Origin of the sequence: Bradyrhizobium iriomotense (assembly GCF_018129405.1) — a bacterium.
In the GTDB taxonomy this organism is placed as follows: Bacteria; Pseudomonadota; Alphaproteobacteria; order Rhizobiales; family Xanthobacteraceae; genus Bradyrhizobium; species Bradyrhizobium iriomotense_B.
In genome coordinates this window covers 113665-171335 of sequence record NZ_JAFCLP010000010.1, presented here as the reverse complement: position 1 = coordinate 171335, position 57671 = coordinate 113665, and the positions used below count along the sequence as shown (strand labels likewise).

51 protein-coding genes and 1 pseudogene (2 of these 52 only partly in view) are annotated in these 57671 nt (G+C 59.6%); 21 read left to right on the top strand and 31 right to left on the bottom strand.

Translation table 11 applies throughout. The annotated features are described in order from the left end of the window. The 5 genes from JQ592_RS21630 to JQ592_RS21610 all read right to left on the bottom strand — a co-directional run. Positions 1–598 carry the 5' portion of a ketopantoate reductase family protein gene (locus tag JQ592_RS21630; protein ID WP_211404800.1) on the bottom strand. The gene continues 347 nt to the left of window position 1, outside the view, so the window shows 598 of its 945 coding nt (coding positions 1–598); its start codon is at positions 596–598; its stop codon lies off the left edge, out of view. A gap of 119 nt (positions 599–717) precedes the next feature. Further along, positions 718–1926, bottom strand: a complete 1209-nt coding sequence (locus JQ592_RS21625; RefSeq protein WP_211404799.1) for an ABC transporter substrate-binding protein — start codon at positions 1924–1926, stop codon at positions 718–720. Between the two features lie 218 nt (positions 1927–2144). Further along, on the bottom strand, positions 2145–2936 hold the full coding sequence (locus tag JQ592_RS21620; protein WP_246820581.1) for a class II aldolase/adducin family protein: 792 nt from the start codon (positions 2934–2936) through the stop codon (positions 2145–2147). A 21-nt stretch (positions 2937–2957) separates the two neighbouring features. Next, a complete protein-coding gene (locus tag JQ592_RS21615; RefSeq protein ID WP_246820580.1) occupies positions 2958–3782 on the bottom strand; it encodes a class II aldolase/adducin family protein in 825 nt (274 codons plus the stop codon). Between the two features lie 307 nt (positions 3783–4089). Beyond that, complete coding sequence (locus tag JQ592_RS21610; protein ID WP_246820579.1) at positions 4090–5046, bottom strand: hypothetical protein; 957 nt, start codon at positions 5044–5046, stop codon at positions 4090–4092. Between the two features lie 428 nt (positions 5047–5474). Between JQ592_RS21610 and JQ592_RS21605 the strand changes: the two genes are divergently transcribed. Continuing rightward, on the top strand, positions 5475–6407 hold the full coding sequence (locus tag JQ592_RS21605) for a LysR substrate-binding domain-containing protein (protein ID WP_211404798.1): 933 nt from the start codon (positions 5475–5477) through the stop codon (positions 6405–6407). A gap of 7 nt (positions 6408–6414) precedes the next feature. On the opposite strand, the gene JQ592_RS21600 is transcribed toward JQ592_RS21605, so the two are convergent. Then, positions 6415–7083 carry a TetR/AcrR family transcriptional regulator gene (locus tag JQ592_RS21600; protein WP_211404797.1) on the bottom strand — a complete coding sequence of 223 codons (669 nt, stop codon included), beginning with the start codon at positions 7081–7083 and terminating at the stop codon, positions 6415–6417. Positions 7084–7302: 219 nt separating this feature from the next. Here JQ592_RS21600 and JQ592_RS21595 point away from each other — a divergent pair, with 219 nt between their 5' ends. Further along, the gene (locus tag JQ592_RS21595) at positions 7303–8244 is read left to right on the top strand and encodes an alpha/beta fold hydrolase (protein ID WP_211404796.1); all 942 of its coding nucleotides are present in this window, start codon (positions 7303–7305) and stop codon (positions 8242–8244) included. Positions 8245–8319: 75 nt separating this feature from the next. Then, positions 8320–9303 (top strand): NAD(P)H-binding protein, encoded by a 984-nt coding sequence (locus tag JQ592_RS21590; protein WP_246820578.1) that lies wholly within the window; start codon positions 8320–8322, stop codon positions 9301–9303. A gap of 57 nt (positions 9304–9360) precedes the next feature. Here JQ592_RS21590 and JQ592_RS21585 read toward each other — a convergent pair whose 3' ends face one another. Both JQ592_RS21585 and JQ592_RS21580 read right to left on the bottom strand, forming a co-directional pair. Beyond that, entirely contained in the window at positions 9361–9819 is a 459-nt protein-coding gene (locus tag JQ592_RS21585) for a winged helix-turn-helix transcriptional regulator (protein WP_211404795.1), read from the bottom strand. A gap of 228 nt (positions 9820–10047) precedes the next feature. Next, positions 10048–11745 carry a long-chain-fatty-acid--CoA ligase gene (locus tag JQ592_RS21580; protein WP_211404794.1) on the bottom strand — a complete coding sequence of 566 codons (1698 nt, stop codon included), beginning with the start codon at positions 11743–11745 and terminating at the stop codon, positions 10048–10050. Between the two features lie 312 nt (positions 11746–12057). On the opposite strand from JQ592_RS21580, the gene grxD reads away from it, so the two are divergent. Beyond that, positions 12058–12387, top strand: a complete 330-nt coding sequence (gene grxD, locus JQ592_RS21575) for a Grx4 family monothiol glutaredoxin (protein WP_211404793.1) — start codon at positions 12058–12060, stop codon at positions 12385–12387. Positions 12388–12583: 196 nt separating this feature from the next. Here grxD and JQ592_RS21570 read toward each other — a convergent pair whose 3' ends face one another. Beyond that, positions 12584–13075, bottom strand: a complete 492-nt coding sequence (locus JQ592_RS21570; protein WP_211404792.1) for a winged helix-turn-helix transcriptional regulator — start codon at positions 13073–13075, stop codon at positions 12584–12586. Positions 13076–13229: 154 nt separating this feature from the next. On the opposite strand from JQ592_RS21570, the gene JQ592_RS21565 reads away from it, so the two are divergent. The 5 genes from JQ592_RS21565 (at position 13230) to JQ592_RS38755 (ending at position 18217) form a co-directional block, all read left to right on the top strand. Beyond that, positions 13230–13721: a (2Fe-2S)-binding protein gene (locus JQ592_RS21565; RefSeq protein WP_211404791.1), complete on the top strand. Its 492-nt coding sequence runs from the start codon at positions 13230–13232 to the stop codon at positions 13719–13721. Then, the gene (locus JQ592_RS21560) at positions 13718–16087 is read left to right on the top strand and encodes a xanthine dehydrogenase family protein molybdopterin-binding subunit (protein ID WP_211404790.1); all 2370 of its coding nucleotides are present in this window, start codon (positions 13718–13720) and stop codon (positions 16085–16087) included. The genes JQ592_RS21565 and JQ592_RS21560 overlap by 4 nt, the downstream gene beginning before the upstream one ends. Continuing rightward, entirely contained in the window at positions 16087–16956 is an 870-nt protein-coding gene (locus JQ592_RS21555; RefSeq protein WP_211404789.1) for an FAD binding domain-containing protein, read from the top strand. Before JQ592_RS21560 ends, JQ592_RS21555 begins: the two co-directional genes overlap by 1 nt. 468 nt (positions 16957–17424) lie before the next feature. Then, positions 17425–17973 carry an SMP-30/gluconolactonase/LRE family protein gene (locus JQ592_RS21550; RefSeq protein WP_246820577.1) on the top strand — a complete coding sequence of 183 codons (549 nt, stop codon included), beginning with the start codon at positions 17425–17427 and terminating at the stop codon, positions 17971–17973. Beyond that, positions 17912–18217 carry a hypothetical protein gene (locus JQ592_RS38755; RefSeq protein ID WP_349630484.1) on the top strand — a complete coding sequence of 102 codons (306 nt, stop codon included), beginning with the start codon at positions 17912–17914 and terminating at the stop codon, positions 18215–18217. Before JQ592_RS21550 ends, JQ592_RS38755 begins: the two co-directional genes overlap by 62 nt. Here JQ592_RS38755 and JQ592_RS21545 read toward each other — a convergent pair. The 4 genes from JQ592_RS21545 to JQ592_RS21530 form a co-directional block, all read right to left on the bottom strand. Further along, entirely contained in the window at positions 18120–18680 is a 561-nt protein-coding gene (locus tag JQ592_RS21545) for a winged helix-turn-helix transcriptional regulator (RefSeq protein WP_211404788.1), read from the bottom strand. The two genes, JQ592_RS38755 and JQ592_RS21545, sit on opposite strands and share 98 nt — an antisense overlap. 79 nt (positions 18681–18759) lie before the next feature. After that, complete coding sequence (locus tag JQ592_RS21540; protein WP_211404787.1) at positions 18760–20016, bottom strand: CaiB/BaiF CoA transferase family protein; 1257 nt, start codon at positions 20014–20016, stop codon at positions 18760–18762. Between the two features lies 1 nt (position 20017). Then, complete coding sequence (locus JQ592_RS21535; protein ID WP_246820576.1) at positions 20018–20815, bottom strand: enoyl-CoA hydratase/isomerase family protein; 798 nt, start codon at positions 20813–20815, stop codon at positions 20018–20020. A 91-nt stretch (positions 20816–20906) separates the two neighbouring features. Then, positions 20907–21905: a fumarylacetoacetate hydrolase family protein gene (locus JQ592_RS21530; RefSeq protein WP_211404866.1), complete on the bottom strand. Its 999-nt coding sequence runs from the start codon at positions 21903–21905 to the stop codon at positions 20907–20909. Positions 21906–22284: 379 nt separating this feature from the next. Between JQ592_RS21530 and JQ592_RS21525 the strand changes: the two genes are divergently transcribed. Together JQ592_RS21525 and JQ592_RS21520 are read left to right on the top strand one after the other, a co-directional pair. Continuing rightward, entirely contained in the window at positions 22285–23187 is a 903-nt protein-coding gene (locus JQ592_RS21525; protein WP_211404786.1) for an SDR family NAD(P)-dependent oxidoreductase, read from the top strand. Between the two features lie 255 nt (positions 23188–23442). Beyond that, entirely contained in the window at positions 23443–23739 is a 297-nt protein-coding gene (locus tag JQ592_RS21520) for a YciI family protein (RefSeq protein WP_211404785.1), read from the top strand. A 180-nt stretch (positions 23740–23919) separates the two neighbouring features. On the opposite strand, the gene JQ592_RS21515 is transcribed toward JQ592_RS21520, so the two are convergent. From JQ592_RS21515 to JQ592_RS21490, 6 genes are all read right to left on the bottom strand, one after another. Next, positions 23920–24933: an NAD(P)H-dependent flavin oxidoreductase gene (locus JQ592_RS21515; protein WP_211404784.1), complete on the bottom strand. Its 1014-nt coding sequence runs from the start codon at positions 24931–24933 to the stop codon at positions 23920–23922. Between the two features lie 21 nt (positions 24934–24954). Then, positions 24955–26142, bottom strand: a complete 1188-nt coding sequence (locus tag JQ592_RS21510; protein ID WP_211404783.1) for an acetyl-CoA C-acyltransferase — start codon at positions 26140–26142, stop codon at positions 24955–24957. Between the two features lie 14 nt (positions 26143–26156). Beyond that, positions 26157–27287 (bottom strand): acyl-CoA dehydrogenase family protein, encoded by a 1131-nt coding sequence (locus JQ592_RS21505; protein WP_211404782.1) that lies wholly within the window; start codon positions 27285–27287, stop codon positions 26157–26159. A 21-nt stretch (positions 27288–27308) separates the two neighbouring features. Beyond that, entirely contained in the window at positions 27309–28490 is a 1182-nt protein-coding gene (locus JQ592_RS21500) for an acyl-CoA dehydrogenase family protein (RefSeq protein ID WP_211404781.1), read from the bottom strand. 12 nt (positions 28491–28502) lie between these two features. Further along, positions 28503–29240 (bottom strand): SDR family oxidoreductase, encoded by a 738-nt coding sequence (locus tag JQ592_RS21495; RefSeq protein ID WP_211404780.1) that lies wholly within the window; start codon positions 29238–29240, stop codon positions 28503–28505. 446 nt (positions 29241–29686) lie between these two features. Beyond that, complete coding sequence (locus JQ592_RS21490) at positions 29687–30319, bottom strand: 2-hydroxychromene-2-carboxylate isomerase (protein WP_211404779.1); 633 nt, start codon at positions 30317–30319, stop codon at positions 29687–29689. A gap of 197 nt (positions 30320–30516) precedes the next feature. Here JQ592_RS21490 and JQ592_RS21485 point away from each other — a divergent pair, with 197 nt between their 5' ends. Beyond that, positions 30517–31035, top strand: coding sequence for a winged helix-turn-helix transcriptional regulator (locus JQ592_RS21485; RefSeq protein ID WP_211404778.1), 519 nt, complete (start codon positions 30517–30519; stop codon positions 31033–31035). A gap of 118 nt (positions 31036–31153) precedes the next feature. Here the strand turns inward: JQ592_RS21485 and JQ592_RS21480 are convergent, their stop codons facing one another. From JQ592_RS21480 to JQ592_RS21465, 4 genes are all read right to left on the bottom strand, one after another. Then, on the bottom strand, positions 31154–32959 hold the full coding sequence (locus JQ592_RS21480) for an AMP-binding protein (RefSeq protein WP_211404777.1): 1806 nt from the start codon (positions 32957–32959) through the stop codon (positions 31154–31156). A gap of 159 nt (positions 32960–33118) precedes the next feature. Then, the gene (locus JQ592_RS21475; protein WP_211404776.1) at positions 33119–34318 is read right to left on the bottom strand and encodes an ABC transporter substrate-binding protein; all 1200 of its coding nucleotides are present in this window, start codon (positions 34316–34318) and stop codon (positions 33119–33121) included. Between the two features lie 335 nt (positions 34319–34653). Next, on the bottom strand, positions 34654–35547 hold the full coding sequence (locus JQ592_RS21470; RefSeq protein ID WP_211404775.1) for an alpha/beta fold hydrolase: 894 nt from the start codon (positions 35545–35547) through the stop codon (positions 34654–34656). A 57-nt stretch (positions 35548–35604) separates the two neighbouring features. Beyond that, positions 35605–36396: a crotonase/enoyl-CoA hydratase family protein gene (locus JQ592_RS21465; protein WP_211404774.1), complete on the bottom strand. Its 792-nt coding sequence runs from the start codon at positions 36394–36396 to the stop codon at positions 35605–35607. A 245-nt stretch (positions 36397–36641) separates the two neighbouring features. Between JQ592_RS21465 and JQ592_RS21460 the strand changes: the two genes are divergently transcribed. Then, positions 36642–37838 (top strand): acetyl-CoA C-acyltransferase, encoded by a 1197-nt coding sequence (locus tag JQ592_RS21460; protein ID WP_211404773.1) that lies wholly within the window; start codon positions 36642–36644, stop codon positions 37836–37838. Positions 37839–37972: 134 nt separating this feature from the next. Here the strand turns inward: JQ592_RS21460 and JQ592_RS21455 are convergent, their stop codons facing one another. The 3 genes from JQ592_RS21455 to JQ592_RS21445 all read right to left on the bottom strand — a co-directional run bounded on the left by JQ592_RS21455 (position 37973) and on the right by JQ592_RS21445 (position 41518). Then, a complete protein-coding gene (locus JQ592_RS21455) occupies positions 37973–40222 on the bottom strand; it encodes a xanthine dehydrogenase family protein molybdopterin-binding subunit (RefSeq protein WP_211404772.1) in 2250 nt (749 codons plus the stop codon). A 1-nt stretch (position 40223) separates the two neighbouring features. Then, positions 40224–40682: a (2Fe-2S)-binding protein gene (locus JQ592_RS21450; RefSeq protein ID WP_211404771.1), complete on the bottom strand. Its 459-nt coding sequence runs from the start codon at positions 40680–40682 to the stop codon at positions 40224–40226. A 347-nt stretch (positions 40683–41029) separates the two neighbouring features. Beyond that, on the bottom strand, positions 41030–41518 hold the full coding sequence (locus JQ592_RS21445; RefSeq protein WP_211404770.1) for a MarR family winged helix-turn-helix transcriptional regulator: 489 nt from the start codon (positions 41516–41518) through the stop codon (positions 41030–41032). Positions 41519–41732: 214 nt separating this feature from the next. Between JQ592_RS21445 and JQ592_RS21440 the strand changes: the two genes are divergently transcribed. After that, positions 41733–43061, top strand: coding sequence for an SCP2 sterol-binding domain-containing protein (locus tag JQ592_RS21440; protein WP_211404769.1), 1329 nt, complete (start codon positions 41733–41735; stop codon positions 43059–43061). Positions 43062–43272: 211 nt separating this feature from the next. Here the strand turns inward: JQ592_RS21440 and JQ592_RS21435 are convergent, their stop codons facing one another. Further along, positions 43273–44523: a hypothetical protein gene (locus tag JQ592_RS21435; RefSeq protein WP_211404768.1), complete on the bottom strand. Its 1251-nt coding sequence runs from the start codon at positions 44521–44523 to the stop codon at positions 43273–43275. Positions 44524–44937: 414 nt separating this feature from the next. Here JQ592_RS21435 and JQ592_RS21430 point away from each other — a divergent pair, with 414 nt between their 5' ends. Both JQ592_RS21430 and fabF read left to right on the top strand, forming a co-directional pair. Then, positions 44938–47007, top strand: coding sequence for a 3-hydroxyacyl-CoA dehydrogenase NAD-binding domain-containing protein (locus JQ592_RS21430; RefSeq protein ID WP_211404767.1), 2070 nt, complete (start codon positions 44938–44940; stop codon positions 47005–47007). A gap of 415 nt (positions 47008–47422) precedes the next feature. Beyond that, complete coding sequence (gene fabF / locus JQ592_RS21425) at positions 47423–48682, top strand: beta-ketoacyl-ACP synthase II (protein ID WP_211404766.1); 1260 nt, start codon at positions 47423–47425, stop codon at positions 48680–48682. A gap of 45 nt (positions 48683–48727) precedes the next feature. On the opposite strand, the gene JQ592_RS21420 is transcribed toward fabF, so the two are convergent. Beyond that, a complete protein-coding gene (locus JQ592_RS21420; protein WP_211404765.1) occupies positions 48728–49903 on the bottom strand; it encodes a vWA domain-containing protein in 1176 nt (391 codons plus the stop codon). Between the two features lie 348 nt (positions 49904–50251). On the opposite strand from JQ592_RS21420, the gene JQ592_RS21415 reads away from it, so the two are divergent. The 4 genes from JQ592_RS21415 (at position 50252) to JQ592_RS21400 (ending at position 53143) form a co-directional block, all read left to right on the top strand. Then, positions 50252–51094, top strand: coding sequence for an AAA family ATPase (locus JQ592_RS21415; RefSeq protein ID WP_211404865.1), 843 nt, complete (start codon positions 50252–50254; stop codon positions 51092–51094). An 80-nt stretch (positions 51095–51174) separates the two neighbouring features. Next, the gene (locus tag JQ592_RS21410; RefSeq protein ID WP_211404764.1) at positions 51175–51762 is read left to right on the top strand and encodes a TetR/AcrR family transcriptional regulator; all 588 of its coding nucleotides are present in this window, start codon (positions 51175–51177) and stop codon (positions 51760–51762) included. Between the two features lie 27 nt (positions 51763–51789). After that, positions 51790–52422 (top strand): glutathione S-transferase family protein, encoded by a 633-nt coding sequence (locus JQ592_RS21405; RefSeq protein WP_211404763.1) that lies wholly within the window; start codon positions 51790–51792, stop codon positions 52420–52422. 10 nt (positions 52423–52432) lie between these two features. Continuing rightward, on the top strand, positions 52433–53143 hold the full coding sequence (locus JQ592_RS21400) for an SDR family NAD(P)-dependent oxidoreductase (RefSeq protein WP_211404762.1): 711 nt from the start codon (positions 52433–52435) through the stop codon (positions 53141–53143). A gap of 99 nt (positions 53144–53242) precedes the next feature. Here the strand turns inward: JQ592_RS21400 and JQ592_RS21395 are convergent, their stop codons facing one another. The 3 genes and pseudogenes from JQ592_RS21395 to JQ592_RS21385 form a co-directional block, all read right to left on the bottom strand. Next, entirely contained in the window at positions 53243–54226 is a 984-nt protein-coding gene (locus JQ592_RS21395; protein WP_246820590.1) for a LysR family transcriptional regulator, read from the bottom strand. Between the two features lie 450 nt (positions 54227–54676). After that, a complete protein-coding gene (locus JQ592_RS21390; RefSeq protein ID WP_211404761.1) occupies positions 54677–55480 on the bottom strand; it encodes a glutathione S-transferase in 804 nt (267 codons plus the stop codon). A 281-nt stretch (positions 55481–55761) separates the two neighbouring features. Next, positions 55762–57384, bottom strand: a pseudogene (locus tag JQ592_RS21385) (long-chain-fatty-acid--CoA ligase); the annotation flags it as partial. Positions 57385–57591: 207 nt separating this feature from the next. Between JQ592_RS21385 and JQ592_RS21380 the strand changes: the two are divergent. Further along, positions 57592–57671 carry the beginning of a tautomerase family protein gene (locus JQ592_RS21380; protein WP_211404759.1) on the top strand. 328 nt of this gene lie beyond the right edge of the window, so only the first 80 of its 408 coding nucleotides appear in the window; it begins with the start codon at positions 57592–57594; the stop codon falls past the right edge of the window.

The following is a 57671-nucleotide window of genomic DNA, read 5'->3' as shown; positions in this document are numbered from 1 at the left end:
TCAAGCAGGTCGCGCCGGCGATGGTGGCGATCATCACCCACTTCTCCCACATGCCCTGCAGAATGTCGTCGCTGAGCTCGGCGTCGAAACCGGCACCCGACAAAGCACCGGCGATATCGGCGCGACGTTCAGATCGCGTCCTGCTCTGCTCGCCAAAACTCAGCGTGTGCAGATCCGTCATGTGCAGAATCTCGCCGTCGGCAGAAAGCGCCGCTGAGATGGCACACTGGCCGCCGAACACGTTCTTTTCACCGAACGGGGCATTCAGTACGTCGAGATGACGCAAGCCATTCAACAGAGGTATGATGACCGAGTTCTTGCCAACCGCCGAAGCAAACGACTCGATCGCGCCGTCAAGGTCGTAGGCTTTGCAGCTCACAATGATGAGGTCATATGAACCATTCAGCTGGTCAGACGTGACGGTCGGCGGGCATGCCAGGTGCAGATCGCCAAGCTTGCTCTTGACCACCAGCCCGCCTTTCGCGAGCGCCTCCGCGCGTTTAGGCCGCACCAGGAACGTGACGTCGCGCCCTGCCGCCAGAAGCCTCGCGCCGAAATATCCGCCCAGGGCGCCGGCTCCGATTACCAGTATCCGCAAGATCCATCTCCTCTTTGACGTGAAAGATCGTCGTCCCCTGCCGAAGGAGCGACCCGAGCGTCTGGCTCCGCAGCGCGATAGCAGCGCCTCAGTGACCATCCCCTTGCCGACAGGCGCGCCTAGTCCGCGGCGCTGACGAGCTTCCCAAAGGGAACCCAGCTTTTCCCGTCGAAGCTCTCGAGCTGAAGCGAGGTCCACGCCTGGTTATTGTTCACGCCGGTATTGACGGCGCTGCCGGGGAGCGCCATGGAAGGCGAGAAGTTCCTCAAATTCAGTGCCTGCTTCATGATGTTGTCGCGCGTCAGATCATCGCCGCACTGCTGGAGGATCTTCTCGAGGATTTCGCCCTGGACGATACCGGCAATGTAAAGCGTCTCTGCGACATCGCCGCCTGGAACGTATTTGGCGAGAAGCGCACGATAGCCCTTTACCTTGGGATCGTGCTCCCAGGTCGGATCCATCGGATCTTTCAGGAACGTGCTTGATACCACTCCCTTGGCGTTATCGAGGCCTGCCGCCGAAAGCGTACCCGCTACGGACGTGGTTGAATTGACAATAACGGTCAGAGGATTCCAGCCGATTTCACGGCTTCTACGCAGAGCCTGCGCCGTGAATTTCGGCGACCCTGCGATGAAGAACGCTTCTGCTCCCGAGCTCTTGAGCGACACGACCTGAGAATCTACGGTCGGATCGGCCGCTTCATAGGACTTTGCCACGACCAGTTTGCCGAAATCGTCCTTCATGTAGGAGCGGAAAGCGCCGACAAAATCCTTCCCTAGATCATCGTTCTGATAGAGGATGGCGATGCGCGAACCCGGCATCTTTTCAGTTATGAACTTCGCATACACCCTACCCTCGGTATCGTAGCTCGGCAGCCCGGTCGTGGTGTAGGGATACTCGGCATGATTGGTGAATTTGTTCGCGCCTGAGAGAACGAAGAGGTGCGGCACCTTCTTGGTGTTGGCGTATTTCACGTTCGCAGAAATGCTCGCGGTCCCTAGCGGGCTGAACAGAAATGCGACCTCCTCGCTTTCCACCAGCTTGCGGGTCTGTTCGACGGATTTGCTCGGCGAGTATGCATCATCAAGCGCTATCAGCTTGATCTTGCGGCCGTTAACGCCTCCCTTGTCATTGATGAACTCGACATAGGCAATTAATGCCTTGCCTACATTACCGAGGGCCGAGGCAGGACCACTGAAAGGGAACGTCGCGCCGACCCTGATCTCCGTTGCGGTAACCCCGACTGGATCTTCGGCCTTTGCCTTCTGCGCAAACGACACCGGCGCGACTGCAATCATCAGCATCACGAGAACGATTCTCTTCCACATCGATACTTCCCCACACTGAGACGCTTTCGGCGTCAAATGGCGTTTCCGTTCTACGTCCCCGCATCTGACGGCGGGGTTATGCATATATTGAGATCGGCTTTGACTTGTCCTCGCTGTCTTCCGCCAGCCAAGATTCGACGATCCTCTCGCGATGAGCGCCGTCTGATCCTGCGGCGCGAGACGCTGGCCGCCGCCGGCGAACCGCGCCGGTGCCGCTTTTAATCCCTGTAACGCGAACCCCTTGCATCCAGTGCGCGACGATAAGCCTCGAACGAATCTTGCCCAAAGGAGGTCTTTTCGTCGAAGCCCTTAGCAACCTCGCTCTGCATCTGGCGCGTCGTACGACGCAAGATCTCCTCCGACAGAGGACGCCAGCCCTTCCCGAATGCCGCAGCCGCGAGTTGCACCTCGCATGCGCGCTGCAGGATCGTCATGCGGAACAGCGCCTCCGCGGCCGTCCTTCCAGACGTCAGAAGACCGTGATGTCTCAGGATCATGTAGTTTCTGCTGCCGAGCGACTTGACGAGGCGCTCGCGCTCGCCGAGATCTGTCGAGATGCCCTCGAAATCGTGATACGCAATCTGCTCATAGAGCATCGCACCGTAGAAGCTGTGATGCGAGAGCCCCTCTTCCGTGCACGCAACGGCCACGCCGGCCGTCGTGTGCGTGTGGGTGATGAAATGGGCGTCACCGCGCGCGCCGTGGATCGAAGAATGGATCGTGAAACCCGGCGCGTTGACGCGACCCGGCACGTCCACGACTTTCTTGCCATCAAGATCGATTTTGATGAGATTGGAAGCTGTGACTTCGTTGTACGCGAGGCCGAACGAGTTGATCAGAAAGTGCCTATCGGGACCCGGCACCCGAGCCGTGATGTGATTGTAGATGTGCTCGCACCAGCCTAGATCAGAGAACACATGATACAGCGCAGCGAGGTCCTCACGGACCCGCCGCTCTTCCGCAGCCAGAGCATTGTGAATGGTCTTTCCAGGCGACGTCTGGATGTTCATGCGATTCCTCCGAGCAGCGCCTCAATTGAGAAAATCCGGCTGCTCTTTTACGATCTTCGAATACAGCGTCTGGAACTGAAACCACCCTGCCCTGGGCGAACCAAGGATAGCGAAAGCCTGTTTTGCGGATGTTTCAGGAATGACCTTAAGAGCTTGGCCGGTTCGCGCCGCCGCCGCCTCGGCTAGAAGCTGAACCTGGCACGACCGCTCCATCGTGATGAACCACCAGATCGCCTCATCCACGCTCTGCCCGACGGTCAACAAGCCATGGTTCTGCAGGATAGCCGCCTTGTGCGGCCCTAACGCCTTCGCGATTTGCTGGCCTTCGTCCATTTCGACTGCGACGCCACCGTAGTCTTCGTATAGCGCGTGATCGTTGTAGAATGCGCAGGCGTCCTGCGTGATCGGCTCCAGTTTCCGCGCCAGCGTTGAGAACGCCCGGCCATGCGTGGAGTGCGAATGCGCCGCACCGATCGTGTCCGGGCGTGCCGCATGAACGCTTGCGTGAATAGCGAAAGCAGCGGCGTTGACGGGATGGTTGCCCTCGACGACTTCGCCCTTGTGATTGACCCGAATGAGATCCGACGCCTTGATCAAACCGAAGCTCATCCCGAACCCGTTCACCCAGAACGTGTCCGTGAACTCCGGGTCACGCACCGTGATGTGGCCTGCGACACCCTCGTCGAATCCAAACTTCGCAAAAAGCCTGAGCCCGGCAGCCAACCGTTCCTTTCGGTGCTGTCTCTCTTCGGCCAGACTGTTGAAGACCGGGGGCTGGGGCAGCCCCACATTGATCTTCGCTACGGCTCCCGTATGTTGATCTTGCCGCTGGGGTGCGTTCATCATGGTGCCCTCGCCTCCGGTTTCCGCGGGGCGGCCTATCTGGACGCGCCCGGCTTTTGTTCGATGCGATCTGATAACGATCTAGATTGCGCTATCCAGCGTCCGCCGCCTGTCGACTAAACTGGACAGCAAGCCGCAAGAATGACAATTGAAATCGATTGCGGATCGTTGAACTGCGCTCAGCGCAAGACGTCGAATGCACATCAACGCTGCCTCGTTTGTCGCCAGAAGCGAGTTCAATCGATGGACGACCGCCGTAGGTCAGGCTTCTACTGCCACCCCGCCAGAGAACTCCGGGGGCACGTGTTGGTCAGGGAGCGTCGATCGAACGCAACTGGAAGGTCGGCATCTGACCCTTCTTTGAAGGATCCATGAGATAGCCGATCTGACCTTCCGCTACCCAAAGCTTATCGCCGACGCGCGCGACGCCTGTCGGTCCGGCGAATTCCTTGATCGTGTCGATTTGGGCCCGATCCCCGACGATCGTGACTTTCGAAAGCGGACCGGCTCCTTCAACCATCACGAATCCGGTCTTCTCTGCCCTAAGACCGTCCGGAAACTTGATTGGGCGTGATGTTTCAAGCTTCGTGACGGCGCCGGCGACTCCCGATTTAGCTTCGATGCGGAAGAGTTCACCGCTTTGGAAAGTGTTGACGTACAAAGCTCCGTCCGTTCCGAACGCAACCCCATCAAGGCCACCCTTCAGCTTGTCGTCCTGGACCCAGACGTCAAGCTCGGAAGATCCCTTCTTCAAGCGGAGGATCTGTGGCTGCAGAGTATTCGTGACGTAGAGCGCGCCGTCCGGCCCAATCGCGAGATCGTTACAGATCGAGGGCTTCGCGGGCAGTTGGGCGCTGATTTTTCCCTCTCCGGTCTTGAGGTCAAACCCCTTAACGAACGAGCCTTCGATCGTGTTTGGGCCTTTGACGCCAAGCGGGGTGGCGTCGTTCGAACAGACCCAAAGAAGCCCTGATTTCTCGTCGGCGAGAACGCCGAACGTCGATCGCGTATCGAATGTCCCGGGCTTGATCCAGACTTCGGCCTCGGAGGCGCCGGGCTTTGCGCGCGTGATCCCGCCGTTAGTCAAGCTGCTGGCGAAGAGCGTTCCATCCGTTGTCGCTGCCAGACTTTCCGGAAACGGCGATCCAGATGGAATCGCGATCTGCAATCGAGCTTCACTCGCAACCGAGGCTCCGACTATGCCGATAACCGCCGCGACCACCATTCGGGACAGATTTTGAAGGAGATCTGATTTGTTTGCGGACATGCGTTCCTCCAAGCTAGATCGTATGGTCGACGTTCACTTCCGAGGGACTTTGAGCCGCTCCACCCAGGATTCCCGCCTCGCGTGAAGGAGGACAGCTCATTTGCGTCGAGCGCCAGACTCGGATCCTCAGGCGGCCGGCGATGGTGGATCGAAAGCGGCGGCAGATCTCCGTTGAGACAGATCATCCGCCGGGCGCCCGATCTTCGTCACGGCTTCTGTAGTCGAGCGCGCCTCTAGGGGACGTTCGTCCTTCCCCCTCCCTATTCGCTGCGCGGGTTAGCGGCGTGCACAGGCATTCTTCCGACGTCGCTCTGATAGAAGCCTAAATTGCGCTATGGAGCGTCGCTCGCTTCCGCTAAGCTGGCCAGCAAAACAGGCGGAACACAATTGAATTCGATTGCGGATCGTTGAACCAGGCTCACGACAAAATGTCGAATGCACCATCAGCCCTTCCCCCATTGGCGAGCCTGCGCGCATTCGAAGCTCTCGCACGGTCAGGCAGCGTGAAACTTGCCTCCGAAAGCCTGAATCTCACGCCGTCCGCGATCACGCATCAAATTCGTACGCTCGAAGCACATTTCGGGATCCAACTGGTTCAGCGCAACGGCCGGAGTATCGAGCTCACTGAAAACGGAGCAATCTATGCCAGCGCCGTCCTGAGCGCTTTCAACGAGCTATTTCGGGCAAGCGACCTCCTGGAGGATAGAAAGCGCGGCCCTATCGTCCGGGTTAGTGTAACCCCTACGTTCGCGATGCTTGCTGCGCTTCCTCACCTCGAGAGATTCCGCCTCGACAATCCGGGGCTTGATTTGAGACTAGAGGCCAAGAATACACTGGCCGATTTCGAGAGAGACAACATCGATGCCGCGGTCCAATTCGGCGAGCCTCCTTTCGGCAGCCTGACCTATCACAGGCTGCTCAGGTCGCGCGCTGCCCCATGCGCGGACCCGAAGCTATTGGATCGCTTCGCCCCAATTCAGCAACCGAAAGACCTGACGAAACTGCCGTTGATAAAGTTCGCCACGGCGCCGGACCTCTGGCAAAGATGGTTCGAGGAGTACGAGCCGCGGGTCGCCACCAAGGAACCGGACCTCGTCGGCGATAGCCTTTTGACGGCGATACAGATGGCCAGGTCGTCAATGGGCGTCGTGCTGGCGCCTTTTCCTCTGATCGCGCCGCTGGTGAGCAGCGGCGCCTTGACGGTCATGGCGCAATGGGGCTCGAAGAGCATGGCGCTAAGGGACTTCTACTTCACCCATCGGAAGGTCGACGGCTCGTCCGAGAAGATCAAGGCCGTCCACAAATGGCTGAAGGTCGTGGCTAAGGCCTTGGAGACTGAGGCTAGAAAGTTGGGTATCTAATATCTTTTCACGCCCGAGGCTTGAATTTTTCGCGCCTCTGGGGCCGCTTCGAACTCGGGCGCTTGGTCCGTATCGAGGATTTTCGCGGCGCTTTCGCGATTCCAGGGACCTGCGGATCATGGCCCAGGACATACTCGCGAGCCACGCTCATTATTTCCGATGCAAACTCCGGATGATCGGCCGCTCGCGCCAGCAGCAACGCACCGACGATCTCGGATACGATGGCGATCGCGTCTCGCTTCGACGGGCCGTTCACGTCCTCCGACAGCACGTCGATCATCTCCCTCAGGCCATTTGAGAACGTCCTTTTGATGCCGACGCCGGCCCGGGGGACCTCGGCCCCGAGCGAGGGAAGAGCGCAACCGTTCGCGATATCGTCACGGTGTCGGTCCGCGAGGTAGTAGTCGACGATGCTCAAAAGGCGTTCGCCCGGACCCGAGCGATCGGCCGCCTTCCGCCATCGCTCCACCGATCCGTCCATGGCTCTGGCGAAAGCTCTTTCGATCAGATCACGACGAGATTTGAAATGGAGATAGAAGCCGCCGTGCGTCAGACCGGCAGACTTCATGAGCCTGGCAACCTTGACGCTTTCGAGTCCCCGCTCGCGGATCCGAGCCGAAGCGCATTCGACGATACGAGCCGACGTTCCGGCCCTATGACCCTTCTCGTAGCGCATAATGTCTCGCCGTCAACGAGCGATTGGCCGATCGAAATTCGCGACCAAATCCTCGCGCCCGTGTGGGCCCGTTCGCCGGTCAATCGCGACTCCAGTTCATCGTACTGCACCCTAATACAGCCCAACATGGCAAAGCTGCTGCCACGCCTATTCAACAATGAATTACATACCTCCGCCCCTGGATGATACGCATCATCCAGAATTTGCGAGGATCTGGCCATGACAAGGACTGCTGCGCCTTCACCCGACCGTCCCGGTGCTCCGGTGCAGACGGGCCAAAAGTTTGAGCCGAGGGAAATCCGCAAGCGGGTTGTTCGGGCCAACGGGCTGGAGTTTCCGGTCCTTGAAGTCGGCGACGGCCCCCTGGTGCTATGCTTGCACGGTTTTCCCGATCACGCGCAAAGCTGGGTTCATGTCTTGGGCCGTCTCGCGCAGGAGGGATATCGGGGCATTGCTCCGGCGCTGCGCGGATTTTGGGCCGGTGGCGCTGCACCCGACGGATCCTACCGTGCCGCGGCAATTGGGCAGGACGTCCTCGCCCTCATCGAAGCTTTGGGCGCCGAACAGGCCTATGTCATCGGTCACGATTTCGGAGCCAGAGCGGCCTATTCCGCGGCAAGTCTCGATGCATCGCGGATCCGCAAGCTTGTAGGACTGGCGGTCCCCTATGGGAAAGGCTTGTCGCAGGCGTTCCTGGCCGACGGCGATCAACAGCGACGAAGCTGGTACATGTTCTTCTTCCATACGCGTTTTGCCGAGCCGGCCGTTCAGCTCAACGACTTCGCCTTCCTCGATCGGCTTTGGCGGGAGTGGTCGCCCGGCTACAAGATGCCGGCTTCGGATCGCAGCGCGTTGATCGAAACGTTCAGACAGCCCGGAGTCGTGCCCCAGACGCTCTCCTACTACCGGCAATTGTTCACCCCGCCACCCGAAGCGGAAGCGCAGGCCCTCGAAGCTCGCGCCAACGGCCCGATTGCCGTCCCAGCCCTCTATCTGCACGGGGAGGAGGACGGCTGCATGTCAGCGCGGCTTAGCGACGATATGGCTGCAGCGTTCACGAAGGGCTTCGAACGCGTGGTCATGCCCGGCGTCGGCCATTTCCTGCATCTCGAGAAGCCCGATGCGGTCTTGGACCACATTTTGCCTTTCCTCAAGAGCTGATGGGCTCGAAGCGCGCCGCGCGGCCCACCCTTCCGTTCGAAAAACGTCCCAGTCACATCCTCCAAGGAAGCGCCGATGTCCAAACAGCACCCCATCTTGATTACTGGCGCCGGCGGAGATGTAGGCTCCATCAGCAAGACGATGATCAATATGCTCATCGAGAAGAAGCATTCGGTGCGTGCCTTCGTACGTAAAGACGACGAGAGGGCGCAAGCTCTTCGACGGCTGGGCGCCGACGTATTTGTGGGAGATCTCCTCAACGTCGCTGACGTCGCCGCCGCGCTGAAAGGCTGCCGCCGGGTCTACTTCAGCATGAGCTTGAATCCCAATTACACCGATGCCACGATCTTGATGGCAGCCGCCGCGCGCGCACAAGGAGACCTCGAGGTCTTTCTCAATATTTCAGAGTTCGAGCAGTCCTATATGGACTTCACGCGGATGACGGCCCCTTATGAGGCGCGGCGGGAGTGGTTAGGAGGCCTCGTCACCGACTGGTCGCCGCAGCAGAGAGCCCATTGGACCTCCGAACAGGCTCTGAATTGGTCCGGCCTGCCGGTCGTCAATATCCGGGCTACGATGTTCGTTGAAAACCCTATCCTTGCCTGGTTTCCGCTCAAGCAGTTGTTGAGCGCAGGCGAGCTCCATCTCCCCTTCGGCAAGCACAAGATCGCCCCGATTGCCGCGTACGACGTCGCGGAGATCTGCACCAAGATCTTGATCAATCCGTCGGCGCACGTATCGAAGACCTACGAGCTCACCGGCCCGGAGGCGAAGGACATGCAGGGCTTCGCCGAGGATTACGCTACGGCGTTGGGAAGACCCGTCTCCTACGTTCCTCAGGATCTGAACGCCTGGATCGAGGCTTACATCAATGGCGCACTGGCAACTCGCGTCCCGCACACCGCGGAGCACCTGAGGACTATCACCCGCCTGGCGGCGAGTGGACGGTACGAGGCCGTCACCGGCGAACTCGAACATCTGCTGGGACGCGCTCCGAAGTGCTTTAGATGGGCCTTGGAGCGATCACCCCGGCTCCTCGACGCCCGTGGAAAAGCCTGATCGCGACGAATTCCTTCCAAAGCTACATCCCGGGCCACTTGCAGGGTGGCTCGTGGCTCAGTTCCTGGCAACTCTCGCTCCCTTCGCCGCCGACTTGCCTGCGGATTTCACCCGTTGCACCGGGCGGCGAATCAAGGACTCGGAGGCTTGCTGCAGGTGGCGGAGGCACTCATCGTGCTGCAGGCCGGGACTCAATTTCCCGCCGAGGTGCCGCAGACCCCATCGACCGAGCGCCAATACGATGACGCCGAGCTCGCGGCCTGGATCCGTCAGGGTGTAGGCAGCTCTGGGAGGGTGATCGCTGTAGAACTCGCGGCGCACGAGGCCGTGTTCCTCAAGTATCTTCAAGCGATCGGAGAGCACATTGGGAGCCATGCGGGGCAGGCGCTCCTGAAGATCCTGAAAGCGCATGGTGCCGGGAAGCAAGTCCCTGATGATGAGCAGCGTCCACCGCGCGCCGACGATGTCGAGCGTTCGGGCTACCGGACACGTTACGTCGAGGCTGTTTCTTGCCATCCAAATGGGGTCCGAGAATCCTTACCTTGTCTAAATATAGTCAATATTCCCAGAATTGAAACTGCGCCGATGTGCCGAGAGCCACGATCTGCGGGCCCGCGTCCCGCGCGACTAGGTTCGCTGGCACGGTCCCATGTGCATCGTTGCAAACCAGGCGCCTGCGACACCGACCGCGCCCATCGATCGGTCTTCCTCTTTGTGGCGCCGTGAGATTCTTCGCGCGTGCTCTTATGGAGGCTGCGACCCGCCGCTTGCTTGCGCCTCACTCCTCAGCTCGCGGCGCAAGACCTTCCCGACATTGCTCTTGGGAAGTTCTGTCCTGAACTCGATCAGCTTTGGAACCTTGTACGGCGTCAACTGCGTCCCGGCAAAACTGACGAGCTCCTCCGCCGTCAGCTGGGGGTCGGCACGAACAACAAAGACTTTCACCGCCTCGGTGGATTTCGCGTCGGGCACGCCGATTGCGGCACACTCCAGCACCCCCGGGTGGCTCGAGATGACCGCTTCCACTTCGTTGGGATACACATTGAAGCCCGAAACGATGATCATGTCCTTCTTGCGGTCCACGATCTTAGTGAACCCGTCCGCCGACATGACACCGATGTCACCCGTTCGGAAGAACCCGTCAGGGGTCATGACCCGGGCGGTCTCATCGGGCCTATTCCAGTAGCCGGCCATCACCTGTGGGCCTTTTCCACAGATCTCGCCGGGTTCTCCGATCGGGACTTCGTTTCCTTCATCGTCGCGGATCGAGATATAGGTCGATGGAACCGGCAAACCGATCGTGCCGGAAAACTCCGTCATGGTCGGCAACGTGGCCGACAGCGTCGGTGACGTCTCGGAAAGTCCGTAGCCTTCGGAAAGGACACAGCCCGTCACCGCAAGCCACTTGTCCGCGACAGCCTTTTGGGTCGCCATTCCTCCGCCGATCGCCATCCGCAGCTGCGAAAAATCTACGTTCTTGAAATCGGGATGGCGTAAGAGGCCGTTGAACAGCGTGTTGACGGCCGGAAAACTGTGAATCTTGTATTTGCGGAGCTCCTTGACGAATCCATTGATATCCCGCGGGTTGACGATCAGAAGATTGGCGCCACCGATCCGCACGGAGAACAAGAAGCAAACGGTAAGCGCGAAGATATGATACAGCGGCAGCGCGCAGACCGTCAGCAAAGGTTCGCCTGCGGGAACACTGCGGAAGGCCGGCTCGCTCCAGGCATGAATTTGAAGAACGTTGGCCACCATATTGCGATGGAGCAAGGTCGCTCCTTTCGAGACGCCGGTGGTGCCCCCCGTGTATTGCAGGAAGGCAACGTCGTCCGGACCGATATCAGGTCTTCTCAATTTCATCTTCCGGCCCGCCGATAGGGCATCCTTGAACGAGACGGCACCCGGCAGCGCATAGGCAGGGACCATCTTCTTCACATTGCGCACGACAAAGTTTACGAGAATCCCCTTTGGACCGAGTAACTCGCCAATCGAGCAGATGACGATGTGTTTGACGTTCGTTCTCGGCAGCACCTTTTCCAAGGTCGCAGCGAAATTTTCGAGGATGAAGATCGCCTCCGCGCCCGAATCGTTCAACTGATGCTCGAGTTCTCGAGGGGTGTAGAGAGGATTCACGTTCACAACCGTGCAGCCAGCGCGCAAGGCTGCCGCGCCAGCGATCGGGTTCTGCAGAACGTTCGGCATCATCACCGCAACCCGACTGCCCTTTGCCAGGCCCTTGCTCTGCAGGTAAGCGCCGATTGCAGCCGACCTCTCGTCGAGCGCGCGGTAAGTGATTGCCTTGTCCATGCAGATGGCCGCTTCACGATCTCCAAATTTCGCAAAGCTCTCCTCGAACATTTCGATCAATGACGGAAATTGATCGGCGTCGATATCCGCCGGCACGCCCTCGGGATAATTCTCCAGCCAAAAACGTTCCACGTTTTACTCCCCCCTTAGTAATGGGCCGCCGTTATGGCCTCGATCTGTCCGCCGAATGCGCCACAGCCTCGGTTGTCCGAACGACGATATTAGCCGTGGGAAACCCAACGCCCGAGTTCCTTTTCAGTATTGACTTTCTATTAAAATTCAAGTGACATCCCTGCTCGTTTCGGAAAGCCGAGCCGGGTTCGCGAGAGATCGCGCGCGGCTGACCGCGCCACGATGATCGCAAGGGGCGCGTCCGCCAGGGCGGCCTTTCGTTCTCACGCGAATTATATCAGACTTGGGACTGACAGACGGCAGGAGAGACGGATGACGATCGCGGAGTTTATAAGCAGCGAGGTCAATGCAAACGAAGTCGTGCTATTCATGAAGGGCTCGCCGAGTTCTCCGGCCTGCGGATTCTCGGCGCAAGTTGTTCGGATCCTCGATCATCTGGGCGTGACGTACAAATCGCACGACATCTACCAGTCCAATGAATTGCGGCAGGGAATCAAGGCGTATTCGGACTGGCCGACGATTCCTCAACTCTACGTGCGCGGCGAATTCGTTGGCGGCTGTGACATCGTCACGGAAATGTTCCAGTCGGGCGAATTGCAACAGTTGCTGTCGGAAGAGCACCAAGTCGCGCACTCGTCCTGAGCTTGTCGCAACAACACTGAGGCCCGCCTGCTTGGCGGGCCCTCGCATTTGTCATGATGACGGCACGGCCGTCAGCTCTGGGATAGCTGACAGCCCATGCGTCGGGTGGCAGTATGCCTCACAAGAACGTAGCTCGCCCTCTCGCTGGCGATCGACCGCCCAGCGTCCGCCCCAGGACCACAAGCCTGCCGGGTCGCTATCGTGCGACTTTGGATATGCGCCATCTCACCAGGTCGTCGGCGCCTGGGCCGGCTTTGGGCCGAACATCCCTCAAGCGGATCGTCGCACCGGTGTCTTCATCAACAATCGCCAGCTTCACCCGGCTTCCCCCGTTCCTGTTGATGAATTCGAGTGGAGGTCCGGCGCTGCCCGTCACTTCCCATTTGTCGCCGACCTGAGCGAGTGCCTGAATTACGAGAACCACGTCCCAGCCTCGCACGGACAGGACATACTCATAACGATCGGGTCCGGTCTGATAGAGACGACGCTCGATCAATCCGTTTCGTTCGAGATGTTTTAGCCGATCAGACAGCGTGGCATGGGTAATACCGCTCGACTTCTTCAGATCCTCGTACCTGCTTATCCCCAACGAGAGGTCACGTAGGATCAAAAAGGCCCAACGGTCCCCGACGGCGTCCAGTACGCCGGCGATCGAACACGCCATTCCTTCAAAGCTTTTCAATCGCATCCGTCATTGGCCCGTTCAAGCACTACACGAAGGTACCCGGCAGAGGAGCCGCATCCGAAATCGCGAGGCGGCGGCAAAAATCGCTTGCCGGCAGTCACTATTATTATTAGAGTGACTACAAGTAAAGCAATCAAACAGGACCTCGGGAGGAATTATGCCGGTTCAAGCCGTTCCGCATGAAGTGACGATCGAGGTCAATGGTTCGCGCAGGACGGTGACCGTCGAGGCGCGCAGATTGCTTGTCCATCTCATCCGGGAGGATCTCGGCCTCACCGGCACTCATGTCGGATGCGACACTTCTCAATGCGGCGCCTGTACCGTCGAGATCGATGGACAGGCAGTGAAATCTTGCACCGTTCTCGCCGTCATGGCTGACGGCTCCTCCATCACGACGATCGAGGGCGTGACTGCCGGCGGCGGCGATCTCGACCGGGTTCAGGCGGCGTTTCAAGATCACCACGCGCTTCAATGCGGCTTCTGCACGCCAGGCATGGTCATGAGCGTGCGGAATCTGTTGAAAGAAAACGCCCACCCTAGCGAGCGCGAGATACGGCACGGTCTTGCCGGAAATATCTGTCGGTGCACTGGCTATCATAACATCGTGCGCGCCGTCGAAAGCCTCGCATCGAAGGGGAACGTGGCATGACCATTTCGACCGGAAAACGACTCATCGGCCAGCCGCTGAGGCGACGCGAGGACCGCAAGCTGCTCGCCGGCAGGGGCCGCTACGTCGACGACATCAAATTGCCGGGCATGCTGCACATGGCGATACTCCGATCGCCACACGCGCACGCCACGATCAGCAGCATCGATCTATCGCATGCGAAAGCGGCGCCCGGAGTCCGACTGGTTCTTTCTGGCGAGGCGCTTGGCGACAGGATCGGTCCTATCGTGCCCAACTGGATTATTCCGGGAAGCAAGGTGCCGGTCCGCCCGGTGATCGCGATCGGCCGCGTTCGCTTTGTCGGAGAATGCGTGGCGCTGGTGGTGGCGGAGACGCTGGCACAGGCCTACGATGCAGTCGGGCTGATCGAGGTCGATTACGAGGTGCTGCCCGCGGTGACCGACGAGGCGGCCGCCGTCCAGGCGGGCGCGCCGCAGCTTCACGAAAACGTACCTGGCAACGTCACGACCCTCTATAAGGTCAAGGGAGGGGATTACGCCAAGGCAAATGATGAAGCGGATCAGGTCATCAGTCTCCGCGTCATCAATAACCGCTTGATTCCGACTTGCATGGAGACGCGCGCGGTCATCGCCGCACCAGAGCCCGACGGCACGCTCACGGTTTATATCGGCAGCCAGGTTCCTCATATGCACCGGCGCTGGATCGCGGAGACGGTCGGCATTCCCGAACATCAATTGCGCGTGGTCGCGCCCGATATCGGGGGTGGCTTCGGTGCCAAGATGCATCTGTACCCCGAAGATCTGCTCTGCCCTTATCTCGCTCGCGAAATGAACGTACCGGTGAAGTGGTGGGAGACTCGCTCGGAGAGCCATCAATCGACCAGCCACGGCCGCGCCCATACCGAGGATATCGAGGTCGCTTTCAAGAACGATGGCAGGATCCTGGGCCTCAAGGTCAGCACGCTTGGGAATGTCGGAGCGTATCTATCCAATATGGCGACCGGCGGCCCGACCGTGAACACGGTCAATTTCGGAACCGGGACCTACAAGATCGACAATTACGAAGCATTTTCCCGGGTCGTCGTCACCAATACGGTGCCAGTAGACGCCTACCGCGGCTATGGCCGGCCCGAAGGAGCTTACATCGCGGAGCGCGCCATCGATGCCGTGGCGCGTCATCTCAATCTCGATCAGGTGGACGTCCGGCGAAAGAACTTGCTTCATCCATCGGATTTCCCTTACCGGCCGTATGGCAGCACCGGCGTGATGTACGACAGCGGCGATTATCAGGCATTGCTGGACAAGGCGCTGGCGGCATTCGATTACAAAGGACGCCGCGAAGAATGCGAGCGCTTGCGCGGCAGCGGTGTCTACCGCGGCATTGGAGTCGCTGCCTACACCCATATGTGCGGCATGGCTCCATCACGCCGCTTGGCTCCCGGCGGGTTCAACCGCGGAGGCTGGGAGAGCGCTCGCGTCAGCATTGATTCCAGCGGCCGGGCCACTGTTTACTCCGGCTCAATGAGCCAGGGGCAAGGCCATGCCACGTCGCTCTCGCAAATCGCCGCGGACATTCTGCAAATTCCGATAGAGGATATCGAAATCGTTCAGGGTGACACGCGCCAGGTGCAAGCCGGACACGGCACGTTCAACTCACGCTCCATGGCCGTCGGCGGATCGAGCGTTCACGTGTCTGCCCACCAGGTCATCGCCAAGGCCAAGAAGATCGCCGCGGGCATGTTGGAGGTGGACGAAAACGATGTCTCCTATTCGGCGGGCGCATTCACCGTACCCGGCACCGATATCGCGCCGCTGACCTTTGCCAAGGTGGCGCGCATGGCATATGTCGGCCATAAGCTGCCCGACGGAGTAGCCCCCGGCCTCGACGAGACGGTTTTTTATGATCCTACCGGCATGGGCGCGCCGTCAGGCGTCCACCTCGCCTATGTCGAGGTCGATCCCCAAATTGGAACGGTCGACATTCTCGACTATGTCGCGGTGGACGATGTCGGGACGTTGATCAACCCGCTTCTCGCGGCCGGCCAAATCCATGGCGGCGTCGTGCAGGGCATCGCTCAAGCCCTTTATGAAGAAGTCAACTACGACCCCGAGAACGGACAGCTCCTGACCGGTTCGCTGCTCGACTATGCTGTTCCCCGCGCGGAGCATGTCCCGAACATTCGATCCTTGTTCCAGGAAACGCCGTCCCCCACCAATCCAATCGGCGTGAAGGGGATCGGTGAGAGCGGCTCGATCGCTGCTCCGCCCTGTATGGTCCACGCCGTGCTCGATGCGTTGTCGCCATTCGGCATCAAACATCTCGACATGCCTCTCACGCCCCCGCGGATCTGGGCCGCAGTACGCAACGCACGCGCAGGAGCCGCCTGATGATCCCCGCTGCATTCGATTATGTCCGCGCGTCTTCCCTCTCCCAGGCGATCGAGCTGTTGCGCGACAATCCCGACGGAGCGAAGCTCCTGGCCGGCGGCCACACCCTGCTTCCAGCGCTGAAGTTACGGCTGGCCTCGCCCGAACTTCTGATCGATATCCGAGGCATCAGCGAGATCAAGGGGATCGAGATCGGCGAAACCCATGTCAAGATCGGCGCGCTCACGACCCATGCCGAGCTGTTCGCTTCCGAACCGCTGAATCAAATATTCCCGGTCTTCCGGACCGCCGCCAGTGTTCTCGCTGATCCCCAGGTACGCAACCGCGGCACGATCGGCGGTTCGCTCGCGAATGCCGATCCGGCGGCAGACTGGCCAGCCGTCGTTTTGGCGCTGCGGGCGGAAATCGAGATCGCCGGCGCAGCCGGACGCCGAACCTTACGGGCCGAAGACTTTTTCCTCGATATCTTCACCACAGCCCTGAAGCCTGACGAAGTTCTTGCCGCTATCCGCATCCCAAGGCCGAAACTCGGCGCGCGTTACACCTATCGGAAGATCCGGCATCCGGCGAGCGGATTTGCGGTCGTGGGAGTCGCGGTAGGGGTGCGAATGCAGGACGGTATCGTCAACGACGTTTCCATCGGCATCACCGGTGCAGCGAACCACGCCTTCGTGGGCAAGGCAGCGTCCGAACTTCTGACCGGGAAGGCTCTCTCGCGAGACAACATCGACGAAGCCGCGAGAATGCTCAGTGAGAACACTGAATGTCTCTCGGACCGCTACGCGCCAGCGGAATACCGCGCGGACTTGATCCGGGTCGAGCTCGGACGAGCTCTAGTTGCGCTTTCCCATTGGGACGAAGAGCGATAGTCAAGGTCCCGTTGCGGCTCAACAAGTACCGCCAAACGCCTTCCGTTGAACGGCGCGGCACCCGCGCCGGCGACACCCCTACTTCTATGCCGCCGCTTTTCCGTAAACAGCCACCGCGCCACCACCTTCGGCGGCGAGTCGTTAAGATGTCATCGGACTACGTTTAGCTAGATCCGCGCCTGCTCGAACGGATCTGAACTCGAGGGACGCCTCTCCTTGACGCAGCGTCCCTGCAGCATGCATCGCGGCACACCATCCGAACACGATAGCGCGCCCGATCCGTGCACACGCCCGCAAAACGTGCATTAGAAAGATCGGCGGAGTCCAACACAGCACTCAAGTGACATTATACTCAATTCGCGGACTGAGTATGACTCGCGTGCGCCTGCTGTACTCGCGACCGAATAGCGAGCCTCGAGGCGCTGGGATGATCCGCAACCTGGCCTTGCGCGCAACGATCGCCGCCGCATGGAGCTCCAGCACCTCTCGCATCTGCTGGCGCGCGATCTAGCACTCCACCATTTGGTCCGCGATCACTCACGTCAGGTCATAGTCGAAAGCGGCTTGGACAACCGCCTCAATGACGGCCGCGTCGACGCCCGCGGCCGCCTGTGGATTGGCACCATGGACAACCAGCTGCACCGTCCGAACGGCTCCCTCTACCGTGTGACCGGAGACGGTGAGGTGATGCGCCTTTTCAACGACGTCGTCGTGACGAATGGAATTGCATTCTCGCCCGACAATCGCACGCTCTATTTCACCGACACGCGGCGATACTGCACCTGGACTTTCGACTTCGATCTCGAGGACGGCATGATCAGTAGCAGGCGCTTGCTTGCAGATTACAGCGCGTCAAGGGAGAGACCTGACGGCGCATGCGTCGACGTCGACGGCGGGCTATGGACGGCTTTCTTTTCGGGGCGGCCGGGTAGTTCGCTACCGGCCGGACGGGCGGATCGACACCATCATCCCGCTGCCCGTTACCAATCCGACCTGTCTGTGTTTCGGCGGCGATGACCTCAAGACGCTGTCACGACGGGCAGAAAGTTTCTGGATCCAGGTCGTCTTAGCATTGAGACGCAGGCTGGTCATTTGCTTGCCATCCACGGAGTCGCCCAAGGCATACCGGAACACAGGTTCTCGTTCGGCTCATTCTGAGCCTGCTATTGGCGACTTCTACTCGCGCTTTTCTCTCGAGACCGCATCGGTCCTGCGGTTTTACGACCACTCCGTGACGTACCGCCGAATCGCATCCGATTGAACGGAACAGCGCCGGCGCCGGCGACGACCTCGACATCTTCGAGCCGCAAAGGTTCGCCGTCCGACCGTCTGATCTCGGGATACTTTATGGGATGTCCCGCTGTGCGGTCGCGAAACACGACCTGCGGTCCCGCCGAGTCTGCAAGCCAGTCGTCACCCCATTTCTTCAACGCGAGATAGGCTGGAAAGAAATCTCGGCCCTTTTCGGTCAGAACATACTCATACCGTCTTGAATGTTCGGGCAAAGGGACTCGCCTCATAATGCCGGCGCTCACGAGCTTTTTCAGCCTGGCGCTCAGAATGTTGGGAGCGATTCCGACGTACAGCTCGAACTCGTCAAAGCGCTTCACACCGTAGTACGCCTCACGCAGGATCAGGATAGACCAGCGATCCCCAACAAGTCCCATCGCTCGCGCAACGGAGCACTCTTTGTTGGCGAGCCGGCTTTGCTTCGCACTGGACATAGTTTTCATCTCCAAACCCAGCCCATACCAGATCGAGCGGGATTCGTGTATGTCCAGACCAGCTTTCCGCGTCTATTCCTCAGGCTGCCTGCCCGGGCTCGTCTTTCGTCGCCACCAGCTCCGAGGCACGCCTATGGGAAACCAGAACCCCTGCTTCGCTCAATCGCTTCAACTCCTCTTCGCTGATGCCGAGTTCGCCGAAAACCGCAAAGTTGTGCTCTCCCTGAAAGGCCGGTACTCCGATCGGCGACAGTTCGTCGACTGAGAAACGCCACGGCCTGCCCGGCAACCGGTATTCCCCGCCGCTTCGATCAGGAACCCGTTGGACCGCCCCCCAGTAGTCGCTCCACTCTGACGAAGCGAGCTCCTTGATGGAGCGGATTTCGCCCATCGCGATTTTGGCTTCGTCGAACTGTGCATCCAGCGTCGCCATGTCCGGGAATGTCAGTATCCAGGACTGGATGATCTGATGCAGCAGGCCGAAGTTCAACCGGCGTGCCGCCGCAGTCGCGAACCGCGGATCCCCGAGCAGATCGACGCGGCGCATCGCTCGCAGCCAAGACGGAAATGTCAGGCTGCCGACGATGCTCGTTGCGACGGTGAACTCCTCGCCTTGCGGCCCGATGAAGAACGAGCAGTCGGTCGCCCCCAGCACCGCCGGCTCCGCGCCGATGTCTTCGTCGGACAGATCGACGTGAGCTCGTTCGTTGACCGCCAGCAGCGTCGCCGCCATGGCAATGTCTACGTACTGGCCCTGCCCGGTCTTCTGCCGGCTGTTGAGAGCCGCGAGGATCGCGATCACTCCCTGCAATCCGGTGTAGACGTCCGCATGCGAGAGGCTGTCGGTGCGCGGCTCGGACAACGCCTCGCCGTAGTGACGAATACTGTTATAAGTGAAGCCGGCCTCGGCCTGCACGGTCGGCGCATACGCCATCCGGCTGCGCCAGGGGCCGCCCTGCCCATAGCCGGTGATGGAGGCGTAGATCAATTTCGGGTTTCGCTTGGATAGCGTATCGTAGTCGAGCCCGAAGAAATTCAGCGTACCGGCGCGGAAATTCTCGACCACGACATCCGCCGTGTCACAAAGCTTGAGGACCAGTTCATAGGCGCCCGGCAGGTTGAGATTGATGCTGACGTTGTGCTTGCCGGCATTCTGCTGCGCGTAATAGCCTGACATCCCATCGGTCGAGGGAAACGCGAACCGGCTTACATCGGGGCTTGGCGGCTCGATCTTGATGACCTCGGCGCCGAGATCCTGCAGCGTCCTCGCGCACAGAGGGCCTGCCAGGACGCGGGAGAAATCCACGACTCGAATTCCACTGAGGGGACCGCTCATGTCAGCGCCCCGCGAACTTTGCGAGACCGGGACCGTTCTTGCGATAGGACGCAAGACCGGTCTTCAGATCCTCGGAGGCCCATATCGGCGCCTGCACTCTCGCCATGGCTTCGTCGGCGGCCGCAACGCCCTCATTGACCGCGATATAGGCGAGCTCCTTGGTGGCGGCATGCGCGACCGTGGGTCCCTGCGCGAACTCCTCCGCGATCGCCATCGTCGCAGTCTCCAGGGATTCCTCCGGCACCGTCAGATTGATCAGCCCCCATTTCTCCAGAGTCGGAGCGTCGTAGCGGCGCGCCAGCATCGACATTTCCTTGGCACGCTGTGCGCCGATCCGCTGCACCTGACGCTGGATCCCACCCAGCAACGGATGCAGCCCCAGCGTCGCCTCGACCGAGCCGATCTTTGCCGAACTAGCCGCGATGATGTAGTCACAGGAAAGCGCAAGCTCGAGCCCGCCGCCTAGGCAGACGCCGTGGATGCTCGCAATGAGCGGAATCGGCAACAGCTCCATGAAGCGCAGGAATTCGACGTTCGTTCGCCGCATATTCGCGCCGCTCCGTTCGGGATCGTCGGCCACGACCTGCGTCTCGAAAATATCCAGATCCGCTCCGGCAGAGAAATGGCGCAACCCGCTGCGGATGACGATCGCACGGCTTCCGGCCTTCTGAGCCGCTTCGACCTGCTGAACGATCGCACTGAGGAACTTGGGGCCGAGCAAATTGTACGGCCGGTAGACCATGGTCAATACCGAGATATTTCCGCGCTCGTCGCGCGTCACCAATGCCTCTTCAGACAAAGCCGCCTCCCTGGTCCTCGACGCCGCTCCGAAACGGCTCTCTATTCTTCGTGCAAAGGATAGTCACATCACGACTTGCATTGTGCAAGCCTCAACTTGCCGGCAGATCCTGACGTACGATTTTATTTCTCAAAACTCCGATCTTCTCGACTTCGAGCTCGATCGTATCCGAATGCTCGAGGTACCACCCGAGCTCGAGACCACAGCCATTGCCGACAGTACCCGAGCCGATGAACTCACCCGGCATCAACGTCTCGTCCCGTGTCACGTGCGCGATGATTTCTTCGAACGAGAACAGCATGCCTTCGCTCGTGCCTCGCGAACGGGTCTCGCCATTGACGCGCGCTTCCATGGTGAGCTTGTAGGGATCGCCTATTTCATCCGGCGTCACAATCCAGGGCCCGAGCACGTTGCCGCCGTCGAAGCTCTTGCCTTTGGCAGGCCCAAGTCTTCCTTCCATCTCCAGCCGCTGCGCATCGCGCGCGGAAAAATCATTGAAGATCGTGAACCCGAATATGTGATCGCGCGCCTTCGTTGCGGAGATATTCGCGCCCCTGTTCTTGGTGACGATGCCGAACTCCAACTCGTAGTCCATCACTTGGCTATAGCGGGGCCATCTCACGGTGGTGTTGGGGCCTCCGACGCTGAAGCGGTTCGTGATGTAGTAGATCGGTTGCTTGCGATAGACTTCCGGCAATTCAGGCAGAGGCGCCGCCTGGAGGCGGGTGAGCTCAACGGTGTCGCCGGCCTTTCGCGCCTGGAATTTGAGGTGCCCGATCGGAGCTTGAACGATATGCACCGGAAAGGACATGCCGTCGCGCATTTGACGCGGCTCCGGCAGGGGAGCAAGAAGCTCTGATGCGTCGACATCGGACGACAGATCCTGATCCTGCCCATATCGACTGAGCAGAGCCGACGCTGCATCCAGTGAAGCCTCGCAGTCGTCGATGAGATCGAGCATCGAGTTGAAGGCCGGATTTGGCTTGCCGGCTCGCTCGGACGCGGATGCCAGATCGAACAAACGTGTGTCCCCGGCATGAACCAGCGCGACCTTGCTTCGACCATTCGATCGATAAGTGGCCAACTTCAACGGCCCCTCCCCTGATTTGAGTTTTCCTTGTTGGCCGGAGCATATCCAATAACTTTTATTTTGCAAGTCACACCACAGGTGGATCAGCGGCTTGTGGCCGACCATCGCCATGCTTGCCCCCGCATCACGATGAACGGAGCGACGCGAGAACCAAGCCACCGGCAGCGTCGGTTCAGGGGTGCAGGAGCGTCGGCCAATACTGCGCGGTCGCTGTGGCTGGTCGTGGCAGATCGAGCTTTTGAGCGCGACGGAGCTCCGCTGGGAGCATTGGACAGGTCGTTGCCTACCCTGCGTGCCCAAGGTATAGATTTTGTCTGATATGCCCCTAATTGGCTCGCTGCCGATGCCCGCCACGGCACGTCCCTCGCGAGGAGTAAACATGCAGTCCCCCATCTTGATCACCGGCGCCGCCGGAACCATTGGCCATGTTGCATGCAAGCTGCTGGTCGAACGGGGCTCGAAGGTACGAGCCCTCGTCCGCAGCGAGGACGCTCGATCGGCCAAGCTGGCGAACTTAGGGGTTGAGATCGTCGTTGGCGATCTTCTCGACCTGCATGCGATGCATCGAGCGATGGAAGGTTGCGAGCGGGTCTACTTCGGTATGGCCGTTTCACCTTCATATCTGGAGGCGACCGTCAACGCTGCGGCCGTCGCGAAACACCACAAGGTGAGCGCATTCGTGAACATCTCTCAGATGACCGTATCGCAGATGAGCATTAATTCGACGACCGACAGCCCGCAGCAAAAGCTGCACTGGCTCGCAGAACAGGCGCTGAATTGGTCCGGACTACCCGTCGTACATGTCCGCCCCACGGCATTCTTGGACACCTTTTTCCTTCGACTATCCGCGAGCTCCATCCGCGACCATGGACAAATTCGTTTGCCGTTCGGAAACGGGAAGACCTCGCCGATCGCGAGTGAAGATGTTGCGCGCGTGATCGCAACCATCCTCGAAGACCCTGGCCCGCATATCGGCAAGGTTTATGAACTGACGGGACCCCGGTCACAGGACATGAACGGAGTTGCCGAAGAGTTCTCGAAGGCGCTCGGGAGTCCGATCACTTATGTCAACGTTCCCTGGGAACCTTGGCGAAAGCAGTTGGAGGATAGCGGAAGATTGCCTACCCATGTGCTCTCCCATCTCGCGACAATGGCTCTTCTCAAACAGCAGAATCGATACGACAGGTTGACATCGGATGTCGAGAAGATCACCGGCAAGCCACCGCTTAGCGTTTACGATTTCGTTCTGCGCCATGCGGGCTTTTATATGACAGGAGGTTAGGCGAAACCGCGTCAAGATTACGAGGCCTTCGCGGTGCGTCATCGGCGATGCATAACAGCGCAAACGGGCGCTCCAGGTCAGTTCCGGCATGCGAAACCGACCCTGAAAATCTGATCGTCTCCTCAAATCCGAGGTTTATATATCTTATATAGCGACTTATAATTTGATAGTCGCGACACGACCAAGCCCCGATACGGGCAACGGTCGGCAGATCGATGGGCGTGTCACCACTGCCTCTAAGCTTGGAGTCCAGACATGAAGGCTTACCTCTGCAAGTTCATTCCGCCGCGGGCCGACTTCATAACGACGATGACGCCCGACGAAGCAAAGTGGATGAAGCAGCATGGAGCGTTCCTGGACGATCTGCTCGCCAAAGGAATAGTAGTCGCGCACGGCCCCGTCATGGATCCGAGTGGCGGTTACGGCGTCTCGCTCTACCAGATCGCCGACGATGAGAACATTGAAGCAATTACCTCACAGGATCCCATCGTGAAGAACGGCGCCGGCCACTACGAGCACTATCCGATGCGTCATTTAGCGGCTCGGGGGTAAACCCCGCGTCCGTCACCTCTAGGGTCAAGTGCCCAGCGCATCCGAGTTTGTCTCTCAGGCTTGCGCGTCTTTCAACGATCGGCGTGACGGAAGAACATGGAATAAGATAAAAGGTGACAGGACGCTCACGATATTGAGCGTCCTGTCCATCTACTCTAGCCCTTTACTTCCTCAGAAGCGTCAGGCGATCGCGCGTGCCGGGACGGAACCCGCGCTCACACCGTCGAGGAAGCCCGTCAGCCGCTGCCGGATGATGCGTTCGGCGCCATCCATGATGCGATCGATCAATTCCTTGACGGTGGGAATATCGTTGATCAGCCCTACCACCATTCCGCAGCTCCAGGCCCCGGCATCCATGTCGCCTTCCAACATCACCTTTGGATAGACGCCGGCAACCTGGTCGAGAATATCCTCGATCTTCAGGCTCGCGCCCTTCTCGCGCTCGATCTCGATCAGCTCGCTGACACCCTTGTTCTTCAACACGCGCTCGGTGTTGCGGAGCGCGCGCATGACGAGAGCGGTGTCGAGCTCGGTCGCCTTGACCAGTGCTTGCTTCACGTTGTCATGTACCGGCGCCTCCTTGGTGGCGACGAAGCGGGTGCCCATGTTCATGCCCGCCGCCCCCATGGAGAGAGCCGCGACGAGGCTGCGCGCATCCGCCATGCCGCCCGACGCGACGAATGGGATCTTGAGCTCGTCGGCCGCACGAGGCAGCAGGATCATATTGGGAATGTCGTCCTCGCCGGGATGACCGCCGCACTCGAAGCCATCGACACTGACCGCGTCGCAGCCGATCTTCTCGGCCTTCAGCGAATGCCGCACCGAGGTGCATTTATGGATCACCTTGATGCCGGCAGCCTTCAGCGCCGGCATGTACTCTTCGGGGCTACGGCCGGCGGTCTCGACCGCCTTAACGCCCCCCTCCTTGATCGCCGCGATATACTCCGGATAGGGCGGCGCGGTGAAGCTGGGCAGGAAGGTGAGATTGACGCCGAACGGCTTGTCCGTCATGTCGCGACAGCGCGCGATCTCCTTGGCCAGCAGCTCGGGAGTCTTCTGCGTGAGGCCGGTAATGAGGCCAAGGCCGCCGGCGTTCGACACTGCGGCTGCGAGTTCGGCGAACCCGACATAGTGCATACCGCCCTGGATAATCGGATGTTGGATACCGAACAGTTCAGTAATCGCTGTCTTCACGATGATCTCCCGCAGTTCCGTTCAATGGATGATTTCGAAAAGGCCAGCCGCGCCCATGCCGCCGCCGATGCACATGGTCACGACGCCATACTTTGCCTTCCGACGCCGTCCCTCGATCAGAAGGTGGCCCGTGAGGCGCGCGCCGGTCATGCCATAGGGGTGACCGATCGCAATCGAGCCCCCATTGACGTTGAGCTTGTTCGGGTCGATGCCGAGCTTGTCGCGGCAATAGATCACCTGGACGGCATAAGCCTCGTTGAGTTCCCAGAGATCGATGTCATCGATCTTCAGGTTGTGACGCTTCAGCAGGCGGGGGATCGCCACGACCGGGCCAATTCCCATCTCGTCCGGCTCGACGCCCGCGGCAACGAAGCCACGGAAGATACCAAGCGGTTTGAGCCCCTTCTTGGCCGCGATCTTATCGCTCATGATCACGCACGCCGATGCACCGTCAGAAAGCTGGCTCGCATTGCCTGCACTGATGGTTTTGCCCTCGAACACCGGCTTGATCTTGGCGAGGCCTTCGGCGGTCGTATCGGGACGAGGGCCTTCGTCCCTGGTGAGGGTCACCTGTTCATAAGAGACCTGCTTGGTCTCCTTGTTGACGAGCGCCATTTTCGTGGTGATCGGAACGATCTCCTCGTCGAACCGGCCGCTCTGCAGCGCAGCTCCGACGCGGCGCTGGCTCTCGAGGCTGTATTCATCCTGCTTGTCGCGGCCGATCTTGTAGCGCTCGGCGACCGTCTCTGCCGTCTCAAGCATCGATATGTAGATGTCCGGCTTCATGGCCATCAACTCATCGTCGACCATGTGAAACTTGTTCATGTGCTCGTTCTGCACCAGGCTGATCGATTCGATGCCGCCGCCGATCGCGATGTCAACGCCATCAAGCATCACGGAACGTGCCGCCACGGCGATCGCCTGCAGGCCTGAGGCGCATTGCCGATCAATCGTCGTCCCGGCGACAGTCACCGGCATGCCCGCGCGGATCGCCCCCTTGCGGGCCACGTTCATCACCATGGTGCCTTGCTGCATGGCGCAGCCCATCACCACGTCTTCGACCTCTGCGGGAGCGATGCCGGCGCGCTTCACCGCCTCGGCCATGACGTGACCGGCCATGGTCGGCCCCTCCGTATTGTTGAGGGATCCACGGTAGGCCTTGCCGACCGCGGTACGGGCGGTGGAAACGATTACTGCTTCAGTCGTCATATTTGCCTCTTTTCTCAGGCGGCCGCGCCAAATCGTGCATAGCGCAGGACGTGGAACGCGGGGTCGCCGAACTGGATGTTGATGGAAGAGATGCGCTTGAAGTAGTGACCGACATTGAGTTCGTCGGTCATGCCCATGCCGCCATGCAGCTGCACAGCCTGGTCGGCGACGAACTTGGCCGCATAGCCGATCTTTGTCTTGGCGCCGGAGGCGAGCCGCGAGAGCCCGGACTCACCGCCGCTGATGCTGAGATTGAGATGCTGCATCAGGGAGAGCGCCTCCTGATGGGCGATGAACATGTCGACCATCCGATGCTGCAGCACCTGAAATGAACCGATGGTGGTGCCGAACTGCTTGCGGGTCTTGGAGTATTCCAATGTGGCGGAGTTTAGCTCGCCCATCGCACCAACGGCCTCCGCGCAGAGCGCACCGATGGCGCGGTCGCGGCAGGCCTCCAGCGCTGCCACGCCCTCGCCTTCCTTGCCGAGCAGCTGCCCGCGGACATTGCGCAGACTGATCTCGGCGGCGCGACGGCCGTCGATGGTCTTGAAACTCTGCAGATCGACACCGGCCGTGCGGCGGTCGACCACAAACAGACCAACGCCACCGGGGTCCCTTCGGCTACCCGAGGTGCGCGCGGAAACGACAAGGTAGTCGGCCCAGGGCGCCGCAATCACTGCCGACTTTCCGCCGCTCAGGAGATAGTCCTCGCCCTCACGCCGCGCGGTGGTCGTCACATCTGCGAGATCGAACCGGCCTCCCTTCTCCGTCCAGGCCAACGTCCAGATCTTCTTGCCGTCGATGATATCGGGGATGAAGCCCTGCTTCTGCGCAGCATCGCCTAGCCGTTCGATCAAGCCGCCGGCCAACACCACCGTCTCGACGAACGGCTCGACGACGAGATGGCGCCCGAATTCATGCGCGATGATCATGGTCGACAGCGGGCCGCCGCCGAGGCCGCCAGCATCCTCCGTAAACGGCGCCGCCAGCAGGCCGAGTTCGGCAAACGCCTCCCATTGCCTACGGCTGAACCCTTGCTCGTCAGCGACGATCTTGCGGCGCGCCTCGAAATCATACTGATCGCGCAGCAGGCGCTGGATACTGGATCGCAGCAGTTCCTGCTCTTCCGTAAACTGAATGTCCATCCGACCCTCTCGATACTCTGACTAGAGACCAAGCACCGCTTTTGCGATGATGTTGCGCTGAATCTCGTTCGACCCGCCGTAGATGCTGAGCTTGCGGGAATTCAGGTACTTTTCCGACGCGGTGTGCCCGTATTCGGAGCCAGGCATGAAGTGGTTGGCGCTGACCGGTTGCTCTCGCAGCGCGAGCCCGTAATTGCCGATCGCGCGGTGGGTCAGTTCGGTGATCTTCTGAAAGATCTCGGTGCCGCGGATCTTGAACAGGGATGCGGCGGGTCCAGGGTCGATGCCGCGCGCCATCTGAGCCACCACGCGCAACTCGGTCGCTTCGAGCGCCAGTACGTCGAGCTCGACGAGGGCGATCTCGCGCTGGAAGTCGAGATGCGTGGGATCGTCGGGCGCAACCTCGGCCTCTACGATTTTCTTCAGTTTGTTGATGTAGCGCGTTGACCGGCCGATGCCGGCCATGCTGGTTCGTTCGTTGCCGAGCAGGAACTTGGCGTAGGTCCAACCCTTGTTTTCTTCGCCGATCAGGTTTTCGACCGGGACACGGACGTTCTCCAGAAAAACGTCGTTGACCTCGTGGCTTCCGTCAATGGTGATGATCGGCCGCACGGTGACGCCCGGCGACTTCATGTCGATCAACAGGAAGGAGATGCCGGATTGCGGCTTCGCATTCGGATCGGTCCGCACCAGGCAGAAGATCCAATCCGCATGCTGGGCGAGCGTCGTCCAGGTCTTGTGGCCGTTGACGATATAGTGATCGCCGTCGCGCACGGCCTTGGTGCGGACGGTTGCCAGGTCCGAGCCGGAGCCCGGCTCCGAATAGCCCTGGCACCACCAGTCCTCGCCCGACAGAATACGCGGAAGAAACTTCTTCTTCTGGGCCTCATTGCCGAACGTGTAGATGACGGGCCCAACCATTGTGACGCTGAATGCCAAGGGCGGCAGCGTGCCGGCGCGGCTGGTCTCCTGTTCGAAGATGAAGCGGCGCGTAATCGACCAGCCGGGCCCGCCGTACTCCTTGGGCCAGAGAGGCGCGATCCAGCCCTTCTTGTGCAGAATGCGATGCCAAAGCAGCGATTGCTCCTTGGTTAGGTCGGTCTCCGGATTCGGGACGCGCATTTCCGCAGGGTAGTTTTCCGCGATGAAGGAGCGCACTTCGTCCCGAAATGCGGCATCCTCTGGAGAAAGCGCCAGCTCCATGCTATTTGCTCCTCACCACTTCTCGCCGAAAGGACGAATCTCCAGCTCGAACGTCCATGCGCTTTTCGGCTGCTGGTAGAGTTGCCAATAGGATGCAGCAACGGAGGACGGCGGCATCAACGCATCCGGATCATCCAGCGCGGTTGGCCCGAGAGCCTCCAGCCGCCGCTGCCGAACCCATTCGGTATCCACGCCGGAATCGATGATCAGATGCGCGACGTGGATATTCTTCGGGCCAAGCTCGCGGGCCATTGCTTGCGCGACGGCGCGAAGACCGAATTTGGCGCTTGCAAAGGCGGCATAACCGCTGCCGCCGCGGAGCGAAGCGGTCGCCCCGGTAAAGAAGATGTTGCCGCCCCCGCGCGGCAGCATGAGCCGGGCCGCCTCACGGCCGGCCAGGAAGCCGGAATAGCAGGCCATTTCCCAGACCTTGCGGAAAACGCGTTCAGTGGTTTCCAGAATCGGGAAGTTGACGTTCGCGCCGATGTTGAAGATGCAGACTTCCAGCGGCGCATGCTTGTCTGCATCGTTCAGGAAGGAGACGATCTCGTCCTCCTTGCGAGCGTCGAGCGAACGGGCGTGAATCTCTCCGCCGGCTGCCTCGATGTCCTTGACGAGCGGAGCCAGCTTTTCGCCGTTACGACGGCCGGCGAAGACCGTGAAGCCTTCGGCGGCAAACTTCTTGGCGATCTCGCCGCCGATGAAATCGCCGGCGCCGATGACAGCCGCAGTTGCGTTTCTTTTCTGCACGGGCGTGCTCCCTGAGGTTATACGTCGCTTGCGAACGATTTTGCCGTGAACCTACCAACGACGTCCGTCGACGCGCTCGCGGCTTCATGGAAAGTACATAGCGTTCTTTTTTAGAACTCGTCAATTGATATTTGACGTTGGTGCTTCGAGTTCGCAAGGCGAACGACGCTCCGACCTCAAACTGAACCTGGATATGCCTGACTGCCGAGCACGACAGAAGATGCCACTAGCCCGATCCAAGGACAGCTCATTCAAAGTAAGCTCGCTCACGGCCCAAAATTGAAGGACGTCAGCGTTGTCCTTTATCGGAGCCGCGATTGCGATCTAAAGGTATTGCCGGCGAGCGCCGTCGAAAGCCTGGCCTGCTGGATCCGAAACGACCATCGCCGGCGAGCTTTGGCCAGCGACGACTCTCGTTTCATGATCGCCACACTTCGATGCAGAAATCACTTAGCCTTGGAAGTAGCCCCTCGGGTTTGTTCGACGATGGATTCCTCCACGTCCCGCAACTGGTCCTTTCCGAAGAACATTTCCTTGCCAACGAAGAAAGTCGGCGAGCCGAACGCGCCACGGCTCACAGCGTCGTTCGTCAGTTCGATGAGCCTCTTCTTCACGTCGTCGTCCTGCGCACGCTTCGCAATGCGATCGATATCGATGCCTGAAGAGATGAACGCGCTGCGGAAAACCTCCGGATCATCCATCTTCTTCGGCTCTTCCCACATATGATGATAGGCGGCCCTGAAATAGGGCTCGAACACTCCCTCGGACTGCGCCGCGACCGCACAGCGCATCAACATGAGGGTGTTGACCGGGAAGTAGGGATTGGTGTGGAATTTCGTCACGTTATGGCGGCGAATGAACCGCTGCGTCTCAAGCGCCTGGTATTCCGGCTTGTTCTTGATCCCACGCAGAGAATCGAAGGGCGACATGTTGCCAGTTGCCTTGTAGATGCCGCCAAGAAGGACCGGGACGTACTCGAATTTGGCCCCGGTGCGCTGTTCGATACCCGGGATCGCGACCTCGGCCAAATAGGCGTTCGGACTACCGAAATCGAACTGGAACTCTACTTTCGGGGTCATATCGGCGTCCTCCGGACAAATTCGATGATTGTGATAAGTTTACAGTTCTATTTTTGAACTGTCAAACCGATAGACCGGCAATTTGGTCGATTTTTCCGCGGGGTATTGTTTGAGGATCAGTACCTATCTAGAATGGTATGACTTGTCTCTTCTCCGCAGATTCGTGGGAGAATGATTGGGGCTATTGGAGACCGCGGATGAAATGGAAAGAACTTGAGGAAGAGCCATGTTCGATGGCAAGGACGATCGCGGTCATCGGCGACCGATGGACGCTGCTTATCCTGCGCGAATGCTTTCTGCGCACTCGTCGCTTCGAGGGATTCCAGTCCGCCTTGGGTATAACGCGCCATCTCCTTGCCGAGCGTTTGAAGAAGCTTGTCCGGCAAGGCATTCTCCGCCGAGTCCCCTATCAGGAATCGCCAAAGCGCCACGAGTACATCCTGACGCAGAAGGGCCTCGACCTCTATCCGATCATGATGGCGATCGTTCATTGGGGCGACACTCACATGGTCGACGAACGCGGTCGGCCGCTCCTGCATCAGCATCGCAACTGCGGCAAGAACTTCGATCCCGTCATGGTTTGCTCCGAGTGTGGCGAGCCGGTTCTGGCCAAAGAGGTCCATACGCATCCGGGCCCCGGCGCCAGGCGTCCCCTCGCGCAAAAGGAAACGGAAGCGCCGGCCCCAAAACCCAAAGCGCGCCGCAAAGCAGCCTGATCGCCCCTGCCCTGAGAAGCCCGCCAAGCCGCTACCCGCGCAATGATCGAGGAGCCGACCGCTTCGCCGCGATCAGCCTCCATGCCTGCCACCGGTTGGGTGCTCGATGAGTGAGAGCTCAAACCCGGATCACGCCCGGGTTCGGGGCGGAGCAGTAGAGAGATTCGACCTGGTCCGACCGGCACTTCAAGACGGCGCGTTGATTGACGTATGCCTTGTCGGTGATTTCTCCAGCGGCGATCGACGGCGGCTCCTTGAGCAGCACGAACGAATGAGCATTTTCGCTGCTGCCAACGGTCCGGTTGTATTCCTGGAGCCGGTCCTTGAGGAACTGCACAACGACGGGATCGCTGGTCAGGTCGGAAGACGGCTGCGAAGAGATCCGCGCCGCCTCCGTCGGGTTCAGCCAGCAAAGCAGACCGCAGTATTCTCGGTTTTCGCCTGCAATCACCACATCTGATAGCACGCCGCGGGTGGCCGCCAAGATCGCGGCGCGCATGTTCCCGATCGACACCCAGGTCCCGTTCGCGAGCTTGAAGTTTTCGGAAATCCTACCCGTAAAGCGAAGTCCAGATTCGGGTTTCTCGGGGTCCATGAAGGAGACCGTATCGCCGATGCGGTAGAAGCCTTCTTCATCGAAGGCTTGCTCCGTCAAATCCGGCCGACCGAGATAACCAGGCGTGACGTTGGGACCTTTGACCCGCACCTCATAGGTATCGGAAACGGGAAGCAGCTTGAGTTGCAAACCGGGCGCGGGAAGGCCGATTTCACCCGGTCGGTCGGTAGCCCAATGGGTCGTGCTGATCGTTGGAGCGGTTTCTGTCGTACCGTAGCCGGACATGACAGGAATCCGTCGGCCGGTGATCGATGACGTCAACCGGTAAAGACGCTCGAGCGTGTTCTGCGAGATGGCTGCGCCGGCGTAACTTATGCGATCCAGCCGCTTCAGGATGCGCGCGCCAAGTTCGGAATCCTTCTCGATGGCGTCGCAAAGGGAATTGTAACCGGCCGGCACGTTGAACATGGCGGTCGGTGAAACCTCTTGCAGATTGAGCAGCGTCTTGTGGAAGAGCTGCGGCAATGGCCGGCCGTCGTCGATGTAGAGCGTCCCTCCATTCTTGAGTATGCCGTGCAGAATGACGTTGCTTCCCATGGTGTGGTGCCATGGCATCCACTCGACCTGAACAGGCGCTTCGGAGGGGGCTACCAGCAAGCTACCCATTTGCAGAGAGCTCGCCATCATGCGGTGCGTATTCAGGACACCCTTGGGGAGGCCCGTCGAGCCCGACGTAAAGAGGACTTTTGCGACGGAATCGCAGGATACAGAGCGGGATGCGCCTTCGAACCCTTGATAGCTGCTCCTCTTCTCAGTCAGGTCAGAATGGCGCACCGTTTTGGGAGCGCCGTCTACGCTGATCCAGGTTGCCGCTTTCAGTTCCGGAATGGAGCGGGCGGCTGAGAATTCGCGTCCGCTTTGCACGAACACGAACTTCGGGCGCAGCACCTCTGCGACATCTTTCAGCCGTGCCAGGCCGCCGGGCATCAACGTGTAGTTCGGCGAGATTGGCGCAAAAACGACGCCGATCGACATCGCGGCGAAGGACATCACCGCGTTCTCTATTGAATTCCCGGAGAGGATGGCGAGGTTATCTGAAGGCTTCGCATCCATCTCGATCAGGCTTTGGCCAACCGCCTGAACCAAGGACCAGGCCTGGCTATATGTGATCTCGTCCCACCCGCCGCTTGAATTGCGTTGAGCCAAGAAAATCCGGTCGGGAGCGGCTTTCGCCCATCTCGGCAGGAAGTCCGTGATACGCCAATCGCACTCCCCCAGCTCGATCGGCGACCTCAAGATGAGCGTACCGTCGCTCCGATGCTGCAGAGAGACCTCTTTGGGCGCGAATGCAGGTGCGTTCGTTGACATTGAAGATGATCCTATGACTTACGGCAGCGCCGCCCCGCACTCTCGCGTGTGATTCCGCTTCTGATCGCCGACCATCTGCGGTCTCGTGCGGACGGCTCACCTCAGGAGGTCGATGGCGCATTCGATCACGCGCCGTTTTCCCGTTTTTCTGTGCGTCGACTACTCGGATTTCGCGTCAAGCACGTCGCCGAACAACTGGTAGGTCGTTCCGGTCCAGCGCTGCAGCCGCATTTGCGTCCACATCATGTTCGAGTTTTCGCTGGTGTTAACCTCGATTCCCGGCAGTGCGACGGGGACGATGACGTTCTTGAGGTTCTTTGCTTGCGCCAGAATATTCTTGCGAGAGAGGTCGTTGCCGCATTGCTTCAGGATCTGCTCGAGCAGAATTCCCTGCTGATATCCAACCGCGTAACTTCCGTTGGTGATGTCGGCGCCGGACAGATACTTCTCGAAGAAGCTCTTATAGGCTTGCATGCCGGGATCGTTCTTCCACGTCTCGTCTGCGACGTCTTTGGTGATCGTGCCGGCGATCACGCCGATCGATTTGTCGAGACCGGCCGGCGCGAGCGTGCCACCGACAGATGCCGATGGGAAGTTGATGATGACGGTCGCCTTCCATCCAATCACCGAGGCCTGCCTGATCGCCTGCGCTGCAAACTTTGGTGTCCCGGCGATCACGAGAGCCTCGGCGCCCGAACTCTTGAGATTCGTGATCTGTGAATCGATCGTCGGCTCAGTCACCTCGTAAGAGGCGGCCACGACTTTCCGATCGAAATCGGCCCCGAGATACGCCTTGAAGGCATTGATGTAGTCCTTACCGAGGTCGTCGTTCTGGTAGAGAATTGCGTATTTCGCGTTGGGAAGCGTCTTGGTCAGATACTTCGCGTAGATCTTCCCTTCGGTATCGTAACTGACGAGCCCGGTCGTCGTCAGGGGATAATTTGCGACGTCCGTGAACTTGGATGAACCACTGACGATTGCGATGCTGGGCACCCCTTTCGCCCTGAGGTACTTGGCCGTAGCTGAGATGCCGGGCGTACCGAGTTGGCCGAACATGAAGGACACTTCATCGCTCTCGACCAGCTTGCGCACGTGCTCAACCGCCTTGGGCGGACTGTATGAGTCATCGTAGGCGATGTAGTTGATCTTTCGGCCGTTTACGCCGCCTCGGTCGTTCAGCGATTGGATATAAGCAATAAGACCCTTGCCCACGAGCCCGATCGATGATGCTGGTCCGCTGAAGGGGAAGACCCCTCCAATCTTGATCTCAGTTTCAGAAATGCCCGGCTCTTCTGCCGCGGACGCGGAACCGCTCAAAAGCACAGCAAGAGCTATCGCGACTTTCCAATTCGCTATCATGGACCGTCCTCCCCACGCGCGCCTTTCACGACACGCCAGTATGTTGGTTGACCTTCTGCTTTTCGTGCTCGCCCACCGATCGTCGGCTTGGCACCGGACCGGAGTGACTGGCTTGAGGCCTGCCCGAACTTAACGTTCTTTTTTAGAACTCGTCAAGCGCCTCTGTAATCCGGCATCTGCGACACGATCACCGGAGGATTTATTTGCGCGACTGTTTCTGCGGCGATAGCTCCGCGCACAAATTTCACGGGTTACTTCCGTAACAGCACTTATGACATTGTGCCGCAAGCGACCGCCTCACGAGGATTGGACGGCCGACACGCGCGCACACGTCATCAGGTGCTGCCGATGAAAAGCTCGATCAGCGCAATCACGGTGTCGGGCGCGTCTTCCTGGCTAAAGTGTCCCGCGTTCGGAAGTTTTATGATCGGCCTACCCGGCCAAATCGCACTGAAATCAGCGATCTGCGTGTCTGGCGCAATGGCGCGATCCTTCATGCCAACGGCCAGCATCGCCGGCTTGGACTTCAGATTGTCAATGAGTGGAAAGCCTTCCGCGAGGTAGGGCCGGATTCGGCCGAGCAGTGCATCGAGCGGAAACTCGATCGCTCCAAAACACTCTTCTTTGGTCGTAAATGGCGCCCCGTAGGCCGCAAGCCAATCGGCGTTGACGACCGAGAGGTTCTCCAAGCCCTGGGTTTTCATGACACTCAGGATGTTGACTTCCAGGTGCCCCAACACTTCACGGAGCGTTCCGGCCCTGTGATGATGGAGGACGAACTGGAACCATGGCGTCAGCCCCGGAGGAGCGTTGCCGTAGCCAGTAAGCGTGTTGAGCAAAAACAACCGCTTGATGCGATCGGGACAACGTAGCGCGAACGCCGAACCGATCAATCCGCCCCAATCCTGGATAACAAGCGTGATGTTCGTGAGGTCGAGCGCTTCGACCAATTTGGTGAAGTTATCGACGTGGGCTCTGAGCGAATATTCCCGATTCGAAGGCGTCTCGCTCTTGCCGAAACCCATATGGTCAGGAACGATCACCCTATGTGAGGCCGCAAGCGGCGGGATGAAGCGCCGATAGAGATAGCCCCACGTCGGCTCACCGTGCAGACAGACGATAGGATCGCCACTCCCCTCATCGACGTAATGCATCCGGAAGCCGGCTCCTTCGAAGAAATGGGGCTGGAAGGGCCAGGTTCCGCCAAAAGTCTCGCGAGCATCGATCATCGTTGCGGTGCGACTCGTTCTGAAGGGGATTTCAATCTTTTCCGTCGGCCGCGCCGCTTATTTTCCGCGGAAAACGGCTGGACGACGTTCGATGAAGGATTGGATGCCTTCCATCATATCCTCGCTACCGAGGACGCGGTCCTTGATTTTTGGTATGTAGTCGATCGCATCTCGCTCGGCGGCTTCGATATACTTCAGCGCGGCTTGTTTTGTGACCTGTATTCCGAGCGGTGCATTTTTGACGATCGTGTGCGCCAGCTCCATAGCCCGATCGATCTGGCTTCCGGGTTTGACCACCTCCTGCACGAGACCAATCGCGTGGGCCCGGGCGGCATCGAACTCGTCGCAAAGGAAAAGGTGATACATGGCGTCACCCCAACCTGCGCGCGTCAAGAATCGGAAGTGAGCGCCGCCGAGAGGCGCAATTCCACGCTTTGCCTCCATCTGGCAGAACCGGCTATCCGAAGCAGCGATGACGATATCTCCGGCGAGCATCATTTCGATGCCGATCGTATAGACGATGCCCTGTACAGCCGTCACGATCGGCTTGCGGCATCGTCCCTTGAGCGCAAATGCATCGATGTTGCTGGGAGAAATCTCGATTTTCTCGGCGTTCGGACCGAAAAATTTGGGCATGTCGAGACCTGACGTGAAGTCCGTTCCTTCTCCGCAAACGACGCCCGCCCAATATTCGTCGTTGCTGTCCAGAAGCGTCATGGCATTCGACATCTCCACCATCATGGCGGGTGTGAACGAGTTCTTCTTCGCTGGATTGTCGATGATGATCTTGAGGATTCGACCGTGAACTTCTGTGCGGATCCGGCCAGCCGGGGCCTTTTGATCGCTCATTTGAATCCTCCAGACGCGTCAAACAACACCGCGTCGCCAAAGCCCATCTTGGCGGGCAAGTTGACAATGAGCTTCGGAAGCCGGCTACAACAATCTTATGCCAACCCTATTCAAGGGTGAATGCCACCGCCGAAGGGTGCGCATGCACCGCTGAGAGAAGTGTCGAGAGCGCCGAGGCAGGTGTATTGCAATTGGATTGACACATCATATGATGACCGTCAGCCAACATTGCGAGGAGCATCTCCATGGCCGAAGCCGCCGATCCCGTCGTCATCGTCTCCGCCGCCCGCACCCCGCTCGGCCGCTTCATGGGCGAATTGTCGCCGCTTGCCGCGCACAAGCTCGGATCGCACGTGATCGGGGCGGCACTGGAACGCGCGAAACTTGCGCCCGAGAAAGTCGACGAAGTCTTCATGGGCTGCGTGCTGCCGGCCGGCCAGGGCCAGGCGCCGGCGCGCCAGGCCGCGCGCGCAGCGGGGCTGCCTGATGCGACCGGCGCCACCACCGTCAACAAGGTCTGCGGTTCCGGGATGAAGGCGACCATGCTCGCGCACGACATCATCCGCGCCGGCTCGGCCGAGATCGTGGTGTCCGGCGGCATGGAGAGCATGAGCAACGCGCCCTATCTGCTGGCCAAGGCGCGCGGCGGCTATCGTGCCGGCCATGACCGCATCATCGACCATATGATGATGGATGGCCTCGAAGACGCCTATGAGACTGGCCGCTCCATGGGCGATTTCGGTGAAGCCACGGCGGAAGCTTACCAGTTCACCCGCAAGGACCAGGACGCCTATGCGATGGAGACGCTGGGCCGCGCCCGCAAGGCAGTCGAAGGCGGCGCGTTCAAGGCCGAGATCGCACCGATCACGCTGACCGAGAAAGCCGGCCCGCGCGTCATCGCCAATGACGAGCATCCGCTGAAGGTCGATCCCGCCAAGATCCCGGGCCTCAAGCCGGCGTTCCGCGCCAACGGCACCATCACGCCCGCTGCCTCCTCCGCCAATGCCGACGGCGCCGCTGCGCTGGTGCTGACGAAGCGCTCGCTCGCCGACCGCAACGGATTGCCTGTAATCGCGGAGATCAAGGGCCACGCCACTCACAGCCAGGAACCGCAATGGTTCACCACGGCGCCGATCCCCGCGATCCGCAAGCTGCTCGACAAGGTCGGCTGGAGCGCCGGCGATGTCGACCTGTTCGAGATCAATGAGGCCTTTGCCGTGGTGGCGATGGCGGCGCAGCGCGATCTCGGCATTCCCCGGGATAAACTCAACATCAACGGCGGGGCTTGCGCGCTCGGCCATCCCATCGGCGCCACCGGCGCGCGGCTGATTGTGACGCTGTTGCACGCACTCGAAGCCAACAACCTCAAGCGCGGCGTCGCGGCGCTCTGCATCGGCGGCGGTGAAGCGACTGCCATTGCCGTTGAGCGCCGCGGCAATTGAAAGTCTGAGCGCCAGTCACCTGCCTGGAGTGTCGCGGAACTAGCGGCGCCTTGCGCCCCGACAGATGCCGCCTCGTCGAAGCGACGGCCTGCCAGGCGGCCGTCGCGGGACTGAGATTTCCGGCAATCGACTCATCAAGCGAAATTGACGCTCTTGTTTAGAGGTAATTCGCGTACTCGCTTTCCGGTGAGAGCAAAGATTGCATTGGCGAGAGCGGGTGCTGCCGGCGGGACGGGAGGCTCACCAATTCCTCGTACTTCCCCACCAAGCTCCAATCCCTTGACGATGATGTCCGGCGCCTGATGAAATCTCATGGCCTCGAACAGATGAAAGTTCGTCTGGACCGGCGCAAACTTTTCGTAGGTCAGCTCGCAGTTCATGGCATGGCCCAAAGCCCAGATGATCCCCCCCCGCACCTGCGCTTCGAAGTTGACCGGGTCCAGAATGCGCCCCACATCGCAAACGGCATAGACCTTGTCGATCTTGATGCCCTGAGGAGTGTCGCTCACTTCGACGACTTGAGCCATTGGCACGCCGAAGGACAATGTCAGCGCCACGCCGCGGGCTCGTCGATCGTCGATTCGCGAACCTTTCCAGGCGGAAACATCTCGCAAGGTATGCAGCACCTTCTTGGAAGGCTCATGATTGCAGAGACGAATGAGTTCTGCCATCGGATCCGCACCGGCGGCATGGATCAACTCGTCCAGGAAGGAACCATGGTGGAAGCCATTGCCGGATGCTCCAACGGAGCGCCACGGGCTGACTGGCACCATTTCCTTCGCCCTATAGCCCGTCACGCGGAAGTTCGGTATGGCGAAAGGTTGATCCCAAATGCCGTTGACGCTTGAAGTATCGGGGCCGGGAGGCACGGGCGCCTGCAATCGGTTGAACCAGGAAGCGCCCATCGATTGTCCGGCCATATCGATGCTCATGCTTTCGACCATGCCTTCACGAACTGTTCCCTTCGCGCGCGAGAGCTGAATCGGGCGCGGATAGTCGTGCCCCATGTTCTCTTCACGGCTCCAGGTCATCTTGACCGGAACGCCTTCCATGGCCATCGCGAGTTCGATCGCTTGCAACGCATAGGTGTCGTCCAGTCGCGCCCCGAAGCTCCCGCCGATCGGCTGAGCGTGCACGTAGATCTTCTCCTCGGGCAATTGGGTCAGCTTCGCCGCATGCCCCTGGAGGAAGACCGGGATCTGCGTTCCCGTCCAGATGTCGAGCCGCTCCTTCGTGTAGAGCACGACCGCATTCATGGGCTCCAGCGGCGCGTGGGCCAGATATGGAGTCCGATACTCCGCCTCGATCGGTTTGGATGAGCCTGTTAAAGCCTTCTCGACGTCTCCGTCATTGCGAAGCCGGCTGTCCAGCAGGTCTTTGGAGAATGAATTCTCCAGCACCTTCCACATTCCGGCCGAGTCGGCCGGATAAGGAGGATCGTTCCATTCGATCTTGATAGCGGCCGCGGCCTGGAAGGCTCTCCACGTGTTATCGGCGATCACGCCCACACCATCTTTGATCGGGACGATCTTTTTGACGCCTCTCATCTTCTCCGCGCCAGAGGCATCATATCGTTTGATCGTGCCTCCAAGGCCCGGGTTGGCGCGGACCGTAGCGTACACGACCCGGTCCGGACGAATATCGATCCCATATTGTTGCGTACCGGTAGACTTGGCGACGATATCGATCCGGCGCATCTTCTTGCCGATATAGCGCCACTCCTGTTCCGGCCGGAGCGTGACATCGGTAACCGGTGCAAGCTGCGCTGCCTCAACGGCCAGCTCCGCGTAAGTGACGGACTTGCCATCAGGCAAGATGACCTGACCGTCCTTGGTCTTCAATTGCGATCGGGACACCCCCGACCTTCTGGCGGCCGCCTCCTTCAAAGTCTCGCGCGCGACGGCTCCCGCCATGCGAAGTTTTCGATAGCCGTCGGGTACGGTGGACGAGCCTCCCGTGATCTGCATACCGAGAACGCGGCTCAACACCTCGCCACCTCCCCGCGCCCCTCGGGCCATGATGCCATCGTCGATGGTAGTGAAAGGTAGGCTGTCGTCCATGATCCGGCTGTTGAAGTAGGCCGGATTTGGCGGACCAGGATCGATGCGAACCTCGTGCGGATCGACGTCGAGCTCTTCGGCAATCAGATGAGCCTGGATGGAATATGAGCCTTGGCCCTTGTCGGCGCGCGGAGTGATGAGCGTAACGCCCTTTGCGTCGACGCGGACGTAGGGCGTGATCGCCGCTTCACCCGCCTTGAGGCCCTTGAGCAGCGGATTGGGAGGATCCTGGCGCAATCGGTAATAGCCGAAGGCGACGCCGCCGGCGATCGCAGCGGAGCCGATCAGGAACGTGCGTCTTGCAATCGTCTTGAGCCGAGCCACGCTATTTCCCCTTCATCATCTGGGCTGCAGTTTTGACGGCGCTGTGGATGCGAGTGTAGGTCCCGCATCGACAGAGATTTCCGTCCATGGCGTCGGCGATTTCGGAGTCCGAGGGATCGGGGGTTTTAGATAGCAGGGCCGCTGCAGTCATCATTTGGCCGGACTGGCAATAACCACACTGCGCAACTTGGTGCTCGATCCAAGCCTGCTGAACGACGTGCAGGTTTGCGGGAGTTCCCAGGCCCTCGATTGTCGTGATGCTGCCGCGGACCTCGCCAGCGTTGATCGAGCAGGAGCGAACCGCGGTACCGTCGATATGAACGGTGCATGCACCGCAAAGGCCCGCCCCGCAACCGTACTTCGGTCCTGAGATACCAAGCTCGTCTCGGAGCACCCAAAGAAGCGGCATTTCCGGTTCGACATCCAGATCGTAGCGATTACTGTTGATGGTCAACTGCATTGCGAATGCTCCTGTAGTTGCGAACAACGACACCTGCCTGCCTCTCAAAGCGCCGCGGCCAGCCGGATCTGATGTGCCGAACCAGGCACGTATTCTTGACGATTAGGTCGTTACAGAGGCCTCGGCAATTCAGAATCGAATAGCTTTGCGTTACCGCTGAATTGCCGCTAAGCGCGTTCCAGCAGAGCCGTTCGATGCTTGGATTTTCGGAAAGCACGATGCTCGGGTCCCGCCAGGCACGCTCGTTGGCTCGGTCCGCCTCCGCGAGGCAGCTACGTGCTTTCGGCGAACACTGACGCAGGACGAGTTCGGAGCTGTCGTGCGTCGGGCGCGCGCATCAGAGCTACCTAAGGTTTTCGCCGCCCCCGGCGCCCGGAAGCTGTGGCACGGCTCTGCTCCGATCCACCTTCAGGCAGCGGCGCATCGATAACACGCGTCATGAGCTCGCGGAGATGGCCGGCCTCGCGCGCCCCGAACGCCGATTCGAACCCGGCTCTCGCCTTTTGCCAGGCCGGATGCGCCGCAAACAGCACCTCCTGCCCGCGGTCCGTGATTGTAACCTGCCGCACCCGCCGATCCTCCTCGCTCACCTTGATCTTGAGGAAGCCATCGCGCTCCAGCGGCCGGAGATTGTGGCCGACCGTCGCTCGATCCATTGTCATGATGTCTGCCAGGCTGGCCATCGTCATCGGGCCTTCCGCGGCGAGGAAGCCCAGCAGGCTGTACTGGGTCGACTTGAGGCCGGTACCGGCAAGACAGAGATCGTAATAGCGAGATACGCGTCGCGCCGCCCGCCTGAGCTGGCTGCAAGTGCAGTTCTGAGGAAAATCACTCATCGGAATCGAGCGTCGTGCCAAGTTCAGGTTTCCTTGCTGGCCTGGATCGGTGCCCCAGACCCTTAGCATCAAATCGCCGAACGAACCTCAATGAAATGGCAGTTTGCCTGCCCGCATGACGGATGATAGTCTTATATGCCCGTAATTGTGTCCGGCGCACTGCGCGCGGGCGCACGCAGCCTTCAGATGCAGCCCTCAGATCAAGGAGACCAGTATGGCGGGACTTAAAGACCACCCGATCGCCGAACGCATACGGCTCAACCCTCCGGCACCGCCTGCATCCCTTACCTTCGGCGCTTTGAAGGCGTTGGTCATGGAATGCGGTGCAGATGATTGCGGTATCGTCAGCCTCGACGACCCTCTCGTCAAAGACGAGGCGGTTCACGCGCGACGGGCATTCCCGGGGGCGCGATTGGCGGTGAGCATCGTGAGCAGGATGAATCGCGCTCCCATCCGTTCACCCGCGCGTTCGGCGTCCAATAACGAATTCCACAAGATTTCCCATGACGTCGACGATATCGCGCGCGAGCTGGTTCGGCGACTGGAGGACATAGGCATCTCGGCGATGAACCCTCCGATGGCATTCCCCATGGAGTTCGACAAGTACCCGGAACGGGGATGGGTCGTCTCGCACAAGCTGATTGCAGAAGCTGCCGGGGTTGGAAAGCGCGGCATCCATCGCAGCGTCATCCATCCCAAATTCGGCAGCTTTATCCTCTTGGGCACCGTGCTGGTCGATCTGGACATAGAAGCTCCGGCAAAGCCGCTCGACTACAACCCCTGCTTCGAATGCAGACTTTGTGTTGTCGCCTGCCCGGTCGGCGCGATCAAACCGGATGGATATTTCGATTTTTCCTCCTGCCTCAACCACAACTACCAGCAGTTCATGGGCGGATTCGCACAATGGATCGAGGACATCGCAGACGCGAAGTCCGCCAAGGACTACCGTGAACGCCAACCGCTGGCAGAAACAGTCAAGCGCTGGCAGAGCCTCTCGTACGGCCCCAACTACAATGCTGCCTATTGCGTCGCGGTTTGTCCTGCCGGCGAAGACATCATGGCCGGCTACTTGTCAGACCGCAAAGCGCACGTGGAAACGATCGTCAAACCGTTGCAGGACAAAGTCGAGCCGCTTTATGTCGTCCGGGATTCCGATGCAGCAAGTCATGCAGCGAAGATGTTCCCGCACAAGACGCTTCGGTTTGTGCGCTCGAGTGCCCGGGCCTCGAGTATCGGCGCATTTCTCTTCGGCATGGGACTTACCTTCCAGCGCAATAGGGCCAAAGGCCTGAACGCCACCTACCACTTCGTCTTCACAGGCCAAGAGCCCAAGGAGGCTACGGTGGTCATCGAAAATCAGAAGCTGACCGTTACCGACGGCCTCATTGGTACACCGGACCTGCGCATCCAGGCGGACTCGGCCGCTTGGCTGAAGACTTTGAACGGTCAGCTCTCGGTCGTCCTGGCGCTCGCGCAGAGAAAGATTCGATTGAAGGGTCCTCTTAAACTCCTGAAGGCCTTCGGTGCGTGCTTCCCGAAATGACAAAACACTGCCGCAAGCCGAGTGCTAAATGCCCGCGTCGGCCTCGGGTGTCTGTTAGTTGGACGCAACGAACGTCAGTTCTGTTTTCGAATTGATTAAGTCGTCGTCTCGATGTCTTATCCTGGCACCTCCCGGTCCGATCCAGGAGACGGAGACATCCGGGCTCGGACTACTCAACCGGCCGCGAAAGCGGCCGGTCTTTTTCAGTGCGTTATTCGGTGGGATGAAGGAGCCAGGCTCGTCTCGTAATCTGAAGCATCTCCGTTTCGCGGAGCTTAAGCCGATAAACTCTGGCTTTCGACCTCGGATAATGCTGCGCCGGCGAGGCTCTCAAGATCGCCGGAAGGGCGCTGAACCCGAGCATCATGCCATTAGGTGCGGTATCGGTCGGATCGAGACGGAAGGCCTGCGGCGAAGCAAGCCCGTCTCCCTCGTGATCACGGCTCCAGCCAAGGCGATCGAGCGCCGCTGGGGGCGAGTGGTCGCCGGCTCTCCATTTCAACATTTCGATCGCGGATCGAAAAGCAAGCCTGACGCAATCGATGTCGTCGACAGATCGGTCGCCGACCATCTGCGCGTGATGCTTAACAGCCTGCAAGACCTCTTCACGCACGTGACCATGGCTGAGCGCGATAGCAGTCAAGCCAAAGAGAGCATCAAAAATCCGGAACGCGTGGCGCGCGGTGGCCAGCACCGGTAGATAACATTCGAAGGCAGTCGGTCCGAACGCGGCCGCCGACTTTGCTCCGGCCGCCGCCAGCCATACCGTACGCGCTCTCGTGAATGCCAAGCTAGGCGTCCATCCGTTCAATGTCGATGATTTCGCCGCTTCAATCAGCGAATATTCAGGAGCGTCGCTGCTCATCAGGACGAAATGCGCCATGGTGTGCGTCGTTGCGCAGTAATTGCATTCATCAGTACTGAACGTGGTATTGGCTTTAGCCGTCACGCGCTCACGCAAGTCTTCCAAGGCGGCCAGATGACGAGTTGCCAAGGCATATGCGAACACTTCGATAATAGGCGCCCACCTAAATACGGACTGGAACTCTGTTCTAGACGGAAAGCGGCCAGGAAGCATCATTGGGGCGAGCAAATCGAGAGCGACATCTCTGCTTCTCGCTCTAAGAGCATGCATCCGGCTCCCTGGGGACGTCACCAGCTTGTCGATCTCTTCACCCACCGAGACGCCATGCTGACGAAACGGACGCAGCGTCCCGGACGGGTCAATCTCAATCGCGGCCGGGACGTTCGGTATCTTCAGGACCACTGGTCGCGCAGACTCGCCGGCCGTCCGGATGCTTTCCCATGTTGTTGGCTCCATCTCTACGGCGAGACCGATCGCTAATGTATCGGCCAATCTCGTCAGGTCGTCGGATTCATATGCAGCGACGATCGGACCGAAGTTATGAGACTTCTCTCTGGCCTCATGGTTCTCTCGATGCGGAGGCAAAGGTCGCTCCAACTCCCACCTCTTTGGCTCTTTCCTGGAAGCATGAAGCCGATCGTCGCGCATGACGAACCGAACGATTTCCGAGGATGAACTAGAGCGGGAAAGTAGGTGTGTTTCCTGCAACCCCGTCGAGCCGCATATTTCGAGCACCGCCTAATCAGAAATGAATAAGCGGTCGGTCACGACGTGCAGTCGATCCGCCCCCCGAGCTGTCCCTGCTTGCAGGAGTGCGCTTGCATTGCCATAAACGTTCTTTTATGGAACTTAACAGGGTGAAACGTCATGGTCCGCGTCAAGGGCGATGGATCGGGGCGTTGAACTCGCCAACGCCAAGATGTCGATGAGACCTTTCGGCGCGAATGCGCCCCAACGGACCGACAATTCCAAGCGCAAGCGCCGTCCAGGACGGCGATATGGAGGAGATCGATGACCACTGTCGTAAGCCTGAAGTCCCACGACGCCCTAGGCATCGTCACCATCGATAGTCCTCCCGTCAACGCGCTCAATGCAGCCGTACGCGGTGGCATTCTGGCGTGCGTCCAAGAGGCCATTGCCGACCCCTCCATTCAGGCCATCGTGCTGACCTGCGCAGGACGGACCTTCATTGCCGGAGCCGACATCACGGAGTTTGGCAAGCCTCCGAAGAGGCCAGCCCTCGATGAGGTCCTGACCGCGATTGAGAGCAGCCCGAAGCCCGTCATTGCGGCCATCCACGGCACCGCTCTCGGTGGGGGGCTCGAGGTCGCCCTGGCATGTCATTTCCGGGTGGCGGAAAAGAGCTCGAAGCTCGGCCTGCCCGAGGTCAAACTTGGTCTATTGCCAGGCGCCGGCGGCACCCAGCGCCTTCCGCGCGCAGTGGGTCCAGAACTTGCCGCTAGAATGATCATCAGCGGCGATCCGATCGGCGCCAACGAAGCGCTTCAGAACGGATTGCTCGAGGAGGTGGTCGAGGAGGCATCATCCGGCGGCGAAGCCTTCGCTCGAAAGCTCCTTGCTGACAGGCGCCCGCTTCGCAGATTGCGCGACGATGACACCAAGCTCGCCGCGGCTCGATCGGACCGCTCGATCTTCACCGGCGCTGTGGCTGCGATTACAAGAAAAGTCAGAGGGTTGGAGGCCCCGTTCGTTGCGGCCGACGCGATCGGCCATGCGCTCGATCTCCCCTTCGATCAGGGGCTGAAGAAAGAACGAGAGCTATTCCTCCGGCTGATGAGCAGCGATCAATCGAAGGCTCTACGATACGCATTCTTCGCCGAGCGAGAGGCAGCGAAGATCGCGGGCGTGGAGACCGGGACCAAGCCCCATGCAGTCGAACGTGTGGCGATCATCGGCGCAGGCACCATGGGAGGCGGTATCGCGATGTCATTCGCGAACGCAGGCATTCCCGTTACTCTGGTAGAGAGCGGCAAGGATCAGCTCGATCGCGGATTGAGTGTCATCCGCAAAAACTATGAAGCCACCGCCGCGCGAGGCGGCATTCCCGCTGATGCACCTGCGAAGCGCATGGCACTCATCAGCGGAGCCATCGGTCTTGAGAACATCGGGCAAGCTGACCTCATAGTAGAGGCTGTATTCGAAACCATGGCGATCAAGAAGGAGGTGTTCGGACAGCTCGACAAACTCGCGAAATCTGGCGCTATTCTCGCGACCAATACCTCCTTCCTGGACATCAATGAGATCGCCAAGGAGACCAAGCGTCCCCAGGATGTAGTCGGCATGCACTTCTTCAGCCCGGCCAATGTGATGAAGCTGTGCGAAATCGTCCGAACCAAGAGCACCGCTCCCGACGCGCTGGTAACCGCAGTTTCATTGGCGCGGAAGATCGGAAAGGTACCGGTGATCGTCGGTGTCTGCGACGGCTTCGTTGGCAATCGTATGCTCATGGCCCGGCAGCGTCAGGCCAATCAGCTGCTTTTCGACGGCGCACTCCCTCAGCAGGTCGACGCCGCCCTGACCAAATTCGGCATGCCAATGGGCCCGTTCGCGATGGGTGACCTGGCCGGATTGGATATCGGGTGGCGGTCGCGACAGGATCGTGGCATCAAATCGGAGATCGAAGACGCCTTATGTGAGGCAGGCCGCTTCGGACAAAAGACCGGAAAAGGCTTCTTCCGTTACGAAAGCGGCTCACGTGCTCCCCTTCCCGATCCGGAGGTCGAAAAACTGATCGATCAGACGTTGAAGCGTCTCGGGCGCAAGCGGCGCACGATCAGCGATGAGGAAATCCTGGAGCGGACGACATATGCGATGATCAACGAAGGAGCTCGGATCCTTGAAGAAGGCATTGCGGCTCGAGCAAGCGACATCGACGTGGTGTGGCTGTATGGGTACGGATGGCCGGTCTATCGTGGAGGCCCCATGTATTACGCCGATCATGTTGGGCTGAAGACAATCGCTGACAAGCTGTCGGACTATGCGAAGGAAGCAAGCGATCCGTCGCTTGAGCCAGCACCGTTGCTGAAGAAGCTGGCCAATCAGAACGCGAAATTTACCTGACCTGTCTGCCCCGGAGTGAACCGACCTGCTCGCCGAGAGGCTGACCTGTCTGGCGGCGAGTGGGCTCCCGAACCGGCGATGAGGGACCTTGGCGAGGAGAGGCGCAGACCTACATCTCGAAGCTTTGGAGAAGTCCGAACGATTGGTGGAGAGCTTCCGTCCCCGGCGCGGAAACAAACCGTTGATCGACCATTCCTTCTCAATAGTTACTTGATATTTCGTAGCTGCTCTGGCAATTTGTGCCAGCGTAGCTATTTGCAGGGGTAGAGCACGGCTCCTTATCGCGGGTGAAATCGTCCCCCTCATCGCTGGAGAGGAAGTTCAGGAGGAACCGATACTGCTGACGCATGATCGGGATTTCTCTCCCTAACTCTGGCAATAGGCCCATCGCATCTTCAAAAAGCCGGATCCTTACATGCGCCGAATAGTAGTCACAGGAATGGGGCTGGTCTCTCCGCTCGGCTGCGGTACGGAGGTGGCGTGGTCCCGGCTGCTTGCCGGCAAGTCCGGGCTGACCATCCTGCCCGAGTGGGCTTCCTCGTTGCCGGGGAGAGTTGCCGGACTCGTGCCGGCTAAAGCCGATGACGTCGATGGTGGCTTCGATCCCGATCTGACCATCCCGCCCAAAGAACAGCGGAAAATGGATCGGTTCATTCAGTTCGCGTTGGTGGCAGCTGCGGAGGCGGTCAAGCAGGCTGGCTGGACCCCTGCGGACGAGCACTCACAGGAGCGCACAGCGACGATCATCGCTTCTGGAATTGGCGGATTTCCGGCCATCGTCGAAGCGGTACGGACTACCGACCAACGTGGCGTCCGCCGCCTGTCACCATTCACCGTGCCATCCTTTCTGGCAAATCTCGCCGCCGGACACGTTTCGATACAGTACGGCTTCAAAGGGCCGATCGGCGCCCCCGTTACGGCGTGCGCTGCCAGCGTACAGGCAATCGGCGACGCGGCTCGATTGATCCGCGCTGGTGAGGCCGACGTGGCGGTCTGCGGGGGTACAGAAGCTTGCATCGATCTGGTCAGCCTTGGAGGGTTCGCAGCGGCCCGCGCAATCTCCACCCGCTTCAACGACAGGCCCTCGCAGGCGTCTCGCCCGTTCGACCGGGACCGCGACGGCTTCGTCATGGGCGAAGGAGCTGGAATTCTGGTGATCGAAGAGCTCGAGCACGCTCGAGCACGCGGGGCCCTGCCGATCGCCGAACTCATCGGCTATGGAACTTCCGCCGACGCGCATCATATCACCTCGGGACCTGAGGACGGCTCAGGCGCCCGGCGCGCCATGGAAGCGGCCTTGCGACAGGCCAACCTTGATCCGCGCAACGTGCAGCATCTCAATGCTCACTCGACCTCGACTCCGGTCGGCGACAACTCCGAGCTGGCCGCCATCAAATCCGTTTTCGGAGGTCACGGAAGCATCGCCGTGAGCGCGACAAAGTCGGCGACCGGTCATTTGCTGGGCGCTGCAGGGGGCGCCGAGGCCATCTTCGCGATCCTCGCGGTCAGGGACCAGATCGCCCCTCCCACTCTCAATCTGGAAAATCCCGACGAAGCAGCGGAAGGCGTCGATCTCGTCGGACCAAAGGCTCGCAACATGGCGATGGATCACGTGATCTCGAATGGCTTCGGATTTGGCGGCGTGAACGCCAGCGTCATCTTCAAGCGCTGGTAGGGTGACGCGCGCTTCTCCTCGCTGGGTTCAACGGCCAGCTCCGCTCTAATGCGTCAATTCCCTCATCGCCCCTTCTAGGCCGTCGATGGTGATTGAGAACATGCGACCCGCAAAGATACGTTTGATGATGGTGGTCGATTCCGAATAGTCCCAGTGCTTCTGAGCGACCGGATTGAGCCACACCGAATGCGGATAGGTGCGGATGATGCGGTCGAGCCAGACCGAGCCGGGCTCCTCGTTGACGTGCTCGACCGAGCCGCCGGGCACCATGATCTCGTAAGGCGACATCGAGGCGTCGCCGACGAACACGACCTTGTAGTCGTGCGGGTATTTGTGCAGCACGTCCCAGGTCGGCGTGCGGTCGGTGAAGCGGCGCTTGTTCTGCTTCCAGACGCCTTCATAGAGGCAGTTGTGGAAGTAGAAATACTCCATGTGCTTGAACTCGCTCTTCGCCGCCGAGAACAGCTCCTCGACCTGCTCGATATGCGCGTCCATGGAGCCACCGATGTCGAAGAACACCAGCAGCTTCACCGCATTGCGTCTTTCAGGACGCATGTGCACGTCGAGGTAGCCGTGATTGGCGGTCTCGCGAATGGTGGTGTCGAGATCGAGCTCGTCGGGCGCGCCGGTGCGCGCGAATTTGCGCAGGCGGCGCAGCGCCACCTTGATGTTGCGGATGCCGAGCTCGACATTGCCGTCAAGATCCTTGAACTCGCGCTTGTCCCACACCTTCACGGCGCGGTTGTTGCGGTTCTTCTCCTGGCCGATGCGCATACCCTCGGGATTGTAGCCGTGGGCGCCGAACGGCGAGGTGCCGGCCGTGCCGATCCACTTCGAGCCGCCCTGGTGGCGGCCCTTCTGCTCCTCGAGGCGCTTCTTCAGCGTCTCCATGAGCTTGTCCCAGCCCATGGCCTCGATCTGCTTCTTCTCTTCCTCCGTCAGGTACTTCTCGGCGAGCTTCTTCAGCCACTCCTCGGGGATCTCCGCCTTCTCCATGGCATCGAGCAGGCTTTCCAGCCCCTTGAACACCGTGCCGAAGACGCGATCGAACTTGTCGAGATTGCGTTCGTCCTTCACCAGCGAGGCGCGCGACAAATAGTAGAAATTCTCGACCGTATAGTCCGCAAGGTCAGCGTCGAGCGCCTCCATCAGCGTGAGGTATTCGCGCAGCGTCACGGGGACCTGCGCATCGCGCAGAGAAGTGAAGAATTGCAGGAACATGATAGATGGACCGTCCGAGTATCCCCGGCGAAACTATCCCGGATCTTGGCGCGCCCGATCGACAAACGAGAATAGGTTCACTTCATCGGTGAATAGCCCCGTGCGTTGATTATTGCTCCGCCGATGGTCGATCAATTGCCCTGCATGAGTAAAGCAGAAAGCATTTGAAATCATGCGATTTTAATGGCATCGGGCCGCGCTCGGGCAGAGCCTGTAATTTGTCGGCCTTGCATGCGGGTCACGCCATGAACATCCGCCCGAGGAAGTGGCCGAGGACTTGATTCCCTTGCAAAGCTGCCGCTATTTAGATCACATCCTTGCGCATCTACTCGAACAAATCTGATGGCCATGAAATTCACTGGGACGAAGAACTACGTCGCAACTGACGATCTCAAGGTGGCCGTCAATGCCTCGATCGTGCTGGAGCGCCCGCTCCTCATCAAGGGCGAGCCCGGCACCGGCAAGACGGTGCTGGCCGAGGAAGTGGCGAAGGCGCTGAGCGCGCCGCTGCTGATCTGGCACATCAAGTCCACCACCAAGGCGCAGCAGGGTCTCTACGAATACGACGCGGTGTCGCGCCTGCGCGACAGCCAGCTCGGTGACGCACGCGTCTCCGACATCAAGAACTACATCAAGCGCGGCAAGCTGTGGGAGGCCTTCACCGCCGAGCAGCGCCCGGTGCTGCTGATCGACGAGATCGACAAGGCCGATATTGAATTCCCGAACGACCTGCTGCTCGAGCTCGACCGCATGGAATTCCATGTCTACGAAACCGGCGAGACGATCAAGGCGAAGCAGCGCCCGATCATGATGATCACTTCCAACAACGAGAAGGAGCTGCCGGACGCCTTCCTGCGCCGCTGCTTCTTCCACTACATCAAGTTCCCCGACGCCGACACGATGGGCCGCATCGTCGACGTCCACTTCCCCGGCATCAAGAAGCGCCTGGTGGAAGAAGCGCTGCGCGTCTTCTTCGAGGTACGCGAGGTGCCCGGCCTAAAGAAGAAACCGTCGACGTCGGAACTGCTCGACTGGCTCAAGCTGCTACTCAACGAGGACATAAGCGCCGAGCAGCTGCGGGAGCGCGATCCACGCAAGCTGATCCCGCCGCTGCACGGCGCGCTGCTGAAGAACGAGCAGGACGTGCACCTGTTCGAGCGACTGGCGTTTCTCGGCCGGCGAGAGGTCTAGCCAATCAAGAACTCGATATTGGCCGTCAGCCGGAGTTCTTGATATTCAGGTCTCCGATTATTCTGACCGGAGTCGATGAGATGGGCCACTCCCAAGCGGACAAAGCGAAAAGTAGGGAGCGTATTCTGGATGCCGCCGCAGTCCAGATCCGGGAGCTGGGATTGGACGGCCTCAGCATTGCCGAGCTCATGAAATCGGCAAAGCTGACGCACGGCGGGTTCTACGGGCATTTTGACTCGCGCAATGAGTTGATCTCCGATGCTTTGGCAAAAGCCCTGTCGGAAGGCGGCCCAAAATCGGCGCGCCTGGGAAACACGAACGGTCCGCGCACTCTCAAAGCGCTGCTCAACACCTATCTCAGCAAGGCGCATCGAGACGATCGGAGTGTAGGATGTGCGGTAGCGGCGCTGGCCGGAGACGTTGCGCGAAGCGATCGGAGAACGCGCGACGTCATGACAAGCTATCTCTCCCAGTACTTCGACAGAGTGGCTCAGTTAGTGGAAGGCGATCACCCCGACGAATCCGCCATTGCCATCGTCTGCACGATGGTCGGAGCGGTCGCTCTTTCGCGGGTGACGAGAGATCGTCCGATGTCTGACAAGATATTGCGCGCGGCCCGACAGAGCATTCTCGACCTTATAGAGTGCCGCGAGGCAGTTGAAAAATAGCGGCCCGAAGGGAAGAAAAGGACGACGATGAAGCTCTACGATTTCGGACCTGCGGCGAGCGCTCAACGCGTTCGTGTCTTCCTCGCCGAGAAGGGCCTGGAGCTACCGACCGAACAACTGAACGTCCGGGAAGGCGCGCAGTTCACCCCCGCGCTCACCGAGATGAATCCGTTTCATTGCGTCCCCTTCCTGGAATTGGACGACGGCACGGTCATCGCGGAGTCCCTGTCGATTTGCCGCTATCTCGAAGAAATGTACCCGCAACCAGCTCTTTTTGGGCGCACGAGCACCGAGCGAGCCGTGATCGATATGTGGTTGCGGCGGTTCGAACTGGATGGCCTTGTTCCGATGCTGCACGCCGCGCGCAATTCCCTACCTATGTTCGCCGGTAGAGTCGTGCCGGGCACGCGGAATGGTCTGCCGCAATTGCCGGCACTTGTCACTCGCGGGCGCGAGATGATGGAAATCTTTCTCGGCCGGGTGGAGCCGTACATGGCCAAGAACGCATTCGTCGCCGGCTCACAGTTCAGCGTCGCAGATATCACCGGCTTCTTCGCCATACGCTCGGCCAACGCGCTGAACATTGATATCGGCGCGCGCTATCCTGCCGTCGCGGCATGGTTTGCCAAAGTTTCGGCGCGCCCGTCCTTTCAGCTCTGAGGAGGCCCATATGAAAAATCCAGTTTGCGTCGTCACCGGGGTCGGTCCTGAGCACGGCACTGGCGCGGAGATCGCCAGGCGCTTCAGCGAAGGTGGCTATCGGGTCGCGATGATAGCCCGCAGTGCGGAGAACCTCCGTAACCTGGCATCGAAGTACGAGGGCGCGCGCGCTTATCCTTGCGATGTCGGCGATCTCAAAGCGTTGGTCCGGACGCTCGCCCTCATCAGGACCGAGATGGGCGCTCCCCAGGTCGTCATTCACAATGCTCTGCGTGCAACGCGAGGAAGCATCCTGGCCATGGACCCTGACGATTTGGAGAAGAACTTCCGGGTCAATACCACCGCGCTGCTCCATCTCTCCCGCGAGACCATTCCGCAGATGCTGGAGGCCGGGAAAGGTGCGATCCTGGTCACCGGGAACACGTCCGCCTTTCGTGGAAAGGCCAACTGGGGCTTCTTCGCTTCAACCAAAGCGGCCCAGCGCATCTTGGCCGAATCGATGGCGCGCGAGTTCGGGCCGAAGGGAATTCATGTCGCCTACTTCATGATCGACGCTGCGATCGACACGCCCCGCACCCGCCCAATCTTGGCGGCGGACAAGCCCGACGATTTCTTCGCAAAGCCTGCCGCCATAGCGGAGGAAATGTTTCGGGTCGCCCACCAGGACCGGTCGACCTGGTCGTTCCTTGTTGAACTACGTCCGTTCGGCGAGACCTGGTAAAGGCAATCGAACTGCTTGGCGGGGCAAATCAGACGGTCAAGCTTGCTTCAGCGCCGGCCCGCGCGGTCGAGTTGAGGTGCCGAGGGCAGTTTAACCGGGTCACGCAACCCGCTGCAGTCGCTTCTGAGCCGACCTCTGACCCACAAACCACGACTTGGTGTTGGTCAATTCCGCTTCAAGAAAGCGCCAAACCTGCTTGGTCATCTTTCTGAGGTCGCTTTCGCGGCGGCGGAGCAACCATAAATCCATAATAGCCGCCTCGTCCGGGAGCACGCGCACCAGGCCTTCCGCCAAGGCAAACGGCACCGGCAGAAACGCCAAGCCAAGACCTTCGGCAGTCGCAGCGAAATGATTGACAACCGGCGTAAGCGTCAGCGCACTCCGGGCGCTCGCAGCCGAGTTGAAGGCCGCCAACAGCGTGATGTGACTGGTGCGATCGTTGTGGGGCCTGCCGTAATCGGCCGTGCTTCCGATCAGCTCATGGTCGACAAGCTCGCTGAGGGACCTCGGCGCACCACGCTCCGCCAGATAGCTGTCGGATGCAAACAGACCAAAGGCGATCGTTCCGACGCGGCGGCCGACGAGTTCGCTGTCACCCGGATGCCCTATCCGAATGACCAGATCGAGGTCACTAGTGGCAAGGTTCTGCTGCTCGACAGTGGAATTGATCTCAAGTCGGATCTGAGGATTCAGCGCGCGCAACTTCTTGACCCGAGGCAGGAGCCAGTGCTTGGTCAGGCCTTCTGTCGCGGAGATCTTGACGGCGGTCGAACGATGGCCGACCCGTAAGGAGAGATCCCGGTGAAACTCCTCGAAAGAACAGACCATCTCTTCCGCCGAGCGGAGAAGGTCCTGTCCCTCCTGGGTCAATTTCACCCCGGACGACACCCGAAAGAAAAGCGGCGCACCGATACTCCGCTCCAACTCCTTCAAGCGCCTGCTAAGAGTCGGCTGGCTCATGCCCAAGTCCCGGGCGGCCCTATTTACGCTTCCGGTTCGTGCTACCGAAAAGAATAGCCTGAACAGATCCCAATTGGTTTCAGTCAAGCGAGGTTTATGCTGGGTGGTACCAGTCGCCACCATCCCCGTCTTGCCCGGCTCCGCTCCGGAGAAAGGTCCGCCGCGCGCAGCTTCGCCACCCACCACGTTGTCCATTTCCACCCCTTCGATACATGTCCGAGCGGATATAAAATGATGCTCGTCATCTTTATCTCAGGATGATGCTTGTCATGCAGAACGTCAAGCGGGGGATTGAACACAAATCGGTGGGAAGCAACAACTGAACAAATGTTCACTGCATGGTTTCAGGGCTGTTAAGACTGGTAGTAGAGCACACCGGCTGGTTAGCTTGAGCTTCCTTTGCGCACGAGAGCCGAATTCGCCTCTCCTCAGTGAGTTGTTCTTGCCCGGCAAGCTTTGTAAGTCCCATGACACCTTCCAGCCATCTTGAGAAATCTCCGGCGGCACCCTTAGGTACGACTTCATAACACCGCACCGCGAACGCGGCGAGTTGAGTTGTAGACATACTGTCCGTTAAGCTGCCGCCACGGACAGTTCATCCATGTATGGCCCAAGGTCTGCAGCGAAATGCTCATGCTCCAACAACTGATCGAAATGTCTCATCATGCGTGGATACTCGTTGCGGACACCTCGATGGAGTATTCTGCTTAGGCCCAGCTCCTGCAGCTGACGCGCTCGACAATGTTCGTTCATGAAAAGCGCGAACTCTATCGCGAAACAGATATCGGCAAGGGAAATGCTGTCGCCGACCAGCACCCGGCGGGTGGGCCGGAGCGCTTGCTCAAGTCCGGAGGCGTAGATCGAGAAAGCTTCTTGAGTTCTCGCGTGGATTGCCGCATCCAGTGTCCCGCCTGACAGCGCTAGAAGGTAGATCTGAGCGTCTCGCGCAAAAATCAGACTTACATCCAGGAAGCTGTCGATCCTGGAAGTCTCGTAAACATCGTGCCCATAGAGGGGGAAATCGGTCTTGCTCAGGCGTGCCACCGCTCGCATGATGCTATTCGATTCGAAGATGCCGATTTTCCCGCCGGGAGCGAACGCGGCAGGAACGTTGCCAAACGGGTGGGCATCCATGAACGCTTCTGTCTTGAACAAGCGTTCTCCAGTCATCCCTACCCTGCCAGTCCGAGCGAGCGGCGAGTACGCATGCCATTCGTAGGAGGCTACGGGGGCTGCATTGTAATCCCAAAGCCAGCCCTTCAGCTCTTCCGCAGAGGCACCTTTAACTTCGATTTCAACTCCAGCAAATCTGCCCGCAATGGTCGCCTTCCAAACTCTCGGATTCGGCAAATATGAAAAGATACGAAGGTCAGCCATTGTAAGCCACTCAGAGATGCGGTCGTCGGACGTGTCAGAGGACTAGAGGCCTAGCGGAATTCCCAGCAATCAAAAATCTGCTATCGCCCTACTTACCAATGATAGGCTGGCGCGAACTGTCACTCGCAGGTCCGTCCAACTCGCCGTGGCGCGAAGTGGATTGGAGAGGTGAGGTAAACTTGGGCGGACCACATAATGACCTTGCGCAGTGACGGATCTCAACTGTGAAGGTTAGCTCGCCCTGACTTGGACGTTTCCCCATCCGACAGCGGCCGCGAGGACGCTGATACGCTCGGGAGCTGGTGGTTGCGGTAACGCTCACGAAGCTCTGACTTCCTGACCTTTCCTGTCGCGGTATGAGGAATCGTATCCATCACGACGTCGTCAGGCATCCACCACTTCGCGATCTTGCCCTCAAGATACGCAAGAATGGTGCTCTTGGATGCCTCCGCACCCGGCTTGGTCTGGACGACGAGAAGCGGCCTTTCGCCCCATTTCGGGTGTGGGACGGCAATCACCGCAACTTCCTGCACGGAAGGGTGCGCCGCAGCGACATTCTCGATCTCGATCGACGATATCCATTCGCCGCCTGACTTGATAACGTCCTTGGATCGATCGGTTATACGCATATACGCGTGCTCGTCGATCGTCGCGACGTCGCCCGTGTCGAAATAGCCCTCCTCGTCCAAGACTTGGTCATTCAAGCCAAAGTACCCTTTGGCGACGCTTGGGCCACGCACCTTCAGTCTGCCGAATGCTTTCCCGTCGCGGGGAAGTTTGGCGCCGAAGTCATCGGTGATCTTCATTTCGACGAGAAACGGTGCAAAGCCCTGGCTTGAAAGCTGGGCAAGCTTCTCAGCGCCAGTCAAGCCTTCGAACGGCGGCTTCAGGTACCCAATTGATCCGACGGGCCCCATCTCCGTCATACCCCAGCCTTGTCGTGCAGCGATCCCCATCCGCTGAAAGCCTTCGATCATTGTGGGCGGAGGCGCCGCCCCACCGATCGTCAAATTTCTAAGCGACGGCAGTCGCAAGTTCTCCGATTCCATATGCTGTTGAAGCATGAGCCAGACCGTTGGTACGCCGGCCGTCGACGTGACGTTCTCGTCCCTGAGCAATTCATATACCGAAGGGCCATCGAGCTTCGCGCCCGGAAAAACGATCTTGCTGCCCACCATTGGCGCCTGGAATACGTAAGCCCAGCTATTGGCATGAAACAACGGCACAATCGGAAGTACCGTATCGTTACAGCTCAAACCCATCACGTCTGCTTGGGCAGTCATCAGCGACTGAAGTACGTTTGACCGATGAGAATACAGCACCCCCTTCGGATTCCCTGTGGTGCCGGACGTATAGCATAAGCCGGCGGCGGTATTCTCGTCAAAGGACTTCCAGGCGAAGTCGCCATCGACGCCATCGATCCAGTCCTCATACGCAATGGCCCCCCGCAAGGACGTGTTCGGCATGTTCTCGCGATCCGTCAGTATGACGAAGCGCTCGATGAATTCGAGGTGTCCCGATAGCTTTTCGAGAAGCGGTACGAATGTGGCGTCAGCACAAAGAATTCTGCCCTTTGCGTGATTGATGATCCATGCAATCTGTTCGGGAAACAGGCGGGGATTCACGGTGTGGCAGATGGCGCCGATTCCCATGATTCCATACCAGAGCTCCATGTGTCGCCAGGTGTTCCAGGCCAATGTCGCGACCCGATCGCCGAGCACGATGCCGTCGCGGTCCAGTCGTTGGGCAACCTTTAGTGCACGTTTTCTGATTTCGCCGTAATTGGTCCGATGGATGGGACCTTCGATCGACCGCGTCACCACCTCGCGATTGGGATGACAAGCTGCGGCGTGATCAATGATCCGCTGACACAGCAAAGGCCAGTCCTGCATTAGGCCCAACATGGATTCCTCCGATAGGTCCTCCCACATCCGTTCAATCGGACGCGGTGTGTTGCTTCATTTGGAGCATAAGGTGGTTGTGCGGCAAAACGTAAAGATGGGGGTTGGCGCACAACGTCAATTTTTTGGCGCGCGCGGCCATAGAAGCCGCTTCGCCAGGGCGTGATATTTCCGGGACAACTCAAGAACAGCGCAACGGTGGGAAACGGCATGCCAATCTATACGATCACGAGTGAACGCGGCACGATCAGCTCCGAGCAGAAGTTTGAGCTCGCCGAAGCGCTGGTGGA

Bases quoted from the DNA above. Each gene is read 5' to 3' on its own strand.
- JQ592_RS21625 (WP_211404799.1), bottom strand. From the start codon at position 1,926: ATGTGGAAGAGAATCGTTCTCGTGATGCTGATGATTGCAGTCGCGCCG.
- JQ592_RS21620 (WP_246820581.1), bottom strand. From the start codon at position 2,936: ATGAACATCCAGACGTCGCCTGGAAAGACCATTCACAATGCTCTGGCT.
- JQ592_RS21615 (WP_246820580.1), bottom strand. From the start codon at position 3,782: ATGATGAACGCACCCCAGCGGCAAGATCAACATACGGGAGCCGTAGCG.
- JQ592_RS21610 (WP_246820579.1), bottom strand. From the start codon at position 5,046: ATGTCCGCAAACAAATCAGATCTCCTTCAAAATCTGTCCCGAATGGTG.
- JQ592_RS21605 (WP_211404798.1), top strand. From the start codon at position 5,475: ATGTCGAATGCACCATCAGCCCTTCCCCCATTGGCGAGCCTGCGCGCA.
- JQ592_RS21600 (WP_211404797.1), bottom strand. From the start codon at position 7,083: ATGCGCTACGAGAAGGGTCATAGGGCCGGAACGTCGGCTCGTATCGTC.
- JQ592_RS21595 (WP_211404796.1), top strand. From the start codon at position 7,303: ATGACAAGGACTGCTGCGCCTTCACCCGACCGTCCCGGTGCTCCGGTG.
- JQ592_RS21590 (WP_246820578.1), top strand. From the start codon at position 8,320: ATGTCCAAACAGCACCCCATCTTGATTACTGGCGCCGGCGGAGATGTA.
- JQ592_RS21585 (WP_211404795.1), bottom strand. From the start codon at position 9,819: ATGGCAAGAAACAGCCTCGACGTAACGTGTCCGGTAGCCCGAACGCTC.
- grxD (WP_211404793.1), top strand. From the start codon at position 12,058: ATGACGATCGCGGAGTTTATAAGCAGCGAGGTCAATGCAAACGAAGTC.
- JQ592_RS21570 (WP_211404792.1), bottom strand. From the start codon at position 13,075: ATGCGATTGAAAAGCTTTGAAGGAATGGCGTGTTCGATCGCCGGCGTA.
- JQ592_RS21565 (WP_211404791.1), top strand. From the start codon at position 13,230: ATGCCGGTTCAAGCCGTTCCGCATGAAGTGACGATCGAGGTCAATGGT.
- JQ592_RS21560 (WP_211404790.1), top strand. From the start codon at position 13,718: ATGACCATTTCGACCGGAAAACGACTCATCGGCCAGCCGCTGAGGCGA.
- JQ592_RS21555 (WP_211404789.1), top strand. From the start codon at position 16,087: ATGATCCCCGCTGCATTCGATTATGTCCGCGCGTCTTCCCTCTCCCAG.
- JQ592_RS21550 (WP_246820577.1), top strand. From the start codon at position 17,425: ATGGAGCTCCAGCACCTCTCGCATCTGCTGGCGCGCGATCTAGCACTC.
- JQ592_RS21545 (WP_211404788.1), bottom strand. From the start codon at position 18,680: ATGTCCAGTGCGAAGCAAAGCCGGCTCGCCAACAAAGAGTGCTCCGTT.
- JQ592_RS21540 (WP_211404787.1), bottom strand. From the start codon at position 20,016: ATGAGCGGTCCCCTCAGTGGAATTCGAGTCGTGGATTTCTCCCGCGTC.
- JQ592_RS21525 (WP_211404786.1), top strand. From the start codon at position 22,285: ATGCAGTCCCCCATCTTGATCACCGGCGCCGCCGGAACCATTGGCCAT.
- JQ592_RS21520 (WP_211404785.1), top strand. From the start codon at position 23,443: ATGAAGGCTTACCTCTGCAAGTTCATTCCGCCGCGGGCCGACTTCATA.
- JQ592_RS21510 (WP_211404783.1), bottom strand. From the start codon at position 26,142: ATGACGACTGAAGCAGTAATCGTTTCCACCGCCCGTACCGCGGTCGGC.
- JQ592_RS21505 (WP_211404782.1), bottom strand. From the start codon at position 27,287: ATGGACATTCAGTTTACGGAAGAGCAGGAACTGCTGCGATCCAGTATC.
- JQ592_RS21500 (WP_211404781.1), bottom strand. From the start codon at position 28,490: ATGGAGCTGGCGCTTTCTCCAGAGGATGCCGCATTTCGGGACGAAGTG.
- JQ592_RS21490 (WP_211404779.1), bottom strand. From the start codon at position 30,319: ATGACCCCGAAAGTAGAGTTCCAGTTCGATTTCGGTAGTCCGAACGCC.
- JQ592_RS21485 (WP_211404778.1), top strand. From the start codon at position 30,517: ATGAAATGGAAAGAACTTGAGGAAGAGCCATGTTCGATGGCAAGGACG.
- JQ592_RS21480 (WP_211404777.1), bottom strand. From the start codon at position 32,959: ATGTCAACGAACGCACCTGCATTCGCGCCCAAAGAGGTCTCTCTGCAG.
- JQ592_RS21475 (WP_211404776.1), bottom strand. From the start codon at position 34,318: ATGATAGCGAATTGGAAAGTCGCGATAGCTCTTGCTGTGCTTTTGAGC.
- JQ592_RS21470 (WP_211404775.1), bottom strand. From the start codon at position 35,547: ATGATCGATGCTCGCGAGACTTTTGGCGGAACCTGGCCCTTCCAGCCC.
- JQ592_RS21465 (WP_211404774.1), bottom strand. From the start codon at position 36,396: ATGAGCGATCAAAAGGCCCCGGCTGGCCGGATCCGCACAGAAGTTCAC.
- JQ592_RS21460 (WP_211404773.1), top strand. From the start codon at position 36,642: ATGGCCGAAGCCGCCGATCCCGTCGTCATCGTCTCCGCCGCCCGCACC.
- JQ592_RS21450 (WP_211404771.1), bottom strand. From the start codon at position 40,682: ATGCAGTTGACCATCAACAGTAATCGCTACGATCTGGATGTCGAACCG.
- JQ592_RS21445 (WP_211404770.1), bottom strand. From the start codon at position 41,518: ATGAGTGATTTTCCTCAGAACTGCACTTGCAGCCAGCTCAGGCGGGCG.
- JQ592_RS21440 (WP_211404769.1), top strand. From the start codon at position 41,733: ATGGCGGGACTTAAAGACCACCCGATCGCCGAACGCATACGGCTCAAC.
- JQ592_RS21430 (WP_211404767.1), top strand. From the start codon at position 44,938: ATGACCACTGTCGTAAGCCTGAAGTCCCACGACGCCCTAGGCATCGTC.
- fabF (WP_211404766.1), top strand. From the start codon at position 47,423: ATGCGCCGAATAGTAGTCACAGGAATGGGGCTGGTCTCTCCGCTCGGC.
- JQ592_RS21420 (WP_211404765.1), bottom strand. From the start codon at position 49,903: ATGTTCCTGCAATTCTTCACTTCTCTGCGCGATGCGCAGGTCCCCGTG.
- JQ592_RS21415 (WP_211404865.1), top strand. From the start codon at position 50,252: ATGAAATTCACTGGGACGAAGAACTACGTCGCAACTGACGATCTCAAG.
- JQ592_RS21410 (WP_211404764.1), top strand. From the start codon at position 51,175: ATGGGCCACTCCCAAGCGGACAAAGCGAAAAGTAGGGAGCGTATTCTG.
- JQ592_RS21405 (WP_211404763.1), top strand. From the start codon at position 51,790: ATGAAGCTCTACGATTTCGGACCTGCGGCGAGCGCTCAACGCGTTCGT.
- JQ592_RS21400 (WP_211404762.1), top strand. From the start codon at position 52,433: ATGAAAAATCCAGTTTGCGTCGTCACCGGGGTCGGTCCTGAGCACGGC.
- JQ592_RS21395 (WP_246820590.1), bottom strand. From the start codon at position 54,226: ATGGTGGCGACTGGTACCACCCAGCATAAACCTCGCTTGACTGAAACC.
- JQ592_RS21390 (WP_211404761.1), bottom strand. From the start codon at position 55,480: ATGGCTGACCTTCGTATCTTTTCATATTTGCCGAATCCGAGAGTTTGG.